Source organism: Pusillimonas caeni, assembly GCF_003545815.1.
Taxonomy (GTDB): domain Bacteria; phylum Pseudomonadota; class Gammaproteobacteria; order Burkholderiales; family Burkholderiaceae_B; genus Pusillimonas; species Pusillimonas caeni.
Genome location: NZ_PDUW01000003.1, coordinates 448,862 through 504,612, shown reverse-complemented (window position 1 = coordinate 504,612; position 55,751 = coordinate 448,862). Strand labels below are relative to the sequence as shown.

Sequence of the window (55,751 nt, the reverse complement as noted above, 5' to 3'; positions counted from 1 at the left end):
AGCGCCACCACACCGCTTCTGAACACATGATGGCGCAGCGCCGCGTCCGGCCCTGCTCGACCAGACGCTCGAGCCCTGTCTGGAATTCCTGCGAAAGCGCATAGTCGGCATAGTTGTGGAAGCTTCTGTTCTTTCAGAAGCCATTGATATCCCCCGACACGCCCGCCCCCTTGCCGCGAAGGCCGCCCAGGGCCGCGATATGCTCATAGGCGATACGAGATGGCGCCAGGGCCAAAGGCAAGGCGTCTTCATTGAACTGCGGATTCGCCCTGGACATCGGAATTTTGCGCACGTCGACGATGCCTTCGATATGCGGGCCATTCAATAGCTCGAGGAATTCTTCGATACTCCGGTTGGAGTGCCCGATGGTAAAGAATGGCAGGGCCGTAGTCGCCGTCATGCGTCATGCGTGCTCGAGCGCGCTTTCCTTGTGGGCGGCGATGTGATCCGTCTTGTCGCTTTTGATTTCATACTGGGGCTCGTCTTTTGAGGCGCGATGCATGTGCCCCTTGTATTCGAAGTCGCTCGTGTGGACCTTGATGATTTTTCCGGAGACGCGCCCGGCCTCCGAGTTCCATTTCACGTGATCGCCGACCTTGAATTTTCCGCTCATTTCTTTCCTCCTCGGGCCGAGTGAGCCCGGCCACATCGGCTGCGTCAAGCATATACCGTTCCTGCAGGCCGATGCATCCGGTCAGAGGCCGAAAAACCTCGAGGCGGCATCGCGTCACCCCGATGTAGAAAGAGTCCGGCTATATGGAAGAACAGCCTTGCCGCAACCCCAGCATCTTATGCAGCAGCCCCACGAGCCGGTCCGCTTCTTTTTCAGACAGCTTGCCGGCGAGGCGTTTCTGATAGTCCGGGGTGATCACCGCCGCCTCGGCCACCATCTGCCGTCCCGAAGCGGTGAGATAAAGCCCGAAGGCGCGCTGGTCGCCCGCCGAGCGCTCGCGGCGCAGCAGACCTTTGCGCTCGCTGCGCTTGGCCAGGTCGCTCAGGGTGTTGACGTCGATGCCCACTGCCTCGGCAAGCTCGGCCTGGCTGGAGCCGGGCATGCGGTTGATGGTAAAGAGCAGTGCCAATTGGCGCGAGGTGGCCTCCAGGCCCTCGTAGGCCTGGGCGAACTCGGCTTCTGCGTGAAAATGCGCACGCCGCAGCAAATGGGAAAGCAGCTCGTGAAGCTCGAAGTCGACGGCCACGACGGGGACGGCGGCCTGCGCCCGAGGGCCCGGCGGCTCCGTGCTCTTGGAACGACTGTCATCCATATTCATCAATGCATGGCCTTGGAAACGATCGTCATGTTACCGCGGCCCTTGCTGAGTAGGCCGGGTCCCGCCAAAGCTTGCCGTCAAGCACCTCCCGCAGTGCCTCCACGGCGCGCGCCACGTCGGCAAAACCGAGATACAGGGGCGTGAAGCCGAAGCGCATGACGTCGGGCGCGCGAAAATCGCCGATGACGCCCAGGGCGATGAGCGCCTGCATTGCGGGATAGGCGTTTGCAAAACGCAGCGAGACTTGGCTGCCGCGCGCCTGCGGATCGCGAGGGGCGATGAGCGCCAGCCCGTGCCCCGCGCAACGGTCCTCGACCAGGTCGATGAAGTATTGGGTCAGGCGCAGGCTTTTTTCGCGAAGCTGCCCCATGTCCACGTCCTCCCAGTCGTCAAGCGCCCCCATGAGCGCGCGAAGCGAGAGCACCGGCGGCGTGCCGGTCAGGAAGGCCTTTATGCCGTTCGCCGGCGCATAGCCCGTCTCGAACTCGAACGGCCTTGCGTGTCCCCACCAGCCCGACAAGGGTTGGCGCAGTCGCGCGTAATGGCGCTTGGCGGCATAGACGAAAGCCGGAGCCCCCGGGCCGCCGTTCAGGTATTTATAGGTGCAGCCGACCGCGAAATCAGCCTCGCAGGCATCCAACTCGACCGGCAGCGCGCCCACCGAGTGGCACAGGTCCCACACTGCCAGGGCGCCCGCCGCGTGCGCCTTCGTGGTCAGGGCGCCCATGTCGCGCAGTTCTCCACTGCGATAGTCGACGTGATTGACCAGCACGACGGCCGTATCGTCGTCGATCAGTTCCTCCAGGGTGTCGGCGTCCCGCCCCGACAGCCGCAGGCGCGCCCCGGGCATGCGCGAGATCACCCCTTCCGCAATGTACAGATCTGTGGGAAAGCTGCTTGCCTCGGCCACGATGGTGCGGCGGCCGGGGCGCAGGCCCATTGCTGCCTGCAGCACCTTGTAAAGGTTGACGGTCACCGAGTCGCATACCGCGACCTGTCCCGCCTCGGCACCCACCAGCCGCGCAATCCGGTTACCCGCCAACAGGGGCATCTCGAACCAGCCGGCGGTGTTCCAGCTGCGGATGAGGCCCTCCGCCCATTCGCTTTGGGCCGCCGAATCCAGCGCGGCCAGGGCCGAGCGGCTGGCCGGGCCCAGCGAATTTCCATCCAGATAAATCACCCCTTCGGGCAGCAGAAAGCGTTCGCGGTGCCGCGCCAGCGGGTCGGCCGCGTCCAGGCTTGCCGGATCGAGCCCGGCCATCGATGTCGTCGTGCGTATCATGTCACCCTCTCAGACGTAATTCAAACCGGGCTGGAACACTCCCGCGGCCCGCAAAACCGAACTCAGCTGCGCCGCAAGCATCTCAGTACCCGAGACCCCCACCACCGGCTGGACCTTGCGGGACTCATGCAGGGAACCGTCCTTGCCGCGCGCCCGCACCTCTGCAATGGCGACGTCGAGCGCCGGATCGGCGACCAGCACGGCACGGCAGAGATCGAGCCCCACCGTGGCCAGCGCGCAGGTGGTCATGGTGTTCACATTGCGCGGAAACAGGCGTGCGATGCCCCGTACCGGCCCATCATAAACGACCGTCTCGCCCTCGATACCCGCCGGATCGATCCCGCTTTCGGAGAAATCGATATTGGCGGGGTTCTTACGGAAGGTGATCGTCACGTCCTCCCACATGTCGCGGACTTCGACCAGGTTATCCAGCCCGATCAGCGCGCCGTGCGGAATGAGGATGCGATGCCCGCCCGCCCTGGCGGCCGCCACCAGACGCGCCTCGACGTCGGCGTCGGCAAGCGCATTGACGGAAAGCGGAAGATAGTCGGACGCGCGCAAGAACGCCGCGCCATGCTCGACCGTCACCTGCGGGTGCGCGCACTCTACGATCAGGTCGGCCGAACGGTCGGCCGCCCGGCTCAGATCCGGCAGCGCCAGGCCTTCCGGCAAGGCCGAAAGCTTGCCGGCGTCGCGATTCCAGACGAATGCGAGCTCCAGCCCCCAAGCGGGATTGTCCTGTATCGACCGGCACAGGTGGCGCCCGATGAACCCGTAGCCCGCAACGCCGATACGAGTCTTGACCGCGGTCGACATGCCTTCCTCCTTCCTGCTGTGCGCGAGGGCCATGCTCATAGACCCGTACCGCTTACTTTGCGGCCGAACAGATACGGCCACCCGATGGTGAACAGGACGAAGAGCCCCGTCACCAGCTTCAGATCCGATGGGTCCAGCCCCAGCGCGAGCGCCAGGGAAGACAGCTGGTAATAGATCAGCGCGCCGACAACCGGCGCGGCGATCTGCCTTAACAGAGTGCCGCGCCCCATGACCGCCTCGCCGATGATGAGCGACGCCAGTCCGTTCACCAGCATGCCCAGACCCATGCCCACATCCGCATAGCCCTGCAGCTGGGCCATCAGGGCGCCCGCCAGACCGCTTATGGCCGAGGCCAGTCCCAGGCCTCCCGCGGTATAGGCCACCAGGCTGACGCCCAGCGCGGGAGCGAGATGCGGATTGGCGCCTATCCCGCGCAGGCCGAGGCCCATGTCGGTTTGAAGCATCCACCACAGGCCCAGGATCAGGACGAGCACCAGGACGCCGAAGAATACGATCTGCAGGCCCATGCTCGATACGATTGCCGCATCGACCCAGTCGTAAAGCGTCTCGAAGCCGAAAAGCGGCAGGTTGGGCTTGTCCAGGATGCGCAGGTTGACGCTCCACAGCATCGTCACCGTCAGAATGCCCGCAAGCAGCGAATGCACTTTGAACTTGAGGTGGATCAGGGCGGTCGTCATGCCTGCCAGGAAGCCTGCGGCCACGGCCGCGAGCGTGGCCAAGAGCGGATGCACACCCCATGTGATGAACGCGGTGGCCACCGCCGCGCCCAGCGGGAACACCCCCTCGCTGGACAGATCGGGCACCGAGAGGACCCGGAAGGGAATCATGATGGCCAGCGCGATGAGGGAGTAGATCAGTCCCTGGACCAGCGTCACCGGCACGAGATTCCAGAAGAGCGCAAGAATTTCCATGATGGATGAAGTTCAAGCCCGAAGTAGATGATGGTCGGCGGCGCCGGCGAAACGCTGCACGAGGTCGTCGACCGAAAGACCTTGCTTGGCCGCGGCGCCGAGGTCGACCCGGACGCGGCCCGCATTCATGGCGAGCAGGCGGTCGCCGAAATCGACGGCCTGCTGCATATTGTGGGTGATCATCAGCGCCGTGAGCCGGTCTTCTTCGATGATGCGGCGCGTGGCCCGCATGACGAGGTCGGCGGTTCCCGGATCGAGCGCCGCGGTGTGCTCGTCCAGCAGCAGCAGGCGGGGCTTGCGCAACGAAGCCATCAACAGGGCCAGCACCTGCCGCTGGCCGCCCGAGAGCTTGCCGGCCAGGACACGCATCCGGGTGTCGAGCCCCAGGCCGAAGGGCGCCAGTATTTCGGCAAAATGGCGCCGCCTGCTTGCATCGAGAGCCAGGCGCAACCCCCTGCGTAGTCCTCTTCTGCCCGCAAGGGCCAGGTTCTCTTCGATGGACAGCGCCGGCGCCGTGCCCAGCATGGGGTCCTGGAATACCCGTCCGACGTAGGCTGCGCGCCGATGCACGGCCAGCCGCGTGACGTCCTTTCCTTCCAGCTCGACGCGGCCGCCGTCCGGAATCAGGGCGCCCGATATGACGTTGAGCATGGTGCTTTTGCCGGCCCCGTTCGAACCGATGACGACCACGAACTCTTCCTGCGCAATGTCCAGGCTCAGGTCGTCCAGCGCCACCCTTTCGTTGGGCGTGCCTGCATGGAAGGTGACGCGCACGCGCTCCAGCCGCAGGGCCGGCCGGGTTTCCTCACTTGACGACACAGTCGCAATCCTTGAGCGCCGCGGGAAGCGTCAAGCCCAACACATCCATCTGACGCTGGCTGATGCGCAGAATGTGGTCTTCGGGCTTGGGCACCATGACCGGAATATCGACCGGATCGGCGCCGCGCAGCAGCCTCGCCGCCAATTCTCCGGCCTTCTCGCCGATGCGGTAGAAATCGGCGGAGAACGCCGCCAGCACATGCCCGTCGTTCACAGACGGCGTATTCGAGCCGAAAACCGGCATGGAGATGCGCGCGGCGGCGGAAGCGATAGCCGGGGCTGCAGGCTGGAGCAGGCTCGACGCGGGCACGAACAGGGCGTCGACGTTGCCCCGGGCGAACATCACACGTTGAGGGATGTCGTTGGCATTGTCCACGCCGATGAGCACCAGCTGCACGCCGTGCCGCGGCGCCGCGGCTTCCAGGCGCTTTACGAACGCCGTATCGCTGTCGTCGCCGGGGTTGTACAAAATACCCAGCTTCGCCATCTTCGGCAGCAGTGTCTTCATGAACTCCAGCGTCGCGTCGAAATCGGGTATGTTCGACACACCCGCCAGCAAGGGAGCGCCATGGTCCCATGATTTCAGCAAACCCGACTGCACCGGGTCGGTCACGGGCGCAAACACAATGGGAAAGTCCCGCTTCGCCAGTATCTGCTTGGCCGACTGCGCCATGGGGGTGGTGATCGTCAGCATCAGGTCGGGCTGTCCGGCGGCGAGCCGGTTCAGGAACTGGGGTACCAGCGAGCGATCGAAGTTCACGTTGCCCTCGTCGTAGACGGCGTCGACCCCCTCTTTCTGCAGCGACTTCTTGAACCCATCGGAAACCTGCTGAAGCGACAGGTGCGGGCCGAACATCGCAATAGCGACTTTCTTGGTTTCGGCCGCGGCGGGCGAGCCCGCCAGCAGGACGACAGCCGCCAGCACGCCGCCCAGAATTTTCTTGCGCATGGTATGTCTCCGTGATTGTTCTTTAATAAAGTACGAATACGTATTAAATGGGTAGACGAGGCGCTTGTCAACCCCCGCCCGGCTGTATTCCGCGCCCCGCATCGGAAAGGAAAGCTCAACGGAACGGACCAAGCGAGGACTCGGCGAAACAAGCCACCGGCATAGCGGTACACTGAAGCGGCAGAGCACAGCCGCTTGAACACCTTGACACCGAAATGGAAGACCACGCCCAGGTATTTGAACAATTCCGCGCTCGCTTGCAAGGCATTGCCTATCGGATGCTGGGCTCGGTCGCCGAAGCCGAGGATGTCGTGCAGGACGCCTGGCTGCGCTGGCATGATGCAGTCCGCGACGACATCGTCAACCTCGAAGCCTGGCTGGTGTCCGTCACCACCCGGCTTTCCATCGACCGGCTGCGCGCCGCCAAGACGCAGCGGGAACACTATTACGGCATATGGCTGCCCGAACCCGTGCTGTCCGAACCGCCAGCCACGCCCGAGCAGGCCAAGGAACGGGCGGATGATGTGTCCATGGCTTACCTGATGCTGCTGGAAAGGCTGGCTCCCGAAGCGCGCGCCGCCTTTCTGCTGCGTGACGTCTTCGACGAAGACTACGCGCAGATCTCGCACATCCTGGGCAAGTCGCAGGCCGCCTGCCGGCAACTCGTAAGCCGCGCCCGAATGCAATTGCGCGATGAGCGCCCCCGCTTTGCCGCCTCACAGGAAACCCATCGCCGTTTATTGGGCAAATTCGTGCAGACTCTTGCCAGCGGCGACCTGGGCGCCATCAGCGCGCTGCTGGCGGAAGATGCCGTGCTGATGGGAGACGGCGGCGGCCGCGTGCCGAGCTTCCCCGAACCGCTGCATGGCGGACGGCGCATCGCGCAGCTTTTCTATGCATCGCGGCTGCGCTTCAAGGATGATCTGCACATCGAAATCGTCTGCCTCAACGGCCGATGGGCGCTGCTGCGCTTCGTCGAAGGCCGGATCGAATCCGCCATGGAAATCGAATCGGACGGCGAGCGCATCGCGCGGCTGTATGTGCAGCGCAACCCCGAAAAACTCCGGCATCTGGCCGACAGCCGCAAACGGCCATGAAGCAATAGCCGGCATACCGGCGGCATTGGTGCGCAACAGGCAACAGTGCCGACACGCCAATGGGGCTTCCGCATCGCGCGGGCCTCTATTACGATCATTCATATACCGCGATACCGCCCGCCTTCCCGGCTTGCGGCATGGATGCCGTCGTCACCAGGAGAAATCATGACCCAGCGCGTCAACTACATACAGCAGTGCCCCGATCTGTTCAAGAAATACTCCGAGTTCAACAACGCCATCAAGGCGGGCAGCGTCGAGCAAACCACTCTCATACTGGTCACCATCCGGGCCTCCCAGATGAACGGCTGCGCGTTCTGCCTCGACATGCACATCAAGGAAGCCCGCATCCACGGTGAGCGCGAGCTGCGGCTGCACCATGTCGCCATATGGCGCGAGTCCGGACTCTTTTCAGCGCGCGAACGCGCCGCCCTGGCCTGGACGGAAGTGCTGACCAAGCTTCCCGAAGACGGCGTTTCAGATGAAATCTACGAGGAAGTGCGCGCGCAGTTCAACGAGAAAGAGATCTCCGAGCTAACCTTCGCCATCATGGCCATCAATGGCTGGAATCGCGCCAACGTCGCATTCAGGACCCCTCCCGGCTCGGCCGACAAGGCATTCGGCCTGGACAAGGCGGGACTCTCCTGAAATAGCGAAATGTCCGAGGGCGTTGTCACAAAACGCTCCGCTGATACGTCTAGGAGGGTATGGACATACGCATACCCCCCGGATCCGACAGCCCCCCGCTGGCCGCAATGCGCGCGGCCGACCCCTTTGCCGGCAGTTTCGCCGTCGGCTACGTCGGCGTCATCGCCTTCCTGGCGGTGGCCGACGCGGGCAGTTTCTCGCGCGCGGCGGATCGTCTGGGCATAGGCCGCTCAGCGGTCAGCCGCAATGTACGCAAGCTGGAGAACCAACTCGGCGCGCGTCTTTTCCACCGCACCACCCGCAACACCTCCTTGACCCCGGAGGGCGAATTGTTCTATGAAAATTGCCGTCCCGGCCTGGAGTACATCGCCCGCGCTCTGGACGATATGCACGAACTGCGCAACGGGCCGCCAAAAGGCCATCTGCGCATTCAGTCCACCCCCGCCTTCGGACGCAAGATCGTCGCCCCGCTATTGCCGCGTTTCCATGCGCGCTTTCCGGACATCACGACCGAGCTGCTGCTGAGCGAACAAGCCCCGGACTTCGCCGCCGATCGTATCGACGTCGCCTTTCGCGACGGAAGGCTGGAAGACAGCGACATCGTGGCACGGCGGATCATTTCCATGCAGACGATCACCTGCGCATCTCCGTCCTACATGGCCGCTCACGGCTTGCCGCCCGACATCGAAGCACTCGAGCGGCATCGCTGCATAGCCTTTCGCGCCGCGTCGGGCCGTATCAGAAACTGGGAATTCAAGATGGCAGGGCATGCCGTGAGGCATCAGGTCGCCGCGCTTCATGTTTTCAACGACATGGACTTGGTGCTGCAGGCGACGCTCGCGGGGCAAGGCATCGCCCAACTGCCCGGCTATCTCGCGTGCGAGGCGATCCGCTCGGGCAGGCTGGTGGCCTGCCTTTCGCAATTTACTCCCGACGATGAGGGGCACTACCTCTGTTACCTGAGCCGCAAACATCTTCCTGCCAGGATACGCGTCTTTGCAGACCATGCCATCGATGAGATTCGAACACTGGACCTTGCATGCGTGACCACACAGAGCCAAGCCGGCACAGTACGTCGCTGCCGATACATTTAGATTTAGCGGGATTTCCCTAAATTGACACCCTAAAAATTAGTCAGCAGACTGATGGTTATGTTTACTCAGCATGCTGCATATCTCTGGTAACAAGTCATCAATAAATGAGACATGCTCCCAAGTAGTCCACACATCAACATGGAGACGCTGATGTTGGAGTCGCAAGAAGCCTGTTTGGAGTTGGAGCAGAAAGCCGAGCAATTGCGTCGAGACGCAGCCTATAACAATCGGCGCGCAGTCATCGATCATGAAGAACATCTGGCCCTTTGGGATTCCATGAGCCGGGAAACACGCGAGTCGGCCCATTGCCTGCTCGATGTGCCATACGGGGACACCCCGCGTCAGATGCTGGACATATTCCTCCCCGCAAACCAGAGGCCCCCCCTCATCGTATTTCTTCACGGCGGATACTGGATGAGCATGTCAAAGGATTCATACAGTTTTCTGGCCAAAAACTTCGTGCGCGAAGGAATAGCCTTTGCCTGTATTGGTTTTGACAACTGCCCCGAGGCGAGCATAAAGGGAATCGTCGGTCAAACTCAAAGAGCCACCACTTTTCTATACGAAAATGCCGATGCGTTGGGGTTGGATCCGTCGCGCTTTTATCTATGTGGCCACTCCTCGGGCGGCCATCTGGCGGCAATGCTTCTTTCCACCCGAAATGCCGAGTGCTCCGTCCCGCCCATACAGGGGGCGCTCATCGTGAGCGGGCTCTTCGATTTAGAGCCGATTCGCCATACCTACATAAATAAGAACTTGCGGCTGACCAAGGACAGCGTACATGCGGTCAGTCCGATAAAGCTGGCAAAAGAGTTGGACAGCATCGCGCCCCATTTAATTCTTGGTGTCGGCGGCTTGGAATTGCCCGCCTATCACCAACAATTGCAGTCCTATGTAGCCGCTCTGCGCGGCATGGGCCAAAGCCTGGACGTCATTGTCGCCAACGGATATCACCATTTCGACGTTCTATACGACATGGCCGGCGGCGCCTTGTTCGAACATTTCAAGCATTTGATCAAGCACTAAAACCCGCTCTTCGGTTTTGCTGCATACCCCTATTCAAACGACGGAGAAAACGTCATGCATTTTTCTTTTATAAGACAACTCGCGCTGTGCATTCTGGCTACGTTTTCGATCACGGCTTCGGCAACCAACCTGAAAATGCTTTCGTCATGGGATAGCAGCCATTCCGCCAGCAAATACATCGCGTATGTATTCCAAGACATAGTAAAAGAAAAATCCGACGGCGAGATCAATATAAAAGCCTTCGGCCCGGAAGTGGTGCCCGCCGGCAAGCAAGTTCAGCCAGTTTCCGCCGGCGTTTTCGATCTTTTGTTCACACATGGCTTGTATCACACCGGCGTTACCGGCATTGGCGCGGCGATCGACGCCGTGGACAAAGACATTGAAAAACGCCGCGAATCCGGCGTATGGGACTGGATCGATAACTACTACAGCAAAAAGCAGAATCTCAAGGTCATAGCAATCGCCGCCGCGCCGAGCGGCTATCGGCTGCTATTAAGGCGCCCCATGCCAGAAAGCGGTTCTCTCAAGGGACAAAAAATCCGCGCCTTGCCATCGTACCGTGCAATTATCGAACGGCTGCAAGCAATACCGACCGTTGTCCCCTTTGGGGAGTTGTACTCGTCCGTAGAGAAAGGCATTGTGGACGGAATGATCTGGACCGGCGTAGGCGTCATTGGCTACAAGTATCACGAAGTGGCGCCCAACTTAATCGACCCAGTGTTCGGTAGTGTTTCCTATCTCGTTCTGATGAATCTGGATAAATGGAATGACCTGAGCGATAACGAGAAGAAGCTGCTCCTCGATGTTGGCTATGAACTCGAGAAAAAGACTGTCGCTACGTTTACACAATTACTCAAGGACGAGGACGAAGCGATGCTCAAAGACGGCGCCAAGAAAGGAAAGTATGTCGATTTGAGCCAAGAAGAGCTTGAAGAACTCTTCCGCGAGAGCGCAATGTCCGTCGCTATCGAGCAGAGCGGCGAAGACGGAATCGCCTTCAGAGATTTCGTGCGCTCCAAAGGCCTATAACCGCTACTCACGAGCCAAGGATATTGCACATGCAATCGAATACGACGCGATCGACAGTATCGCCGGTTCTGAGACTCCATGACTGGATCACCCGTATCGGATACTGGGGAGCAATTGGAGCGCTAGGCGCGATAGTTGTGAGTTATGTTTGGGAAGTGGCAATGCGATATCTGCTCGACTCCCCTACAAGCTGGGCAAATGACGTTGTCAATTATCTACTTTGCGCCTTGGTATTCCTAGCTTTACCCGAGGTTACGCGCGCCCGCGCGCATATCGCAGTGACAGTCTTGTCCGACCTCGCACCGCCACGTGTAGCCCCATACTTGTTTTCGCTAATCAACATACTGGCTTTTGCTTCATGCATGTTTGCCGCCTGGGTCAGCGGAGACGAAAACATAAGGCAGTTTGTGCGCGGCATTACGACCCTGGCGAATACGCCTATACCGCAATGGTGGATATCCGTATTCATCACGTATGGCTTCTTGGGGTCGGCGTTGTATTTCCTCCGGGCAATCTTTCCTTCTCAAGCGCTCGACCTTGAAAGCGAAGGATTATCACTGACCAAGCTGGGGTGAATACATGGAATGGTACGCTCTGCTAACCCTGGGACTTATAGTTCTTTTTGCCTTATTTTTGACTGGCGCGCCGATATTCATTGCTTTTTTGATCGTGGTGCTCGTCGGCGTCGCCACCATCATCGGATCTGCGGGCTTCCCGATGCTGGCGAACAGCCTGCTAGAAACTACGACAACTGGTTCTCTAGCTGCAATACCCTTATTTATCTTGATGGGGGAAATACTATTTCGATCAGGGACAATGGAAGTGCTTTTTTCCTCGATCGACACGCTTGTCGGCAAGGTAAAGGGCCGGCAGTACGTCCTTGTCGTAGCGCTATCTGCGGTTTTCGGCGCGTTGTCCGGCGCCGCGATGGCCGTCGCAGCTATGTTAGGGCGAGCGGTGATGCCGGGAATGGTGGACCGAGGTTACGACAAAAAGATATCTGCTGGTCTGATCCTGGCCGGAGCCAGCTTGGCACCCATTATCCCCCCGAGCCTGCTGGCCATTATCGTAGGCACCCTTGCCGATGTTTCAATATCCAAGCTGCTTATCTCAGGAATAGTTCCCGGCTTGCTGTTGAGCGGAATATTTCTTGTCTATGTATTCATCCGCATACGTTTTAATCCGAGCTTGGCACCCAAGTTTGTGGAATCGGAGTACCGAGAAGCGACTTTATTAAATAAAGTCAAAGCCTGTTTTCGGTGCTCCCCATTCCTGCTGGTGATTTTTTCGGTTATGGGGCTCATTATGCTGGGCGTTGCCACGCCATCCGAGTCTGCCGCTACGGGCGTGTTGGGCGCATTATTAACGGCGGCGATCTATCGCAGGCTGAAGTGGTCGATGATACTAGAGTCGCTCAAAGCGTCGGTGAGCGTAACGGCGGTAATCCTGGTGATCATGGCGGCTTCAAAGATGTTCACCGAACTCTTGGCGTTCTCCGGAACCACTGCGGCGCTGGTTGAGCTCGTGGCGACCCTGGACCTCGGGTGGCTCGCGATGCTGATCGTCATGCTGGCGGTCCCTTTCTTCCTTTGCATGTTCATCGACACAATCGCCGTGATGCTTCTCACGATTCCAATTTATCAACCGATCGTCTCCAGCCTCGGTTTTGACGCTGTGTGGTTCTGGCTGCTGTTTCTAGTCAACATCACACTGGGAGCCATCACGCCGCCATTCGGATACACGCTCTTTGCCTTCAAAGCGGTCGTGCCTGATATGCCGCTTGGGCAAATATATCGAGCCAGCTGGTCTTTCGTGCTGCTCTTTGTATTGGGAATGGCGCTGATGATCGCTTTTCCGCCCATAGTAACTTTCGTGCCCAGTTTGTTTTAGGCCTTGGAAAGAACGATAAAAGTCTATTGGAGATTGAATATGTTCATCCGCAATCATTGGTATGTAGCTCTGTGGTCCAAAGAACTAACCCGCGAATTGAGCTGGCGCACGATCATGAATGAAAGAATCGCGCTCTATCGCACCGAATCCGGCTCGCCGGTGGCATTGCAAGACAGTTGTCCCCATCGCAATTTGCCGCTCTCAAAGGGCAAGCTGATAGGCGATATCGTGCAGTGTGGCTATCATGGCTTGGAATTCAACAGTTCCGGCGCATGCACCAAGGCGCCTGGCCTCGAATGCCCTCCGACGTGGGCGAAAGTGCGAAGCTACCCAGTCGTTGAACGTAATAATTGGATATACGTATGGATGGGCGATGCCCAGCTGGCTGACGAGTCTTTAATTCCAAGTGTCTTCGGAAATATGAGCGATCCGGACTGGCATTGCGTCATCGGCGATATTCACGTCAAGGGCGGGTACAGGCTCATCGTCGACAATCTATTAGACTTGTCTCATTTGGCATACGTTCATGGCACGACAACGGGCAATCCGGAAGTTGCCGAACTTGCCGACCTGCAGACGGACGCGACGGATGAAAGCGTTAGGATTACCCGCATGATGCGAGATGTTGTCCCGGCGCCGGCTTATAAATATTATGGAAATTACTCTGAAAATGTAGACCGCTGGCAGGTCACGAACTATTATGCGCCCTCTTATATATTGATCAATAACGGATCATATGCTGTAAGCGACCGGCCCGCGACGCCAGTGGACGCCGCGACCGAACGATGTCACTGGGGCTTCCAGGTTTATCATGCCATCACTCCGGTAACCGAGAATCAAACGATAGACCATTGGTGCGTGGCGCTCGAGCAGCATATGCTCAAGCCCGAAGATCGCGAGCTTTGGGAATCCCAAATGATCAACGTGTTGCGCGAGGACCACGAGGTATATGAGGCGCAGCAGGAATGGATTGAAATGCGGCCCGAGAACAATAATGATGTGCTGACGAGGGGGGCGTTACCGGGCGATCGCGCACTCATTGCAGCTCGACAGATTCAACGTCGCCTACATAATCTGGAAGCACGGTCCGCTGGCGGGAAAGCGGAGAATGCGGCGCTGGCTACGAGCAGATAAGGTTTACGAACCTCAAAAGAACCCCTTGAATTCCAGTACGGTCTGGCAATTCAAGGGGTTTCGCAGGATATTGGATCGCACGTTCCTCTAAACCCGACCTTCATACAGACAATCGAAAGCTGCCCGGTCGCTATCTCATACACAATCGCTCGATACGAGCAAGGTCCAATGCGGCAGCCGCCTGCTCGATCTGTTCCAGAACTTGCTCAGCGCCCGGATGACTATCCAGGTTTGCCGCCAACCACTGCTCGATCTTTGTGATCTCGCCCAACCTTGCATACTCCGCCAAATCCCACAAAGCCGGCTGGATGGAGGCCGGCGCAATGACGGGTTCGACTTGATCGGCGTGCAGGTCAGCGCCGACACCGGTTTCATATCCGGGCTGAAACGTTTCCCCGGACAACACGGGCATCTGCAAGCAAAAGCTGAAACATGCACCTGTGCCGGGGCCGCTGTCCAACCGCAACTCGCCGCCCATATTGCCCACGATGCGATGGGCAATATGCAGCCCCAGTCCCACACTGCCTTTACGCGGCTGATACTGCTCGAATGCATCGAACACATGCTCCTGCCGCGTCATCGGTATGCCCGGGCCGTCGTCCTGAACCGAAAAATGCAATAGCGCGTCTTGGCCCTTCCAACTGCACGATAGCGACAAAGTCACCTTGCCCTGACGGGTAAATGCCGCGGCATTGGATATGAGGTTGAGCAGCACCTGAGACAGGCGGCGTTCGTCGCCGACCAGGCTCGTCGGTATGGGCGAGTGGGCGAAGATGGAAAATTGATTGCCATGCTGAAGGCATAGGGCACGTCCATGCTCGAACAGTCTGGCAATGAACTCCTCCATATCCGTCGCTGAAAGACGTATGCTCAAAGGCTTCAGCTCTTGCCTTGAATATTCGACCAGTTCATCGATCAGCGATATCTGATAGTCGGTACTTCGCTCAATTGCTTGCAGATGCGACGACTGACCTGCCGGCAACGAAGTCCGCAACAGATTGACGTAGCCTTTGATGGTAGCCGTGGGCGCCCTCAAATCGTGGGAGATATAGCCGAGCGCCTCGGTCTGCCGCCTTGCATGCGCCCTGACCCGCTCATAACACAGCAATATGAAAGCCGTCGATCCCAGCACGGGTAGCGCCAGGGCGAGCAAGGGCGTGGCCCGGGTAACCCAGTGCTTGTTGTCTGTCGCATCAAATCCTGCGGACAGATCGACTTGCGAATAATAGAAAAGCCTCAGCGCCGTACATAGGCCGACCACATAGAACAACCAGGCCAGAGCGCGCTGGCTACCCGGTGTATCGGCGGTATTGTGCCGGTGCAGCGTCGTCGCGCTGCCGAACATCAATAGCATCCATGCCAATGCCACGAACAGGATCCGCAGCCAGGCGTCCGAAAAAGGGATGTGAAAGACATATACCGCCGCCGTCGCGATGACCACCGGTGCGAGCAGCAAGGCGATGTTGGTCTTCTCGCGGCAAAGCACTCGCATCGAATGCCAGTAAGCGGCCAGGCCCAACATGATCAGCGCATTGGGAACCGTGAGTTCAAACATCTGTAGCAGTGCGCCTTTGAACGAAAAGGCCATGCATCCGGCCGCAATCAGCACCGTCCCAAGCTGCCAAGCCTTGGCGGAGGCTTGTTCCGTATCCGGCAACAAATACCGGATCAGAATGAGAACCCCGCCATTGGCAAGAATGGTCAATGCGGCCGCGATGAGTATTGTTTTGGTATCCAAAGTAGGTCTTGATGCATGTGAACATGATTGCGTACGCAATGCAGGCCGTTTCCAGGCAAAACGCCCAGCCTATCTCGCCCTTCATCCGCCAATCGCCGCCCTGCCACGATTCAAAACAGTCTTATACTCCAATTGTGCGAATGGTCCAGTTCGGCTGGCGCCGATCATGGGGCGCACCACGTCGAACAGCCTGGCCAGCTTGGGCCGCGCGGACGCATTTTTCTCGCCCAGAGCGGCTAGTTCTTGGAGAACTCCGCCCGCACGTCGCGCCGCCCAAGCGCCGCGGCCAGGCTGGCAGGTTCATCGACACGTCCGAGACGATTGCGCCATGTTGTTCCAACTCGTTATGCCGAGCCGGCTTCGGCCAGATGCTGCTTGAAGAACGACGTCAGCTTGTCAAATGGAATCTTGTCCATTTGGTCATATAGATCGACGTGATCCGCATCGGGCACAATCAACAATTCCTTGGGATCGGAAGCCGCCTTATAGACGTCTTCGGAGTAGTAACGAGAATGGGCGTTTTCGCCCGCCACCAGCAGGATCGGACGCGGCGAGATCATTTCGATGTTGGCGTACATCGGAAAGCTGAAGAACGACATGGGAGTCGTGGCTGTCCACGCCGTCGTCGAATTGATGCTTCTCGAATGGAAACCGCGCGGAGTTCTGTAGTAGTTGAAGAATGCGCGCAGAACCGGGTCTGGATCGGCGGGCAATGTTTCCGGAAGCACACGCTGCCCTTTCACGATATTGCCGCTGTCGTCAAACGGGACTTCGTGATAGCCCAGCGCGTGCCGGCCGCTTTCCGCATCGGCCCAACGCTGCTGACTGAGATAGTCAATGACCTGGTGGCGCTGCTCCATGGTGTAGCCGTCTTTATAGCTGCGGCTGATGCTGCGCGACATGTCGTACATGGAAGTCGTGGCGAGCGCCTTGATGCGCGAATCGCTGGTGGCGGCAGTCAGCGCCATGCCGCTGTAGCCGCAAATGCCGATGACGCCTATGCGGTTGCGGTCGACGTTCGGCTGCAGGCCGAGGAAATCCACGGCTGCGCTGAAGTCCTCGGTATTGATGTCCGGCGAGGCGACATTGCGCGGCTCGCCGCTGCTTTCCCCGGTGTACGATGGATCGAAGGCCAGCGTGACGAAGCCGCGTTCGGCCATGGTTTGCGCGTACAGGCCAGACGATTGCTCCTTCACGGCGCCAAAGGGGCCGCTCACGGCGATCGCCGCCAACCTGCCGCTGGCGCTCTTCGGTTGATACAGGTCGCCCGCCAGGGTGACGCCATAGCGGTTCTTGAAAATGACTTTCTTATGGACCACCTTATCGCTCTTGGCAAAAGTCTTGTCCCAATCATTGCCGGACTTCGCCTGCTGCTGTGCGGCGACCCGCCCCGAAGCGACCATTCCAACGCTAAAGGCGGCGATGCTGGTACCAGTCATTTTCAACATGTTGCGGCGGCCCTCATTAGTCCTATCGTGACGGGAAACTATGCTGCGCTCCTCACTGCTACTGTTCATGATGCTTTCCTTTCCTGCTCGAAATCCGTCGGATGGATGAATCGCCATAGTGCAAATTGTCCTTGATTGGCATCTCTATTACTAGCTAATCAATTCTTAATGACCATATTAGGTGTGCTAATTAATTATTCGTGCGAAACTGCATGCATGGCTAAACGCAATCTGAATGATCTTCTATCCTTTGTGACGGTGGCCCGGGAAGGCAGCTTTACCCGCGCTGCGGCGATCCTGGGCGTTACCCAGTCCGCTCTCAGCCAAACCATTAGCGGCCTCGAAGCCAAGCTGGATATCAGGCTACTGACTCGTACAACGCGCAGCGTTTCGCCTACGGCGGCAGGCGAGCGGCTTCTTGACGCCATTGGCCACCGCTTCGATGAGATCGAGGCCGAACTGGACGAACTGACGGAGATGCGCGACAAGCCCGCCGGCACCGTCCGGATCACCTGCGGAGATCACGTCCTGAGAACGACGCTGCTGCCCAAGCTCGCCCCTCTGCTCCTCGAATATCCCGACATCAAGGCCGAGTTCGACGTGAACTATGGATTTCGCGACATCGTTGCCGATCGCTTCGACGCGGGCGTAAGGCTGGGCGACACCATCGACAAGGACATGATCGCAGTGCCGATCGGTCCGCCGCTGCGCATGGCAGCCGTTGCCGCCCCATCGTATTTCGCGACCCGCCCAAAACCCAAGACACCACGCGACCTGGTCGACCATAATTGCATCAACATGCGGATGCAGTCGGGTGGCGGGCTGTATGTATGGGAATTTGAGCGCAAGGGAAATCAGCTGAATGTCCGTGTCGATGGACAACTCACGCTCAATACGTCGCCCAACATCGTCGATGCCGCCTTGGCGGGACTAGGGATAGCCCACCTGCCCGAGGAAGAGTTCGCCCCGCACATTGAAGAAGGCAGGTTGATTCGGGTCTTGGCGGATTGGTGCGCGCCTTTTTCTGGATACTATCTCTACTATCCAAGTCGGCGGCAACCTTCACCGGCCTTCTCGCTGGTAGTCAACGCGCTACGCATCACTCCCGACAAGCCCAAGTAATTATGCGGCGCAGAAAAAAAGAAACCCCTTGCAAAAACAAGGGGTTATCTGGCGGAGACGGAGGGATTCGAACCCTCGATGCGGGTATAAGCCGCATGCTCCCTTAGCAGGGGAGTACCTTCAACCTCTCGGCCACGTCTCCGGATACAAGTCCGCTATTCTAGCACAAGATACAGGACAAAAAGCCTTGAAGCGCCGGGCCTTTGCCAAGCGGAGGCGGCGGGCGCCTCCTTGCACGCCCGGTGATCAGGCCGAGGCCTCGCCCACCGCCGAAGCTTCCTGATCCAGCCCGAACGCCTTGTGCAGAGCGCGCACGGCGAGCTCCATGTACTTGTCGTTGATGACCACCGAGGTCTTGATCTCGCTGGTGCTGATCATCTGGATGTTGATGCCCTCTTCGCTGAGGGTGCGGAACATCAGGCTGGCCACGCCGACGTGGCTGCGCATGCCGATGCCGACGATGGAGACCTTGCAGACTTCGTTGTCGGCCACGACCTCTTGTGCGCCCACCGACGGAGCGACCTGATTCTTCAGCAGCTCGAGCGTCCGGTGGTAGTCGTTGCGGTTGACGGTGAAGGAGAAGTCGGTGGTGCCGCGCACCGACTGGTTCTGCACGATCATGTCGATGTCGATGTTGGCTGCGGCAACCGGGCCGAGGATGGAATAGGCCACGCCCGGGGTGTCTGGAACAGCCAGCAATGTCATCTTGGCCTCGTCACGGCTGAAAGCGATGCCCGAAACAACAGCGGATTCCATTTTTTGGTCTTCCTCGAAAGTAATTAAAGTGCCCGACGTCATTTCTTCGTCGAGCGGAATCAATGGATCGGTGAGCGACGACAGCACCCGCACCGGCACCCGGAACTTGCCCGCGAATTCGACGGCGCGTATCTGCAGCACCTTGGAGCCCAGGGATGCCATCTCGAGCATTTCTTCGAAGGACACGACGCGCATGCGACGGGCCTCGGGCACGACGCGCGGATCGGTGGTGTAGACGCCGTCGACGTCGGTGAAGATCAGGCACTCTTGGGCGTTGAGGGCGGCCGCCACGGCTACCGCCGAAGTGTCCGAACCGCCGCGGCCCAGGGTCGTGATGTGGCCGTCATCGTCTATGCCCTGGAACCCGGTGACGATCACCACGCGGCCGGCATCGAGATCGGCGCGGATGCGGGCGTCGTCGATGGAGCGGATGCGCGCCTTGGTGTATGCGGAATCGGTGCGCACGGGCACCTGCCAGCCGGTGTAGCTGCGCGCCCCGACGCCTTGGGCCTGAAGCGCCATGGCCAGCAAGGCGCTGCTGGCCTGCTCGCCGGTGGCGGCGAGCATATCGAGCTCGCGTCCGTCGGGCTGGGGGCTGAGCTCTTTGGCCAAGCCCAGAAGACGGTTGGTTTCGCCCGACATCGCCGACGGAACGACCACCACCTGATGACCGGCGGCATGCCATTTGGCCACTCGCCGAGCGACATTCTGGATGCGTTCGATGGAGCCCATCGAGGTGCCGCCGTATTTATGAACGATAAGGGACATGATCTTCTGTCCTGCCTTTTTGCCCTGATTGAATCAATGGAATACTTTGCAAGTTGCTGCAAAGAAAACCATTTATTCTACCAGCACGCGGCCCCGGACGCAGCGAATGAGCGCATCGCCGTGCTTGAGCCGCATCTCGCGGTCATGGCCCAGCGCATGCAGGCCGCGCATCTGCCGCATCAGTTCGCGCAGGCGCGCATCGGTCGGCATGCGAAGGCCCAGGCTCGCCAGCCAATGCCTCAGGACCAGCGCCTGCCGCGCTTCCGAAAGCGCTCGCCAGCGCGCCAGCGAAAAGCTGCGCCCGTCCTCCGACGGCTCGAGCCCCGCCAGGTCTCGCGCGGCCACATCTTCCAGCACCTGCGACATTTCGCGGCTTTGGCGCGCATGACGCGCAAGGGTGGCCTGCCAGCCGGGCCAGCGGTCGTCCAGCTGCGGCGTGAGGCGTTCGCGCACCGCCGAGCGGGTGTAGCGGTCTTCGGAATTGGTGGGATCGTGCACCGCCCTCCAGCCCGTCAGACCGCGGAACTCTTCGGCCAGCAGCAGGATCTGCGCCCTGCTCACGTCCAGCCACGGCCTGAGGTAGACGAGGCCGTCCCTTTGCATCTGCGGCGCCATGGCGCCCAGGCCCAGCGGGCCGGCGCCGCGCAGCAACCGCAGCAGGACGGTCTCGGCCTGATCGTCGCGATGATGCGCCAGCAGCACATGCTTGACTCCGGCACGCGCCGCCAGCGCCGCCAACGCTTGATAACGCGCCGTCCGGGCGGCCGACTCGATGCCGTCGCCATGCGAATGGTCGACCGCAATGCGCGCGCTATGGCATGGGACGGCAAGCAACTGCGCCAGGTCGTGCACCTGCTCGCGCCAGGCGTCGGCGATTCGCTGCAGGCCATGATGGACGTGAAGGAAATGCAGGGTGATGCCGCGCTGCCCGGCCACCGCTGCCGCATGCGCTGCAAGCATGGTGGAGTCGGCGCCCCCGCTGACCGCCACGCCCAGTGCATCGGGAGCACCGTCCAGCGAGGCGATCGCCTGGTCTACGGCCGACAGCAGGGCCGGCGAGCCGAACGGCAAGCCATATGGCACGCCGTATCCCGGCGGGGAAGATGGATCAGGCACGAGCCTCTTGGTAGCGGCCGTAGGTCATGAGCCGCTCCAGGCGCTGGTCAATGAGCTGCTGGGGCGTCAGGCCGGACACTTGGCGCAGGGCGTCGGACAAGGCGCGGCCGAGCTGGCGGGCCATGACGACCGGATCACGGTGGGCGCCGCCCACCGGCTCGTTGACCACGCGGTCGACCAGGCCCAGTTCTTTCAGCCGCGGCGCGGTGATGGCCAGGGCCTCGGCGGCGACCGAGGCCTTGTCGGCGCTGCGCCACAGGATGGACGCGCAGCCTTCGGGAGAAATGACCGCGTAAGTGGAATACTGCAGCATCATGACCACGTCGCCCACGGCGATGGCCAGCGCGCCCCCCGAGCCGCCTTCGCCGATGATGGTGGAGATGATGGGCACCTTGAGTTCGGCCATGGCGTACAGATTGTGGCCGATGGCTTCGGACTGCCCGCGCTCTTCGGCCCCGATGCCGGGATAGGCGCCGGGCGTATCGACGAAGGTGAACACCGGCAGGCTGAATTTCTCGGCCAGCCGCATCAGCCGCAGCGCCTTGCGATAGCCTTCCGGGCGGGGCATGCCGAAATTGCGCATCGCACGCTCTTTGGTGTCGCGGCCCTTCTGGTGGCCGATCACCATGCAGGGCGTACCCTGGAACCGGGCCAGCCCGCCGACGATGGACAGATCGTCGGCATACATGCGGTCGCCGTGCAGTTCGTGGAAGTCGGTGAAGATCTCGCGCACGTAGTCCAGCGTGTAGGGCCTTTGCGGATGGCGCGCCACCAGGGCGGTCTGCCACGGCGTGAGCTTGGCGTAAATATTCTTCGCGAGCGTCTGGCTTTTTTGCTGCAAGCGCCCGACCTCGTCCGAGATGTCGACGGCCGAGTCCGCCTGCACGAAACGTAGCTGCTCGATCTTGTTCTCGAGTTCGGCCAGAGGCTGCTCGAATTCTAGGAAGGTATTACGCATAAGAGCTTGTTGTCCGGTAGGAAAAAACGCAAGTCGGTTCGGGTCGGCGGTTACTTGGGGGCGACGCTGAGGCTGCGCCACAGATACCAGGTGGCGACGGTGCGCCAGGGCGCCCACGCCTGCGCGACCTCGCGGGCCTCGAAGCGGGAAACGGGCTCGCCGCTGAAATAGTGTAGCGAAATTGCCTTGAGCAGGCCGACGTCGTCCAGAGGCAGCACGTCCGGACGCTGCAGGCTGAAGATGAGAAACATCTCGGCCGTCCATCGACCTATGCCCCGTATGGCGCACAGATCGGCGATGACGGCCTCGTCGTCCATGCCTGCCCAGGCGGCCGGGCGCAGCTTCTTTTCGGCAAAGTGCGTGGCCAGGTCGACGATGTACTCGCACTTGCGCCGCGATAGCCCCAGCTCGCGCAACTCGTCCAGCGAAATGGCCGCCACCTTGGCCGGAGCCGGGCGGCGTCCGCAGCGCTCGGTGAAACGCGCCCAGGTGGCGTCCGCCGCCTTGGTGGACACCTGCTGCCCCACGATGGCGCGCGCCAGAGTCATGAAAGGCGTCGAAGAAGTGACGAGCCATTCGGAGCGGTGCTGGGGAATGACTTTCTTGAGGATGCGGTCGCGGCGCATGAGCTGGGCCGATGCTTCGTCCCAGAAATCCGGCTTGTCGATTGTAAGAACGTCTACCATGCCTGTCCCTTTATATCCGACGCCATTGGGTCGCGCCGCCCGCCTTGTCCTCGAGCTCGACGCCCGCCTCGCGCAGCTGCTCGCGGATACGGTCGGCCAGGGCGAAGTCCCGCGCCTGCTTCGCGGCGGCGCGCTCGTCGATCAAAGCCTGGATGGCGTCCGACGCCAGTTCGTCGCCCTCGGCGCCCGCGCCCAGGTAGCGGCTGGGCGACTGCAGATAGCGCTCGGGGTCGCCCTGAAGCAGACCCAGCACGCCGCCCAGCAGCCGCAACAGCGCGGACGCTTGGCCGGAGCGCGTGCGGTTGGCCTCCGAGGCCAGCTCGAACAGGACGGCCACGGCGCCCGAAGTGTTGAAGTCGTCGTCCATGGCGTTGCGGAAGGCCTGGGCGGAGGGATGACTCCAGTCGAGGACGTTATCGGGATCGGGCGGGACATTGTGCAGCGCCTGGTACAGGCGGTCGAGCGCGTGCTGGGCGTCGCGCAAATTGTCCGGCGTGTAGTTCTGCACGCTGCGGTAATGATTGCGCACGATGAAGAAGCGCAGCATCTCGGCTTCGCGGGGGTTGGCGTCGTACGAGGGCTCATCGTCGGCAAGCGACCCCGGCAAGGCCACGGTTTCGCGTATGGTGCGGAAGTTGCCGAGCGACTTGGACATCTTGTCCGCATCGACCATGAGCGGCCCGCAATGCATCCAGACGTTGGCCAGCGTTCCGCCGAAAGCGCCTTCGGTCTGCGCGATCTCGTTCTCGTGGTGGGGAAACTTCAGGTCGGGGCCGCCGCCGTGGATGTCCAGCGGCAGGCCCAGCAAGGCCTTGCTCATGGCCGAGCACTCGATGTGCCAGCCGGGGCGGCCCAGGCCGTAGGGGGACTCCCACTTGGACTCGGGCGGCTCGTCCTGCTTGGCCGACTTCCACAGCACGAAATCGAGCGGATCGCGCTTGGCCGAGGCGACCGCCACCCGCTCGCCGGCGCGCAGATCGTCCAGCGATTTGCCCGAGAGCTTGCCATAGCCGGGAAACCGGCGCACGGCGTAATTGACGTCGCCGTCGTCGGACTGATAGGCCAGGCCGTTGTCCTCGAGCTTGGAGATGATGTCGAGCATCTGGCCGACGTGTTGCGTGGCGCGAGGCTCGGCATCGGGAGGGGCCACCCCCAGGGCGCGTTCGTCCGCGTGCATGGCGTCGATGAAAAAGCTCGTGACCTCGTCCATGCGGCGGCCCGTCTGCACCGCCCTGCGGATGATCTTGTCGTCGATGTCGGTAACGTTGCGCACGTAGTCGACCCGATAGCCCGTGGCGCGCAGCCAGCGCTGCACGACGTCGAAGCTGACCAGCATGCGCGCATGGCCGAGATGGCAGAAATCGTAGACGGTCATGCCGCACACATACATACGGACGCGGCCCGGTTCGACCGGCGTAAACGGCTGTTTGTCGCGGGAAAGAGTGTTATAAATGTGCAGCATGCCCAGTCAAAAGAAATAATCCGTAAAGCGCGCGCCCTGCCCAGCCGCCCTGTCGCAGGCATGGGTACGGGGTGTCGGGCCTGGTTTTGTTCGAATCCCAACCAAGGCTAAAATGGCGGTCGATAAGTATAGCAAGTGCGCGATCGCGCGCACGCTGTACCGCCCGACCAACCACTGACCCATAGGTACCGGCCCGTGCATCAAGACATTCGTAGACTCCTGGCGATGGCGCTGTTGCTGGCCGGCACAACCACGGCTGCAACGGCCCATGCGCAAAGGGCTGCAAGCGGCCTGGCGCCCCATGTCGATCTGAACTCGTCGCTGACGGCGTCGGGCAAAGCCGGCGATGCCGGCGGTGCACAGCCGCTGGGGCCCGAGGTTGTCGTTTCCCCCCCTCCGGCGCCGGGCGAAAAGCTGTTCGACGACCCCCCGCCCAAGGAAGGCGGCTGGAAGGGTCTGGCGCGCCTGCTCGAAGCCGCCAGCCCCGGGGTCGATACGTCGATACCCATGACGCCGTCGCAGATTACCGACCGCATCTCCGCCATGATGGATGGCGGCCGCTATGCCGAAGCGCTTGACGTCATCGACCGCCGCATCGCCCAGCGCGAAGCCGAAATGGCCATGGCCAACGACGTGCAACTGCTTTTTTTGCGTGGACGCGCCCTGGCGGGCCTGGAGCGGCACAACGAAGCCATCGAGCACTACCTTAACATGACCACCCTCTTTCCGGAACTTCCCGAGCCCTGGAACAATCTGGCGGTGGAATACGTCAAGCAAGGCAAGCTCGACATGGCCCGCGATGCGCTGCAGATGGCGCTGTCCGCCAACCCCAACTATGCCGCGGCCCAGGCCAATCTGGGCTGGGTCCAGCTGATGCAGGCGCGCCGCTCCTTCGAAAACGCCAAGGGCGCGCCGGGGGCCGGCAAGGCCGCCCAGCAAACCTCTGAAATCCTGCGCCGCTAAGAACGCGCCTCTCGACTGTCTTCACGCCATGCCTCTTTCATCCCTGATCCATCGCGTCCTGATTCCATCGGCACGCATTTCCGGTCTGTTTGTTGCCGCCGCCCTGGCCTTTGGCCCGGCGGGAGCGTCGCAGGCCGCCTCATCCACTTCCACAGAAGGCCAATCCATGAGCACCACTCCACGCGTAAAACTCCAGACCAGCATGGGCGACATGGTCATCCAGCTCGATGCCGACAAAGCGCCCAAAACCGTCGACAACTTCCTTACCTACGTCAAGGAAGGCTTTTACGACGGCACGGTCTTTCATCGCGTCATCAACAACTTCATGATCCAGGGCGGCGGCTTCGAACCCGGCATGAAGCAGAAATCCACCCACGAAGCCGTTGAAAACGAAGCCAACAACGGCCTCAAGAACGACCGTTACACACTGGCCATGGCGCGCACCAGCGATCCCCATTCGGCCACCGCGCAATTCTTCATCAACGTCTCCGACAACGACTTCCTCAACTTCACGTCGCCCACGCCCAATGGCTGGGGCTATGCGGTGTTCGGCAAGGTGGTCGAGGGCACCGAGGTCGTCGACCAGATCAAGGGCGTCAAGACCGGCACCAAGGGCTTCCACCAGGACGTGCCCGCCCAGGACGTCATCATCGAGAAAGCGACCGTCGTTGAATAGCATCGCCCTGCCGGGCACGGTGTGGCTGGCGTCGGACATGCACCTGGGGCCGGCGACACCGGGCACCCGCGACGCCTTCCTGCGGTTTCTCGATCAGGCATGCGCCCAGGCGGATGCCTTGTTTTTATGCGGCGACATCTTCGATGCCTGGATCGGCGACGATCTGGCCCTGGAGTCGCCGCCCGCATGGCTGCGTGAAATACTGGACGCCCTTGCCCGGGCCGCCGCCTCCCTGCCGCTGTGGCTGGGCCGGGGCAATCGCGACTTTCTCATCGGGCGCGCCTTGACGGAACGCCTGGGCGCAACGCTGATGGAGGGCCCTGTCTGCCTCGATACGGCGCAGGGGCGCATACTGGTCAGCCATGGCGACGAATACTGCACGGCCGACGTGGGCTATCAGCGCTTCAAGCGCATCGTGCATACACGGTGGATCCAACGGGCTTTCCTGAGCCTGAGCCTGGCACGGCGCCAAGCGATCGCCGACTGGGCGCGCCGCCGCAGCATGGCCTCGCACGCCGGAAAAACCTCCGAGATCATGGACGTCGCACCCGAAGCGGTCCTGCGGGCGTTCCGCCGCAGCGGGGCGGCGGCCATGGTGCACGGCCACACTCACCGTCCCGCCGCGCACACCCTCCAGGTCGACGGCGCGTCGCGCCTGCGGGTGGTACTGCCCGACTGGGATTTCGACCACGGCGCCGGGCGTGGCGGCTGGGCGGTGATCGACGGCCGGGGCATACGCTTGCAGCACCTGTCTCGGGACGGCGTCTAGCGCAGGTAAAGCCAGGCAAGCACCACCATTCCCAGCCCGATGCGATACCAGGCAAAAGGACGATAGGTGTGGCGCGCAACGAAATTGAGCACTGCGCGGACGACGAACAGGGCGCTGACGAAGGCCGCCACGAAACCGATCACGATGCCGATCAGTTGCTGGTCGGACAGAACGCCACCGTGCCTGTAGAAATCGTAGACTGTGGCGGCCAGCATGGTGGGCATGGCAAGAAAGAACGAAAACTCCGTCGCGGTCTTGCGCTGTATGCCCGCCAGCATGCCGCCGATGATGGTCGCGCCCGATCGTGAAGTACCGGGCACCATGGCCACGCATTGGGCGAACCCGACCACCAGCGCCTGTTTCCAGGTGATTTCTTCGAGGCTGAACGCCGAGGCGTGCTGCGAAGCGACCGTTTCGTCGGCGTGCTTGGCGTAGTGCGGCTTGCGTTCGACCCATAGCATGATCAACCCGCCTCCCACCAGGGTGAACACGAATACGGCGGGGTTGAGGAACAGCGACTTGATGAAACCGATGGCCAGGGCGCCGATCACCGCCGCCGGAAGAAAGGCGATCGCCAGATTGCGCGCGAACATCAGTTCGCCGCGGTCTCCCGACAACATGCCGCGAGCCAGTTGCCAGAGCCTAGCGCGGAAGATCCACATCACGGCCAGGATGGAGCCGAACTGAATGACGACCTCATAGACTTTGTTGTCGCCGGACGAAAAATTGATCCAGTCGCCCAGAATCAGCAGATGAGCGGTGCTCGATACGGGGATGAACTCGGTAAACCCTTCGATAACGCCAAGAACCAAAGCCTTGAGATAAAACCACGCGCTTTCCGTCATAACCTCTCGCTAAAAAACCGGTTCCGCCGCAAAGACCGCGGAACCATCCGGGCCGCCCGCAGGGCGGCCTGATGAAAAAACCGTATGTGTCGACACGCGGACCCGGCCTAACCGGCGTCGTCGTTTTCGGGCTGGCTGTGAAGCGTTCGCTCGATGGCGACCGCGGCGATGCGCCTCCCGTCGACACGCTCCACGGTGAGGCGGAAGGACGCGTGCGGCTGCTCGAGCACGCAGCTGTCTCCCGCCGCGGGTAGGTGCCCGAACCGCTCGAGCAGATAGCCCGCCAAGGTGGAATAGACCTCGTCGTCGTCCACCAGCCCTTCGGCGTTGAGCACTTGTTCCAGATGATGCAGGTCGGCGGCGCCATCGACGCGCCAATGATCCTCGTCGATCTGGATGATATCAGGCTGCTCGTCTTCGTCCGGAAACTCGCCTGCGATCGCCTCGAAGACATCGATGGGCGTCACCACCCCTTCGATGGCGCCGAACTCGTCCGTGACCAGCACCAATTGGCCCTTGGCGCGCTTGAGCGTTTCCATGACCTTGAGGATGCCGATGGATTCGTGCACGATGATCGGATCGCGCAATCTGGACAGGCGTATCGTGCCGTGGGTGATCAGGTCGGCGATGAGCTCTTTGGCCCTGCCTATGCCTATGACCTCGTCCAGCGAGCCCCGGCAGACGGGAAAGAAGCTGTGCGGCGAGCCATCGAGCTGCCGGCGCAGCGTCTCGGTGTCGTCGTCCAGATTGAGCCAAGAGATGTCGTTGCGCGGCGTCATGATGGAATGAATGCTGCGGTCGGCCAGCGTCAGCACGCCGCTGACCATATTGCGCTCGGTGTCGCCGAACACCTGCTCGGGGATCTCTTCCTGGTGGGATGGCTGCTCGGGGCTGGTCATCGGCCGCTTGCCGAGCATGTACATGATGCCCTCGGCGGTGCGCTCACGCATCGGCCTGCGGGCCTCCAGGCGCCGTACGTTGCGGCGCGCCACCTGGTTCAGCGCCTCGATCAGCACCGAAAAGCCGATGGCGGCATACAGATAGCCCTTTGGAATCGCAAAGCCGAAGCCTTCGGCGACGAGCGAAAAACCGATGGTCAGCAAGAAGCCCAGGCACAGCACCACCACCGTGGGGTGAGCATTGACGAAGGTCGTCAGCGGCTTGGACGCGAAAAGCATGATGGACATGGCGATGACCACCGCGATCATCATGACGGGCAGATGGTCGACCATGCCCACCGCCGTGATGACGGCGTCGAGCGAGAACACCGCATCCAGGACGACGATCTGGGTGACGATGAGGCCGAAGCTGGCATGCAGGCGCTCGCCCGTGCCGTGTTCGTTGCGGCCCTCGATACGGTCGTGCAGCTCGATCGTGCCCTTGAACAGCAGGAAGAAGCCGCCGATGATGAGGATGATGTCCCGCCCCGAGAACTCCATGGGCCCCACGGAAACGAGCGGCGCGGTAAGCTTGATGAGCCACGACATCACGGTCAGCAGGCCCAGGCGCATCAGCAGCGCCAGCGAAAGGCCCATCACGCGCGCGCGGTCGCGCAGCTTGGGGGGCAGCTTGTCGACCAGGATGGCGATGAAGATGAGATTGTCGATGCCCAGGACGATCTCGAGGACGACCAGCGTCAGCAGGCCCACCCACGCCGACGGGTCAAGCATCCACTCCATCAACAGACTCCTTTATGCGGTATGGGCATCATAGAGGCTTTTGATCTCACGCACGTAACAGTGCGTTAGGCCCGGTCAACCTTGCAGGTGGGCGAGCATCTGCGTGAAGATCTTGGGGCTCGCGGCCAGCACGCTGCCCGACTGCATCCAGCCCTGCTCGCCCTCGAAGTCGGCGATCAGGCCGCCCGCCTCGAGTACCAGCAGGCTGCCGGCCGCCATGTCCCAGCGCTTGAGCCTGGCGCCGCAGAAGCCGTCGATGCGGCCGCATGCCACATAGGCCAGGTCGAGCACCGTCGCGCCCATGCGCCGCGCGCTGGCGCAGCCGGACAGCAACTCGGAAAAGCGCTCTGCCACGGTGAGGTCGCTGGCGGACCGGGGAACGTGGGCGCCGATGAGGGCGTCGTGGTAGCGGGTCTGGCCGGAAACGCGTATGCGGCGGTCGTTCAGAAACGCCCCGCCCCCGCGGCTGGCCGTGAACAGTTCGTTGCGGTTGGGATCGAAGATGACGGCCTGCGTGACCTGGCCTCGATGCGCCAGGGCGATGGAGACCGCGTATACAGGGAAGCCATGGATGAAGTTGGTCGTGCCGTCCAGCGGGTCGATGATCCATTGGAATTCGGGCACCGCGTCGGGCCGGGCGCCCGCGGCGGGATGGGCACCCGATTCTTCGCCCAGGAAAGCATGGTCGGGATAGGCCGTGCGCAGGACGTCGATGACGGCGTCTTCGACGGCGCGGTCCACTTCCGTGACATAATCCTTGGGTCCCTTGCGCGCCACCTGCAAACGCTCCAGATCGAGGCTGGCCCGGTTAATGATCGCGCCGGCGCGGCGTGCCGCCTTGATGGCGGTATTGAGCATCGGGTGCATAAAATTCCGTATTACTTGTAAACCGCCTATTTTAAATGACACAGGCAGATTGTTCTAAATGAGCCCTTTCCCCTCCGGCGACGGCGCCCCGCCCTTCGGACGCATCGAATTCATCATGGTGCACCCCAGCCACCCCGGCAATGTCGGCGCCGCGGCGCGGGCCATCAAGACCATGGGCTTCCAGAAGCTGCGCCTGGTGTCCCCGCGCCACGAGGACATCGTCAACCAGGCCGAGGCGCTGGCGCTGGCCAGCGGGGCAACCGACGTGCTGGCCGACGCGCAAATCCACTCCACGCTGGCCGAGGCCCTGGCCGGCAGCACGCTGGCCTTTGCCCTGACGGCAAGGCCGCGAGACCTCGGCCCCCTGGTATGCGACATACGCCAGGCAGCCGATGCCAGCCGGGCTCATCTGGCCGAGCACGGCGACGGCCGTGTCGCCATCGTGCTGGGCACCGAACGCTCGGGCCTGACCAACCAGGACATTGCGCTGTGCCAGCGCATCTGCCACATTCCCGCCAACCCGGAATACAGTTCGCTCAATGTGGCCCAGGCGCTGCAGCTGGCCGCATGGGAATTGCGCTATGCGCTCATCAGCAGCCAGGACCGGCCGCTGGTGCCCCGCACCGAGAAGCAGGCCGTCGCCCCGGGCAGCCTGCCCGCCGCCAACGACAAGGTCCAGGCCTTCATGGCCCATTGGCAGGAAGCGCTGGTTTCGATCGGCTTTCTCGACCCGCAGCATCCCAAGAAACTCATGCCGCGCATGCGGCACCTGTTTACGCGCAACGCGCTGTCCCAGGACGAAGTCGACATGATGCGCGGCGTATGCACGGCGATGATACGCGCCGCCAGCCCCCGCGATTGACGGGCCCCAGGGCCTGTTGGCCCTAGGCCGGCATCTTGAAGCCCGCCTGCTGCAGCCGGCTAGGCAAGTCGCGACGGACGTCGTTGAGCAAGGCCCCATAATCGTTCGCCGCCGCCCAGGCCTGAACGACGATCATGACGGTATTGACGCGATTTTCGCCTGCGAAGACGGCCGGGGCGGGCGCATCGAGCGCCAGCGGGTGGTTTTCGATCAGCGAGCGGGCAGTCTGCAGGGCCAGGCCGATGTCCTGGCCATAAAGAATGCCCACCTGGACCTCGACGCGCCGCGAGCCGTTGCGGCTGAAATTGATGATGGCATTGCCCCATACCAGGCTGTTGGGCAATGTGATCTGGGTACCGTCGGCCTGGCGGAAGCGGCTGAGAAACAGACCCACCTCTTCCACCGTGCCGTCGGCCTTGCCGACCACCGACACGGATTCGCCGGCACGCAGCGGGCGCAGGGCAAGCAGCATGATGCCCGCGGCAATGTTCTGCAAAGTGCCTTGCAGCGCCAGGCCGATGGCCAGGCCGGCCGCGCCCAGCATGGCGATGATGCTGGCGGTCTGTACGCCCAGCTTGGCCAGCACCGCGATGAGCACGATGATGCGTATGGCCCACACCGTGACCGTATGGGCCATCGGAACGACGGTGGGATCGACCCGGCTGGATCGGGCGGCCAGCTTGCGCACGGCCCGGCCGGCCGCCACGGACACCGCCCAGCCTATCGTCATGATCAGGGCTGCAACGATAAGCCGTATGACGATGGTTTCGATATGCGGGAACCACAAGTCCCAAAGGCTGAGTGTTTCGTTCATGGCTCTGTCGTTGATTGAATTTCGATGTCGGCACCCTTTGCGCAAAGATGATATCGTCTTCGGCGGCTGCACCGTAAGAATATTTATCCCCGGATATTGTGGATAAACTCATGGAAAAGCGGTTGATGAAGTAGTATTTTCTTTTTTTATCTAAAACTTGCCTGTATGTACTTCGAAATGCTCAAGACAAACATCCAAAAACCCGTAAACTAGCACCCTGAGCCGAGCAAACAAAACGTAAACATATTTACAATAATGCTACGGTTACCGAGCGCAGACTCGGCCTACAGGAGAATCCGGGCGATGGTGTGGCGCAAGGACGCTTTCAAGAGCATTTATGTGCGCATATTTTTTGTGATATGCGTTGCAGTCATGCCTTCGTTCGCAGGGTTGTGCCTCTACGTCTACGAGCAGCGCGGATATCTTACCGAGTACAGCACCGAAAACGCCGAGCGTTTCGTGCAGCTGGCCGCGCATGACGAAAGCTGGCTGTTCAGCAGCACTCGCGACATGTTCAAGGCCATTTCCCATATGCCCCTGATTATTGGGCAGAACTGGGCCCAATGCCATGACTACATGCGCGGCCTGCTCAAAGATCAGAAAAGCTATCACGATATCGGCCTGATGTCGGTCTCGGGACAAAGCCTGTGCTCGGGCCTGCATCCCCCTGAAGCATTGCGCGAAATCAATTTTTCCGACCGCGACTATTTCCAGCGCGCGCTCTATGAAACCGGCATCATCGTAAGCGACTATCACGTGGGAAGGATATCCGGCAAGCCCGTGATCCTGGTTGCAACCGCACTGCGCAAGGCCGACGGACAGCCATGGGCGCTGCTGTATGCCTCGCTGGACATCACCTCCATGGTCCGGGCCCGCCATGCCGCCCAGCATTCGAATGAATCGATCATTACCATACTGGACCGCAACGGCGTCGTCCTCAACAGCATACCGCCGCTGCCCAGCATCGAGATCGGCCAGGTGCTGGGCGATGTGCGGCTGCAGGAACTGCTGGCGCGCACCAAAGAAGGCTCCCACATCCTCAAGCGGCGTGATGGAAGCGAATGGCTGATCAGCCACGCCCGGACCGGTACCGACGAAGACCCGCACGCCCTGACCGTCATCTACCAGCATCCCACCGAAAAGGCCTTGGCGAAAATCTATCGCACCTTCTGGATAAGCGGCGCATTGGCCCTCTTGCTGGGCCTGCTGACACTGGTTCTGGGCTGGGTGGGCATACAGATGATCGTGGGCCGCAACGTCCGCTATCTGGCCGCCGCGGCAAAGCGCCTGAGCCAGGGGAAGTACGACACCCGCGTGACCAAGATGGTGTCGGGGCAGGAATTCACCGACATCGCCGGCCAACTGGACCACATGGCCAAGGCGCTGGGCCGCCAAGAGGCGCAATGGGAGCAATCCCTGCAGCGCCAGCAGGGGCAAAACAAGATATTGCAAATGATCGCCCAGAATCGGCCCCTGGACGACACACTGAGGACCCTAGCCCAAGTCACCCAGACCCAGATCGAAGGCGGCCTCGTATCCATCCTGCTGCTGGCGCCCGACGGCGTCCACGTGCAGTCGTGCATCGCCCCGTCGCTGCCGGACAGCTACGCCGAAGCGCTGAGCCAATTGAATTGCGAGAATGCGCTGGGCACCTGCGGCGCCGCCATGGTCCAGAATCGGGTCGTGGTCACCCCCGATATCGCCACCGATCCGGCTTGGGAGTCGATACGCGAATACGCACTCGACCATGATCTGCGCGCCTGCTGGTCCCATCCCATTCTCGCGGCCGATGGCAGGGTGGTCGGCGCGCTGGCCGTGTACTTCCGCAAGCCGGGGTCTCCAAGCATGGAAGACCTGCAGTTCAGCAAGATGGCCACCGAAGTCGCTTCGATGGCCATCGAGCACAACCGCCACCACGAAGCGCTGCGCTACCAGTCCCGCCACGACGTGCTTACCGGCCTGTACAAGCGCGAAGTCTTCACGACGCGCCTCGAAACCGCGCTCAATGACGCCGCGTCAAGCAGCCAGCGCCTGTATGTCGTGAACCTGACGCTGCACGGCTTCAAGGAAATCAACAGCACCTTCGGCCATCACGTGGGAGACGACTTGCTGCGCACCGTGGCGCGGCGCCTGCATAATCTCGTCGGTTCCAATGGAGACCTGGGCCGTTCGAGCGGCGACGAGTTCGCCCTGCTGTTCCGGCAAGGGGACCTGACCATGCCGATACGCGATCTGGCCCAGGAAATCCTCAACGAGATCCGCCGTCCCGTCGAACTCGACGGCACCGAGATGCAGATCAGCGCCAGCATCGGCATTGCCGAGTACCCGGTCGCCGGCACCGAAGCCGACGTCCTCATGCGTCACGCCGACAGCGCCATGCACCGCGCCGAGCGCGAGGGCAGCGGATTCGCCTTTTACGACGCCTCTCAGAACGAGCGCACGCCCAATCGCCTGCTGCTGTTGTCCGACCTGCGCCATGCCCTGGATTCCGACGAGTTCTTTCTGCATTTCCAGCCGCAGATCAACCTGCGCCGCCGCCGCACGGTCGGTTTCGAAGCCCTGCTGCGCTGGCAGCGTCCCGGAAAAGGCCTGGTTCCCCCCGGCCACTTCATGCCGGTCGCCGAATACAGCGACCTGATCCACCCCTTGACCCTGTGGGTGCTGGACAAGGCGCTGGGGCAATGCCGCCTGTGGCACAACAAGGGCCATCACGCCACCATAAGCGTCAACGTATCGGCGCGCAATCTCCTCAGCCAGGAGTTCCCGGCGCAGATCCAGAAGCTGCTGGCCCGCCACAACCTGCCCGCCCACTACCTCGAGCTCGAAATCACCGAAAGCGCCATCATGCTGGACGCCACGCGCTCGCTCAGCGTGCTGCATCGCATCCGCGCCATAGGAGTGCGCATCGCCATCGACGACTTCGGAACCGGCCACTCCTCGCTTTCGTATCTGCACAAGCTCCCGGTCGACAATCTCAAGATCGATCAGTCCTTCATCCGGGACATGGACAACGACAAAGAAAGCCAGACCATCGTCGACTCGATCATCGGCCTGGCGCACAACCTGAAGGTAAGCGTCACCGCCGAAGGGGTCGAAGACCAGAGAAGCCTGATGCGGCTGCTGCAGCTGGGCTGCGATTTCGCCCAGGGCTACCTCATTTCGCGGCCCATATCGGCGTCCGACGCGGACGCCTGGCTGGAAGAGAACCGATGTTGAGCCGATGAAATAAGCCTGGCGTGCGCTTTGGCAAGGCCCGGCGGCAAAAAAAATGCCCTGCCTGACGGCAGGGCATTTTTGCGCAAGGCGGGCGGGCTACGCTACCGCCACCAGGCGTTGAAGCTTGGCATCGTCGTCCAGGAGTTCCTGGCTGTCTGAATCGTGTACGATGCGGCCGCGGTCCAGAACGATCACGCGCTCGGTCAGTTCGAGCGCCATGCGGGCATGCTGCTCGACAATGATGACCGACAGGCCGCTTTCCTTGACCAGGCGGCCCACGACCCCCAGCAGTTCTTGAACGATGATGGGCGCCAGGCCCTCCATCGGCTCGTCGAGCAGCAGCAGGCGCGGATTGACCATGAGCGCGCGTGCGATGGCCAGCATCTGCTGCTCGCCGCCGGACAACTGGTTGCCCATGTTGTTGCGCCGCTCTTGCAGACGCGGAAACAGCTGGTAGATCTTGGGGACCGTCCATTCGCCGGGCCGGGCCACCACCGTCAAGTGCTCTTCGACCGACAGCGACGGATACATGTGCCGCTCTTGGGGCACCCAGCCCAGGCCGGCCTGCGCACGCTTGTAGGTGGTAAGGCCGGTAATGTCGGCGCCCTTCCAGAAGAGCTTGCCCTTGTGCAGCTGGGTCAGGCCCATCATGGTGAGCAGCAGCGTGGTCTTGCCCATGCCGTTTCGCCCGAGCAGGGCCAGGCTTTCGCCCTCCTTGATCGTGAGCGAGATGTCCTCGAGTACCACGGCCTCACCATAGCCCGCGGTGACGTGCTCCATTACGAGCAAATCGCTTCCTTTATTCGTCATGCGCTGCCTCGCCCAAATAGACTTCTTTCACTCGCTGGTCGGCCGAGATCTCGGCCGGCGTGCCCTCGGTCAGGACCTTGCCGCCCACCAGCACGGTAATGCGCTCGGCGAAGCGGAATACGAGGCCCATGTCGTGCTCGATGAACACGACCGTGACGTCGCGCGGCAACTGGGAGATCACCTCGAACAGTTCGGCGCTGTCGGTCGATGGAATGCCGGCGGCCGGCTCGTCCAGCAACAGCACCTTGGGCTTGGTGGCCAGCGCCAGGGCGATCTCAACCAGGCGCTGCTTGCCATAAGGCAGGTTGCGCGTGACGGTGTTGATGTCGCGGTCGAGGCGCAGGGTGGCAAGCAGCTCGAGCGCTTCGTCGATGGCCTTCTTTTGTTCGGCCACGGTGCGGAACCAGTTGCGATAGAGGCCGTCGCGTTCGCTGATGGCCAGCACGACGGACTCCAGCACCGTAAGCCCCTGGAACAGGGTGTTGATCTGGAAGGTGCGCGTCATGCCCATCTTGACGCGCTCGTGCTGCGAGCGCGCCGTGATGTCCTGGTCGCCGAAGAACACCTTGCCCGACGTGGGCTGCAAAGCGCCCGTGAGCAGGTTGATGAAGGTGGTCTTGCCCGCGCCGTTGGGGCCGATCAGTGCATGACGGCCGCCGGGCTCGAAGGTGAGCGAGATGTCGCTGTTTGCCTTGAAGGCGCCCCACTGCTTGGAAATGCCTTCGGTACGGAGAGTGGTATTCATGCCCGGCCTCCTGCGTTTGTTGCACGGGCGCGGCGCCGTTCACGCCAGGCGTCGACAGCGCCCAGAATGCCGCCGCGGCCCACCATGACGATGATGACCAGGAACAGGCCGATCCAGAACTGCCAGTACACCGGGTTGACGTTTGCGATCTGGTCCTGCGCAATCATGAACACCAGCGCGCCGATCAGCGCGCCATACAGACGGCCCGTGCCGCCCAGCACCAGGATGATGAGCAGGTCGGCGGAACGTATGAAGCCCAGGGAGTCCAGGCCGACGAACTGGGTCGTCTGGGCCAGCAAGGCTCCGGCGATGCCGGCGATGCCCGCGCCCAGGGTATAGACGGCGATGAGGCGGCGGTTGATGTTGGCGCCGATGGCGGGCATGCGCTTGCCGCCTTCTCGGATGCCGATGAGGCTCAGGCCGAAGGTGGAGCGCGCGATGCGGCGCACCAGCACGAACACGATGAACAGGACCGCGAAGCTGTAGAAGAAGCCCGTCTGGCCTTGCAGGTCGAACTCGAAGATGCCCAGCAGCTTCCACATCTGGATGCCCCACAGGCCGTCGACCCCGCCCGTGATGAAGGCGGCCTTGTTGGCGACTTCGTAGAGCATGAGGCAGATGCCCAGGGTGACCATCAGGCGGGTCAGGTCATGGCCGCGCACCACCAGGAAGCTGGTGAGAAAGCCGAATATCGCCGCCACGATCGCGCCCAGCAGCATGCCGCTGATGGGTTCGCCCCAGCCATGCACGGAAAGCAGGCCGGCGGTATAGGCTCCGAGGCCGAAGAACGCCGCATGCCCCAGCGACACGATGCCCGCATAGCCCAGGATGAGGTCCAGGGACAGGGCAAAGAGGCCGAGGATCATGATCTGGCTGGCCAGCACCAGATAGCCCTTGAACAGGAAAAAGGCGACGAAAGGCAGCAGCCAGAAAATGATTTCGTACTTTGTCCAGCTGGCGTTCGGCACGCGCGGCGCCGGCAGCTTGTCCGAGATGGACAGCGAGGATAATAGAGTTGATTTCGTCATGAACGCCTCGAGATGAGTCCGGAGGGGAAGAGAATGAGCAGCACGACCATCAACGCGTAAATGACGAACGCGCCCAGCGAGGGCACATAGTATTTACCCGCCACGTCGAAGACGCCCAGCACGATGGCCGCCAGCAAGGGGCCGCTAATGGTGCCGGCGCCGCCCACGGCCACGACGATCAGGAAGTACACCATGTACTTGAGCGGGAAGGTGGGGTCCAGGCCCAGCACGTCGATGCCCAGGCCGCCGCCCAGCCCCGCCAGCCCCGAACCCAGGGCGAACGTCAGGCTGAACACCCGGCTGACGTTGATGCCCAGGCCCGCGGAGGCTTCCTGGTTGTCGACCGAGGCGCGGATCTGCGCGCCCAGGCGGGTGCGCTCGATGAGCAGGAACAGCGCAGCCGTGACGACGACGACCACCGCGATGAGGAACAGGCGATAGACGCCCAGGCCCACGCCGAATACCGATACCTGGCCGCGCAGCCAGGAAGGCAGGTGAACCGGCTGTTGCGAAGGCCCCCATACATAGATGCCCGCCGCGATCACCATGAAGGTCAGGCCGATCGAGAACAGCACCTGGTCGAGGTGGTCGGCCTTGTACAGGCGCCGATAGAGAGTGCGCTCGAGCACGAAGCCTACCAAGGCGGCGCTGATGAATGCCAGGGGCAGGGTCGCCAGGAACGGTACGCCCAGCTGCCGCATCAGTTCGACGGCCACATAGCCGCCCACCATGGCGAAAGCGCCGTGAGCCAGATTGATGAAGTTCATGAGGCCCATCGTTACCGAGAGGCCGACACTGATCAGAAAGAGCAGGCTGCCGTAGGCGACGCCATCGAACAATACGCCCAGCAGGTTACCTAGCATGGCGGCCACCCTGTGCTCCAGCGGAACGCCTGTCCGCTTTCGGCATACGTATGCGGCATGATGAATTCACTCCCCATTGTTGAGATTGACTAAAAGTATCGAAACCGGAGTCGCTGTAACGAAGAACGGACATGCTCCGGGGGATGACGGCCGAACCGGGCCCGGAGCGATGTCTCGTCGTGATGCGCTGATGTAGCTCGGCCGGTAGGCTTAAACGCCTGGATCTTTGAATTGTGCGATTTTATCGAATTCGACGTTCCACATCTGGCCATCGACCTGCTCGGACCTGCGGATGTACACGTCTTGAACGATGTCGCGCGTGTCCGGATCTATGGTGACGGGGCCGCGGACACTATTCCAGGACAAGCCTTTCATGGCCGCCAATAGTTTATCGCCATTTGCGTCGCCGTTGGTCTTTTTTAAGGCTTCATACAGCAAATGCATGCCGTCATAGCCGCCCACGGAATGGAAATTGGGCCGGTGTCCGCCATTGTCGCGCTGGAAGCCCTCGACATACTCTTTGTTCTCGGCCGAAGGATGGGCGGCCGAGTAGTGATGGCTGCTGACCACGCCTTCGGAGACGGGGCCGATGCTGACCATGAGGTCGTCGTCCAGCACGTCGCCGGTGCAGATGAGGCGGATGCCGTCGTCGGCCAGGCCGCGCTCATTGAACTGCTTGAGCACGTTCGCGCCCTCGCCCGACGGCACGAACACGAACAGGGCCTGGGGCTTGCTGTCCTTGACCCGCTTCAGGAAGGGAGCGTAGTCGGGATTGAGCAAGGGCGTGCGGATGCTGGCGTCCACCTTGCCGCCGCCGGCCGTGAAGCTCTTGATGAACACTTTTTCGGCGTCGATGCCCGGGCCGTAATCGCTGACGAAGGTGATGGCGGACTCGATGCCGTTCTTCAGCGCCCAGTCGGCCATGGGAGCCGTGACCTGGGGCAGCGTGAAACCCGTGCGAACGACGTAGGGAGAGCGCTTGACGATGACGGAGGTGGCCGCGGCCATGACGATCATGGGCGTCTTGGCCTGGGTCGCGATGGGCGACGCCGCAAAAGCCAGCGGCGTCAGGCCGAAGCCGGCCAGCACCTGCACCCCTTCGCGGGTGACCAGCTCCTGGGCGATGCGCTTGGTGGCGTCGGGCGCAACACCGCCGTCGTCCTTGAGGATGACCTCGACCTTGCGGCCGGCGACGGTGTCGCCATGCTTCTTCTGGTACAACTTGACCGCTGCATCGATCTGGCGACCGGTCGAAGCGAACGGGCCGGACATGGGAACGATAAGGCCGACCTTGACCGGCTCGGCGGCGCGGCTGACCGAAGGCAGCATGCCGCCGGCGGCCATAGCCGCTCCGCCCAGTACCATTTGCCGGCGCTGGGCGTTCACGTTTCTACGGGACATCTGAGACTCTCTGAGGGGTGGCCCCGTCCGCGACGGGGCCCGTTGAAAAAACCTTAAATGTCGAGCACCAGCATGGGGCTCTTGGAGCGCGAGCAGCACGGCGTGAACTGGTCGTTGGCCTCGTGCTCGGCATCGGTGAGATAGAGATCGCGGTGGTCGGGCGTGCCTTCCAGCACCCGGGTCAGGCAGGTGCCGCAAACGCCTTCTTCACACGAGACGGGAATGAAAACGCCCGCATCGTCCAGCACCTGCGTGATGGGCTTGTCGGCCGGGATGGTGAAGACCTGGCCCGTGCTGGCGATCTTGACTTCGAACGAGGTGTCGCCGCTGGTGTCGACCTCGGCCGCGCCGAAGTACTCGAGATGCACGTGGTCGGACGGCCAGCCGGCCTGCTTGGCGGTGTTGACGACGAAGTCGATATACCCCGTGGGACCGCACACGTACAAATGGGTGTCGGGCTGGGGATTGGCCAGCAAGGGGGCCAGATCGAGCTTCTGGCTGTCGTCGCCGTTGTCGAAATGGAAATGCACCTTGTCGGCAAAGGACGACTTGCCGATCGCGTCGCGGAACGCCATGCGCTCGGGCGTGCGGGAGTTGTAGTGCATTTCGAAATCGGCGCCGATATGGCTGAGGCGGCGCGCCATGCACAGAATGGGGGTTACCCCGATGCCGCCCGCGAACAATAGCGTGCGCTTGGCCTGGACCAGTTCGAAATGATTCTTGGGCGAGCTGATCTGGATGGTATCGCCCTGTTTGATATCGTCGTGCACGGCGATGGAGCCGCCGCGCGACTCGGGATCGCGCAGCACGCCGATGACGTAGCGATGCTGTTCGGCCGAATCGTTGAGCAGGGAATACTGGCGAATGAGCCCGTCGCGAATGTATACGTCGATGTGGGCGCCGGCGCTGAAGGAAGGAAGAGGTTTGCCATCAACGCTAGCCAGCTCCAGACTGACTATCTCCTCGGCTTCCTGCACCTTATTGACTACTTTAACGGTGAGTTGACTCATTAGATATTCTATATTTGCGGTTCTACCCGCATTGCTGCGGGCCGGAATACCGGTCCCGCAATACGACGATATTGAAATCAGGCGGGCTCGGCGGTAGGTTGCTGCTGCTCGGCTTGCACCAGGCGATCCAGGATGCGGCGCGATTGCACGCCCCCCGTATCGATGTTGAGCATGAGCAGTCGGCGGTCGGGATTGGCCTGGAGATTGCGCTGCTGCGCCTCCAGGACTTCGAGATCCTCGGCGAATATTTTACCCTGTCCGTCGCGGATCGCCTTGGTGAGCTCTGGGTCGTTGGGTTTGAAGTTGCGCGCCATGCCCCAGAAGTACCAATGCGAGGTCTCGGTTTCGGGGGTGATGAAGTCCACCACGATGGCCGCGGCCTTGTGCGACCGGTCGGCCTCGAAGCCGCCCTTGCCCGCGTGCGCCACGCCCACGTCGATCAGAATGTGGCTGGGCGGCGTGAAGCGCGAGATCTGCCAGCGGTCGACCGGCACGTCGTCGGCCAGGTCGTTGTAGCGCAGGGCGGCGCGCCAGAACGGCGGCGCCATGATGTTTTCCATGAAGCGGCTGGTGACGACGGTGTCGCCCTCGACCTTGGTATGCACGGGGGATTCGTCGATTTCGTCCTGCCCGATGCTGGTCGTGTGCACATAGGTCTCATGGGTGAGATCCATGAGGTTGTCGATCATGAGGCGGTAGTCGCAATTGATGTGATACAGCCCGCCGCCATAGGCCCACTCGGGGCTTTCGGCCCACTCGAGATGAGGCAGGAGCGACTCGTCGGCCTGGGCCGGGTCGCCCGGCCACACCCAGATGAAGCCGTAGCGTTCGATCACGGGGTAGCTCTTGACGCAGGGGAAGCCGGCCACGCGCTGCATGGGCATGGACACCACCTTGCCGTCGCAACCCATGACCAGGCCATGATAGCCGCACACCAGGTTGCCGCCTTCGACGTAGCCCAGCGAAAGCGCCGCGCCCCGGTGAGGACAGAAGTCTTCGACCGCGCACACCTTGCCTTCGTGGCCGCGATAGAAGGCGATGCGCTCGCCGCATATCTGCCGGCCCAGCGGCTTGGATTCGATTTCGTCCGGGGTACAGGCTACGTACCAGGTGTTTTTCGGGAACATGATGGCCTCGCTGGAAAATTCACGTTCAGTGTACTGAACCTATAGCGAAATTTTACTGCACGCACATGCCAGCGCAAGCGGGGGTTTACCCTAGGTTTTGTAATCTAGGTCCCGGTTTCTTCAGGGGCGGGATGCTCTGCCGGAGGCGACGGCTTGCGACGCGAAAGCGGCGCCCTGCTTTTGGAATTGTTGATGTGCACCAGCTTTTGCAGCAGGGTCATGAACTGGGCTTCTTCCTCGGGGGTGAACCCTTCGAAAATGCGATGGTGCAGGCGCGAAATACCCGGCACGGTGCTTTGCAACAGGGCCCGTCCCGCGTCGGTGACATACAGAGCCCGCTGACGCCGGTTGTTGGGATCGAGGTAGCGGATGAGCAGCTTTTTTTCTTCGAGGCGGATGGCCACGCTGGCCGCCGTGGAGGTGTCGATGGCCACGAGCCCCGCCAGCGACACCTGGTCTACGCCGGGGTGCTCGACGAGAATGCGCAAAATCGCATACTGGATGGGCGTAATCTTGGCGCCCGGCTCGTCGTGGAAGATCGAGGCGGAAATCTGATGCGCCCGCCGCAGCAAATGCCCGGGTTGCGTATAGAGTTCGGTCGGGGCCTGGTCGGCTGCCTCTTTGCTCATTGAAATGTCTCGTTGTGCTGAAGTCGTGTTTATTCTAGCAACGTTCAGCATGACGAGACGCCATCACGCCAATGACCAATGCCGGCGGCCTTCACCGCGCGCTCAAAGCCCCAGGTAGGACTTGCGTATGCGCTCGCCGTGCAGCAGTTCGGAGCCCGAGCCTTCGGCCACCACCCGGCCCCGCTCCAGGATGTAGGCATGATCGCAGATGCTGAGCGCCTGCCGCACATTCTGCTCGACCAGCAGTACGCCGGTCCCGTTCTGCGAGACCTGCCGCAAGATGCGGAACAGCGTGGCCACCATGCGTGGGGCAAGCCCCAGCGCCGGCTCATCGAGCAGTATGCAGCGCGGCCGCCCCATCAGCGCGCGCCCCACCGCCACCATCTGCTGCTCGCCTCCGCTCATGCTGCCCGCTTGCTGTTCGCGGCGCTCGGCCAGGCGCGGAAACAGGGCATAGACGTCGTCCAGGGCCTGGCGCCGCTGGGCCGCCGTCATGAGGTATCCGCCCAGTTCGAGGTTTTCCTGCACCGTCATCTGGCCGAACAAATGGCGCCCTTCGGGCACCAGCACCAGCCCGCTCTTGACGCGCTGCGATACGCTGAGGGCGTTGATCGCTGCGCCGTCCAGCCGGATCTCGCCCTGCGCCACCGGCAGCACCCCCGCAAGCGTGCTCATCAAGGTGGTCTTGCCCGCGCCGTTCGGCCCCACGACCACGGTGAAGCGGCCTTCCTCGACCCGGATGTCGATGTTCTCGATGACCTGCAGCGCGCCATACCCGGCGGACAGGTCTCGGGTTTCCAGCAAGATACTCATGCGGCTTCCTCTTCGCCCAGATAGGCGTCGATGACTTTCTGGTCGGCGGCGACCTGCCCGGGCGTGCCGTCCGCAATGAGTTCGCCGAAATTGAGCACGGCCACCCGCTCGACGGTCTTCATCAATGTCTTGACGGCGTGCTCGATCCAGACGACGGTCAGATCGTAGTCGTCCCGCAGCCGCAGGATGAGCCGGGCCACTTCCTCGACTTCGCCTTCGGTCAGGCCGGCCGCCACTTCGTCCAGCAACAGCAGGCGGGGCGAGGTGGCCAGCGCCATGGCGATCTCCAGCTGCCGCTGCCGGGCCGGCGGCATGGCGCCCGCAATGTCGTTCTCAGCCTCGACCATGCCCACCGCATGCATCACCTGATCGATGAGGTCGATGCCCTGCCTGCCGCCGTTGCCGAAGGTGTGGGCGAAGCGCACGTTGTCGCGTACCGTCATGTCCGGAAAGATGCGCGGGGTCTGGAAGGTGCGCGCCACGCCCAGCTTGCAGAAATCATCGGGCGCCCTGCCCCGCATCGGCTTGCCGGCCACGTAGACTTCGCCCGCGGTGGGAGGAATGACCCCGCTGATGGCGTTGAACAGCGTGGTCTTGCCCGCCCCATTGGGGCCTATGATGCCGATGAATTCGCCGCGCCGCACGCGCATGCTGATGTTCGACAGGGCCTTGAGGCCGCCGAATTGCATGCCGACGCCATTCAGTTCGAGTATCAGGTCGCTCATCGCGCTTGCCTCCGCCCGAGCAGCCTGCCCCATTCGACCGCCGCGATGCCGCGCGGCATGAAGAGCACGCTCAGGATCAACAGGGTTCCCAGCAATATCAGGTAGAAATAGGGAAAATTAAGCCGCAGCACGTCGGACAGCACGCTGAGCGCCACCGCCGCGATCACCGGCCCGCGCAAGGTGGACGCGCCGCCCACCATCGCGATCAGCACGGTCTGGAAGCCGATCAGCGGGTTGAAGGCGGTATGCGGGTCGATGTATGTCCAGCGCACCGCCATGGCGGCGCCCACCGCGCCCGCAAAGGCAGCGCTGAGGGCAAAGCCCATGACCTTGATGCGGCGCGTGTCCACCCCGAAGGTGGCCGCGCGTTGCTCGTCCTGGCCGATGCCCCGCATGGCCAGACCCAGCCGCGAATCGGCCACGACCCTGAAGGCGACGACGGTGATGAGGGCCAGCGCCAGCACGGTCCAATACACCGCCTCGTTGGACGGCACGTCGATGATCACCCGGCCCACCGTTCCGAAGGCGCTCTTCTCGATGTAGGTGATGGTGTGCTTGACCAGCTCGCCCATTCCGAAGGTGAGAATGGCGAAGTACGTGCCGCGCAGATGAAGCACCGCGGCGCCCAGCACGGCGGCGAAGGCGGCGGACACGGCGGCGCCGACCACGATCAGCAGCGGCCAGGGCAGCACTTCGTAGCCCCAGGCGGTGGTGTAGGCGCCCAGGCCGAACAGGGCCGTGGACGCCAGCGAAAGATAGCGGGTGGCGCCGCTGAACATGGACCAGCTCACCGCCAGCACCACGTACATCAGGCAGGTCATCAGCAGCGATACCCAGAACTCCGGCAACAGCCAGGGGGCCAGGGCCAGCACCGCGCCGCTGACGAGGACGGCAGGTAGAAATGATTTCATTTGGCGAACAGTCCCTTGGGTTTGAAGATCAGCACCAGCACGAAGATGCTGTAGCTGAGAATCATCTTGAGCGACGGATTGGTGAAGTGGGTGCCGAAGCTTTCGACCAGCCCCAGCAGCATGGCCGCCATGAAACTGCCTCCGATGCTGCCCAGGCCGCCCAGCGTGATGACGATCAGCGCCATGATGGTGTAGGACTCGCCCACCGAAGGGGATATCTCGTAGATCATGCTAAGGAGCGAGCCGGCGAAGCCCGCCATCGCGATGCCCAGCCCGAAGACCAGCGGGTTCATGCGCGCCGAGTCGACGCCCACGAGCTGGGCGCCCAAGGGCGACTGCAGCATGCCGCGCACCGCCTTGCCGATCAGGGTACGCTGCAGCAACAGGATGAGGCCGATGCTGACCGCCACCGCCAGCAACAGCACCAGCAGCCGGTTCTGCGTCACGATCACGCCGCCGAATTTGACCGACTCATTGAGAAAGTCGTAGCCGTGCAGATCGGAACCCCAGATGAGGGTGGCCGCGTTCTGCAGGATGAACATCAGGCCGAAGCCGATGATGAGGCTGCGCTCTTCGACCTGGTCGAGAGAGCGCGCCCGCGCCGTGAGGCGCTTGAAAACAAGCCCGTGCAGGACGACGCCGAGCACGAAGCAGGCCAGCGTCACCACAGGCACGAACCACAAGGGATTGATCTGGGTGGAGGTGTGCAGGGCGAACATCACGAATGCGCCTATCATCAGGAATTCGCCGTGGGCGATGTTCAGGATGCGCATCAGGCCATACTGCAGGTTCAGGCCGATGGCCACCACCGCATAGATGCCGCCGATGACCAGGCCGTTCACGGCCAGGTCGGCAATCAGGGAAAGATTCATCATTCAGTTCCGCTTGTGTTCGCACCCGCCGCGCCGCAGGCTCAAGCCGGCCGGCGGACGGGCGGACGGGACGAGCCGGCCCCTAGCGCGCTGGCCGGCCCTTTCCGAGGCCTACTTCCAGGCGGGCTTGGGAGCAATCAGCTTGGCCGTGGCGCGATCGGCCGGCCATACCACTTCGAACTCGTCGCCTTGCCACTGGCCGACGGTGCCCGGGACTCCGGCGTTCTCGCCGTCCTTGAAGCTGATCTTGCCAAGAATGGTGTCGAACTCGTTCGAGGCGATGTAGTCGCGCAGCGCCTTGCGGTCGAGCCCGACCTTTTCGATGGACTGCTGCAGAATCTCGAGGCCGGCCCAGGCGTGGCCGCTGGCCCAGCGATCGGGTTCTTTCTTGGCGTGCGCGACGTGCGCGTCGAAATAGGCTTTGGCGCCGTCGGATACCTTGACGTTCCACGAGCCCATGCCCAGCACGCCTTCGGTGTTGTCGCCCATGCGCTGCTTGTACAGCGGAAAGGCGGTGCCCACCGAGGCGTAGTAGTACTTGGGATTGAACTCGATCTCGCGCGATTGCGACGAGGCCAGCAGCGTGTCGGGCGGATAAGTGATGGCGATGAAGGCGTCCGGCTCTTTGGCCTTGATCGACTTGAGCACCGAGGACAGGTCCTTGACGCCAAGCGGATAGCTCTTGTCTTCGACCAGTTCGATGTCGTGCGCCTTGAAAGCGGTACGCAGCGCCGCCACGTTCTCGAGCCCGAACAGGTCGTCCATGTAGATGGTGGCCGCGGTCTTGACGCCCTGCTCGGCCAGCAGGTCGGCCAGCGCATCCATCATCTTGTCCGGCTGCTGCAGCAGCGAGAAAAAGTACGGCAGCTTCATGTCGATGAGCTTGCGCGACAAGGCGGTGGGGGCAAGAAAGGGATAGCCGTAACGATTGGCGATGGGCGCGATGGCGAAATTCATGCCCGAGCCCCACGGCGGCAGCACCAGGTCGAGCTTGTCGGCGCCCATCATCTTCTGGTAGGTGCGCACGGCGGTCTCGATGTCGCTGCGGTCGTCGTAGCCGATGAGCTCGATCTTGCGCTTCTTGCCGTCGACGGTCAGCCCGCCCGCAGCGTTGACCTGCTCGGCCCACAGCAGGTAGTTGGGCTCTTGCGATACCTGGGCGCCGCCCGCGAAGGGACCGGTGCGGGACATGGTGTAGCCGATGCGGATCGGGTCGCCCTCGGCCTGCGCCGCGCCGACCGCGGGAAAGGCCATGGCGGCGGCCATGGCCGCGAGCATGGTACGCCGTCCGAGCTGGAATTTAGTCATTTTGGATCTCCTCCGGGTTTTCGACTTATAGAGACAAACTGCATTGACACCGCCTGGAACCGGACTCCTTGGGACGGGCGCCCGGCGCGGTCGGGAAAACTAGAGCGAAGCCATGCGCAGCACCGGCAGCGCATCGGAAATGCCGACTTCGATTTCGGCATGCTGTGTGGCGTGCTGCAGATTGAACAACGCGATCTGGCGGTGCTCTTCGGCCAGCGCCTGGGCCCGCGCGCCCTGCCCGTTGCGCAGCGCCTCGACGAGCGAATGATGCTGCCGCTGGGCAAAGCGCATCGCCTCGTCGCAGTCGTCGCGCGTCGAGTGGAAAGGCAGCATGCCGCCTGCGGCGGCGAACGGAATGCGGTCCAGGAAATGCAGGGACTGCTTGAGCACCTGATTGTCGGCCGCTTCGACGATGAGCCCGTGAAAGCGGACGTTGTTCGCCAGGTAGGCGGCGATGTCTTCCATGTCGAGATGGCCCACGGCGACGATGCGGTCGCCTTCGTCCAGACAGGCCTGCAAGCGGTTCGACAGGCCGCGCGACACCCCTTTTTCGGCCACCAGGCGCGCCGCCATGCCCTCGAGGCAGGCGTGTACCGAGATCGCTTCGGCGATCTCGCGCGCGGTATACGAGCGCACCGTATACCCCCCGCCCCGCAGGCGCTCGACCAGGCCTTGCTGCTCGAGCGTCAGCAAAGCCGATCTGACCGGCGTGCGGGAAGCCTGCAGACGATCGGACAAGACCGCCTCGACCAGCCGTTCGCCGGCGCGCAGCTCGCCCTTCATGATCATGTCGCGTAAGCCCACCACGACTCTTGCGGTTTGTGTGTCCAGGCGCTGATTCTTTGCCATTGCTCGCTCGTGCTACCGGGTAGGGTCAGTCAACTATGATTCGCTGATGCCGTACTGTATACCGGCCCGAAACAAAAGTATACGAACCTGGGGTAAACACTGATTAATCTCTACCTTTACGGCGCTTCAAAGGGTTTTTTTTGAATCTTTGTATACCGTAGTCCTGGGTATTTTTCTGAGTAAAATCAACCCAATCTGGCGCGGCGAAACATGATGGGCGACTCCCCTACGTGTTCGACGAAGAAACGGCTGAAATTGGACGGGTCCCTGAAGCCCAGGTGGTACGAGACCTCGCCCACCGACATGGCCGAATACAGCAGGAGGCGCTGGGCTTCGAGCACCACCCGGCGGTGGGCGATCTTGAGCGGCGGCTCGCCCGCGACCTCGCGGCAGGCGCGGTGCAAGGTGCGTTCGGTGACCGCCAGCATGGCCGCATAGCGGGCCACCGAGAGCTGCTCGCGGAAATGCTGCTCCAGCAGCCCGCGAAACTGATCGTACAAATAGCGTCGGCGCATCATCTCGGGCCCCTGTATGGGTAAGTCCCGGCAGTACTGGGGAAGTTGGCCGAATATGCTCAGCACACTGGCCGAGAGCATGGCGCCGCGACCTTGCGGCGCGGCGGCAAGGCGCTGGGCAATGGAGTCCATCGCCGAGCTGATGTCGCGCAGGGCGGACGATCCGGCCGCCAGGGCCACCACCTGAGGGCGAGACAACATCGACTCCAGCAAGGGTTCATCGCTGAATTTCACCAGCTCGCGCACGTAGGCGTCCGATATCGTCAGCACACGCCCCGATGATCGCGGCGCATAGCGGAAGCTGTGCACCACCAGCGACGGCACCAGTACGAGGGCCGGCGCATGAAAGGCCTCTTCCCAGAGGTCGAAACTGACATGCCCCTCGCCGACCTCTACCAGCACCGCCTGAAACAGATCGCGATGCCGATGCGGAAAAAGCTCCCAGTTGTACTTGCGGATGCGGGTCGATATTTTTTCGACGTGTACAAAGCGGAATTCGCCGCCCGGCATGCGCCCTTCGTAATGGATGAACGGCGGCCCTTCCATGCTAGCCGCCGCGGCGCGGCCTGCCGCACACGCTCGCCGGGCCCGTCGAAGCCCCTTCCGGGTGCATGGCGGCGCCGCTCATGGCTCGGCAAGCGACGCCGCTCCGATGACCTGCTGGACAGCCGCGGCCGCCTCCAGCGCCTGCGCCTCGCAGAATCTGCGGCCGACGATCTGCATGCCATTGGGCAGTGCCACGCTGGGCAGCCCCAGCAGATTGACCCACGGAATGTTGCGCATGCAGTCGAACAGCCGCTGGGTCTGCTCGCGGCTCAGCATATGGTCGAAATCGAGCGCGGGCGTGTCCATGCCGGCCACCGGGCACAGTACCAGCGGATGCTCCTCCATCCATTGCGCCACCTCGCGCTGGACCTGGCGCCGTTCGATGAAGGCCTGGATGTAGCGGCGCGCCTCGGACCCCAGGTTGTAGATGCCGAACATTGCTTCGATATGCTGGCGGTTGCTTTCACCCAGCAGGTGGCCGAACTCGGGCATGCCAGTCTGCATGAGCTCGGTGCCGATGATTTCGGCCCAGAGTTCGGGCGCCCGGCGCGCATGGGGTATGGCCGCGTCGACGACTTCGTAGCCGGCCTCTTGCAGCATGCCGGCGGTATCGTCGAGCCGCGCCGCCACCTCCGGCGACACCAATGCGCCGGTCTGATCCAGCATGCGGGCGATGCGCGGGCGCCGGCCGTTGGCCCCCGAACGGGAGAAAGGAACCGGCACGGTCGCGGGGTCGGACCAATGCGGGCCGGCGATGACCTCGTAGGCCAGCCAGAGGTCTTCGATGCTGCGCGCCATGGGGCCGATGCAGGACATGAGGTCGACCGTGGGCGGGCCATCGAAGGGCGGCAAGGTCGACGAGGCGGGAGTGCGGCCCGCCGAAGGCCGCAGCCCATATATGCCGCAGAAGGTTGCAGGCACTCTGATGGAGCCGCCGTAATCCAGCCCCAGGCCCAATGGCGCCATGCCCGACGCCACGGCGGCCGCGTCGCCGCCCGAGGAGCCTCCGGCGCTGAGCGAGGTGTCGCGCGGATTGAGCGTGGCCCCGTACAAGTGGCTGATGGTGTTCCAGCGTATCTGCAAGTCGGGCTGATTGGCCTTGCCTATCACGATGGCGCCGGCGCGGCGCAGGCGCTGCACCACCACCTCGTCCGAGGTGGAACGCCTGTCGGCCAGGGCCGGCAGGCCCTCGGTATGCTTCATACCCGCGACGTCGTAGTGATCCTTGATGCTGATGGGTATGCCGTCCAGCGGCAGATCGGCCCGGCCGGCGTGATGGGCGTCGGCCTCCCTGGCTTCGGCCAGGGCTTCGTCGGCCCTGAGCTCGACCAGCGCATTCAGTCTGGAATTGACGTGCTCGATGCGGGCCAGATGCGCGCGGACCAGCTCTTCGCGGCTGACTTCGCGGCGGGCGACGAGCTCACGCATGCGCGTGGCGGTCAAGCGCCACAGATCGTCCTTCATTGCCTCTCCTTATAGTGCCCACGGCGCCGAGGGCGCCCATGGACGTTTATGCCCAAAGGCTAAACTCAATCGGCTTTCCCCTCAAGCCCCGAGAATTCGGCGATGGTGTCGGGATCGGACAGCAGGGCGGGATCGATTTCTTTGACGATGGTGCCCTTTTGCAGCCACAGCACCCGGTGCGCCATCGCGGCGATGAAACCGACGTCCTGTTCGACCACCACGACCGACAAAGAGGTTTCTTTGGCGCGGCGCACGAGATAGTCTTCGATCTCGTCCACGATGGAGGGCTGTATGCCTTCGGTGGGTTCGTCCAGCAGCAGCAATTTGGGTTCGCCGCACAGGGCGCGGGCCAGTGCCAGTATCTGCTGCTCTCCCCCGCTCAGCGCGCCGCCCTTGCGGTCGAGCAGGCCGCCCAGAATGGGGAATTCGTCCACGGCCCGCTCAACCGCCGTCACGCGGTCGCGGCCTACCGCGGCGGCGCCGATGGCCAGGTTCTCGCGCACCGTCAGCGAAGGAAAGATGTCCCGGCCCTGTGAGACATAGCCCATGCCCAGGCGGGCCCGCTTGTGGGTGGGCACATGGGTGACTTCGCTGCCGCACAGCGTGAGGCTGCCCGCGGTGACGGGAATATGCCCCACCAGGGCCTTCATGAGCGTGGTCTTGCCCATGCCGTTGTGTCCGAGCACCCCCACGATTTCGCCTGCTCCAACCTGGAAGCCGACGTCGCGCAATACCGGTATGGCCCCGTATCCGGCCGACAGGCCCCGCACCTCGAGCAGTATTTCCGCGTTCATCGGGCCTCCCTGCCATGCTGGCCCAGATAAGCGTCGCGCACTTCAGTATTGCGCACCACCTCGTCCATGGTGTCCTCGACCAGCACCCTGCCCCGGTGGAATACCGTGACCCTTTCGGCGATGCGGCGGATGAAATGCATGTCGTGCTCGACGATGATGAAGCTGCGCTTGCCCCGCATGCTCTCCAGCAGGGCAATGGTGCGCTCGACCTCTCCGGCCGTCATGCCGGCCGCGGGCTCGTCCAGCAGCACGAGCTGGGGATCGTTGATCAGTATCATGCCCAGTTCGACCCATTGGCGGTGGCCGTGCGCCAGGCTGCCGGTGGCAAGCTGCGCCTGTGCAGTCATCTGGATGCGCTCCAGCATGGCGTCGGCCGCTTCGGCCGCCTCGCGCGCCGACATCCTGAAACGCGCCGCGACCAGCAGGTTCTCGCGCACGCTCAGGCCATTGAAAAGATTCGGAACCTGCGTCTTGATGCCCACGCCCATGCGGGCGATGGCAAAAGAGGGAAGGTTGGTGATGTCCTTGCCGTACAGGGTGATGCGGCCCGAAGTGGGCTTGAGCTGCCCGGTCAGCATCTTGAAGAAGGTGCTCTTGCCGGCGCCGTTGGCGCCGATCAGGCAGCGCAGTTCGCCTTCGCGCAGTTCGAAATCCACGCCCGCCACCGCGGCGACCCCGCCGAAAGTGCGCCACAGCTCGCTGGTCCGCAGAATGACGCTCATGGCCGCCCTCCCCCGCTTGCGGCCAGCCTGGCGCGGATGCGATCCCTGATGGAAGGCACGATGCCATTGGGTACCAGCAGCACCGCGACGATGAACAGCAAACCCAGGGCGATCTCGGGGCTGATGCGCGACACGCTGCCCAGCCAGGTGGACAGGCCCTGCACCAGGAAGCAGCCGACGATGGGCCCCAGCAACGTGCCCAGCCCGCCGAACAGCACCCACACCACGGCCTGGGCGGTGAACGACAGCGAGAACACGGTCGGGCCCACCGAAGCGCCCCAGGCGGCATAGAAAGCGCCGGCCAGGCCGGCGATCGCCGCGCCGATGCAGAACACGCCCAGTTTGTAATACCGCGCGTCATAGCCCAGCAGGTCGGCGCGCAGCTCGTTCTCGCGCACTGCTTCGACCACCCGCCCGAAACGGCTGGCGACCAGCACCCGCAGCACCAGATAGACCGCAAGCAGCGCCACGGCCGCCACGTAGTACATGCCTTCGAAGGACAACACCGCCGACGGATCGAAAGGCACATTGAGCGGCGGCACGGCCGGTATGCCGTTGTAGCCGCCCAGATGCGCCTTGCCGAACTGATAGGTCGGACCCGAAGCGCTGTTGATCAGGCTGAGCAATATGAGCGGTATGGTCAGCGAAATGACGGCGAAGTAGACGTCGCTGATACGTCCGAAGAAAGTGAAGTAGCCGACCAGGACCGCCAGCACCAGGGGCGCGGCCATGGCGGCGGGCACCGCCAGCGTGCTGTCGCCCAGATTGACCGACAGCAATGCATAGACGTAGGCCCCGATGCCGAAGAAGGCCGACTGGCCCAGCGCCAGTATGCCCCCTATGCCCCATACCAGCCCCAGGCTCAAGGCCAGCATGGCCAGCACCGCGAACACGGTGAGGTTGTACAGGGTATAGACTTCGGATACCAGTGGTATGCCCACTATGAGCAGCAGCGCGGCGACGGCGGAAATCCAGAATGCGGGTCGGCACAGTTCGCGCATCAGATTCCCCGCTTGAAGAACTTGCCGGTGATGCCCGAAGGCAGCACGCGCAGCAGGACGATGGCGGTGACCAGCAACATCACCTCGCCGAACACCGAGGTGCTGAGAAAGGTGGTGATCTGGCTGACGGTTCCGAGCAGGGCCGACGACAGGGCCGAGCCGGTCAGGGGCAGCGCCCCGCCGAGTATGACCGTGATGAAGGCCTTGGCGATATAGGTAAGGCCGCTGATGGGCAGCACCCCGGTCAGCGGCGCAAACACCGCCCCCGCCAGGCCCGAGACGGCGGCGCCGATGCCGAAGGTGACCGAATAGACGCGCTTTACATTGACCCCCAGCGCCGCGGCCATGGCGGCGCTTTGCATGGTTCCGCGCGCAATCAGGCCGAACGGGGTGTGCCGCAGCAGGACATACAGCGCCAACCCCACCGCCGCCGCCACGCCGATGACGAAAAATGTATAGGTGCCGGTCTGGTAGGCGCCGATCTGCACGACGCCGAAGGGGGGCCTGACGCCCATCTGGTAGTAGCCCAGCAGGGCCGAGGCCAGGCCGATGAGCAGCAGGCTCAGTCCCCAGGTGGCCAATATGGTTTCGACGATGCGCCCGTACAGATGGCGGATGATCAGCCGCTCGATGATCATGCCGATGACGGCGACGCACAGCGGCGCCACCACGAACATGGCCACCCAGAAATTGACCCCCGCGCGCACGGCCAGAATGAAGGCGAAGCCTCCCAGCATGAGGAATTCGCCGTGCGCGAAATTGATCACGCCCATCATGCCGAACACGATGGCCAGCCCGACGCTGATCAGAAACAGGCTGGCAATGGCGTACACCACCTGCACGCCGGTAAGCATCGCTAGATCCATGGTGATTCCTTGTTACGGGCGTGCGGCCCCGATCGAGGCCGCACGCCCGGGCGCGCCGCGTCCGTTCAAAGAGACATGTTCAGCACATTGCAGCTGTCGTCGCCGTCGCCGACGGGCGGCACCTGCTGCCAGCTTTCCAGCACCTGGAAGCGGCTGTTGCGCACCTCGGCCAGGTACATGTCCATGGTGCAATAGTGGGTCTTGGGATGCGAGGCGATCTTGCCGCTGGGGCCTTCGATTTCAATGCCCGCCTCGAAAGCCTCGATGACTTTCTGGCGATCGACCGAGTCGGCCTTGCGCACGGCTTCGGCCCAGAGGTACATGCCCTGGTAGTCGGCCATGCCCAGCGAACCCACATAGCTGTAGTCGGTGAAACGCTTCTTGAAGCGTTCGATGAACTCTTTGCTGGCGGGGGTGTCGAGCTCGTCGTAGTAGTTCTTGACGGTGACGATGCCCTCGCTCACTTCCGGCGGCATGCGCATCTGCTCGCCCGCGTCGCCGATGGTGTGGGAGGCCATCGGGATGGACTTGTTCATGCCCGCCGACGCCCACTGGCCATAGAACGCGCCATGGGCCGGGCCGACGAAGACGTTGAACACGAAATCGGGCTTGGCCGACTGGATCTTGCTGATGGTGGGGCCGAACTTGTCGACGTCCAGCGGGAAAAGGTCGAAGCCCACCACCTCGCCGCCATGCTCTTTGCAGATGCGTTCGGCCGCCTGGCCCGACAACTGGCCGAAGATGTAGTCCGCGGCAAGGATATACATCTTCTTGCCGTGCTTTTCCATCATGTAGGGAATGAGGTTGTCGAGCAACTGCCGCGGCGTGGGTCCCGTGATGAACATGTTGCGATCGCAGGCGCCCTCTGTGCCTTCATTGATCATGTTCATCATGTAAAGCGTCTTGGCGCGCGCCAGCACGGGCCGGGCCACCTCGCGCGCCGCGCTGGTGACGGCGCCATGCACCACCGCCACCCTGTCGCGAAGGGCCAACTGCTGCGCATACTGGCCATACAACTGGTTGTTGGACTGGGTATCGTAGGTGACCAGCTCGATCTGGCGGCCAAGCAGGCCGCCCTTGGCGTTGATTTCCTCGGCCGCCAGACGCAGGCATTGCGCCTTGACGGCGCCGAACAACTGCAAAGGGCCCGACAGGTCGAGCAGCACGCCGGCTTTTATGGTGTCGGCCGCAAGGCTGACGCTTGGAAATGCCAGGCCGCCCAAGGCGACGCCGGCCATTCCCCCCAGGCTCTGGCCCAGGAATTTTCTCCTCCCGCTGCGCATAACTTCTCCTCCTTGTGTGGTGGACGATGAAGACTGCTCCAGCGACATTAAATCAACGGAATGCCATAAAGGAAATAGCAAAACCCGTCTGCGACTTGCCGATTTCGGACAACGCGGGTTTACCCTGTACTTGTGGAATACCGGTTGATCAGTAGAAACCCCATGCGCGAGGCCTGGAAGCATCGGGTAAATTTGCACGTTGGAGCCGGCACGGCCCTAACCGCTATGCGGCATCCCCAGCCCCGCTTGCCGCCGGCAATACGCCGCGCGCGGCAATAGAAAGGAAGCGACCACCATGTATGTAAGATGCGGCTATTTCGTAGGCCGGCCCATAGAAGGCAAGAAAGATGAACTCGATGCACAACTGCGTGCCGTCATGGATCTGTACCCGGGCTTTCCGGGCATTCGCTGGGCCCATATGCTGATCGCCGACGAAGTCGACGAAGGCGCCCCGGAAGTCTACGCCACCGTCCAGTTCGCCTTCGACAGCAAAGAAGCCCTGGACGCCGCTCTGGCCACCCCGCATCGGCAAGAGCTGCGGGCGCACTACGCCAGGTGGGTGCTGCCGCTGTTCGACGGCACTGTCCTGCATGCCAACCAGCATGTGGCCAGCATGCCGGACGCGAGATAAACGTCATAGGACGTCCGGCTGTTTCCGCCGCCCTTGCCGAAGGCCTACAATCAAGCTTTGCCCCCATCAGAGAATCTCAAGAACGACATGCCGGACACCATGCGCCTGG

55 protein-coding genes, 1 tRNA gene and 1 pseudogene (2 of these 57 running past the window's edge) are annotated in these 55,751 nt (G+C 62.3%); 16 read left to right on the top strand and 41 right to left on the bottom strand.

Annotation, left to right across the window (positions count from 1 at the left end):
* The 8 genes and pseudogenes from CSC67_RS09710 to CSC67_RS09675 form a co-directional block, all read right to left on the bottom strand.
* Positions 1 to 400: pseudogene (locus CSC67_RS09710) on the bottom strand (DUF488 domain-containing protein); it reaches 143 nt to the left of the window's first position.
* Positions 401 to 403: 3 nt separating this feature from the next.
* Positions 404 to 613: a hypervirulence associated TUDOR domain-containing protein gene (locus CSC67_RS09705; protein ID WP_118994304.1), complete on the bottom strand. Its 210-nt coding sequence runs from the start codon at positions 611 to 613 to the stop codon at positions 404 to 406.
* A 139-nt stretch (positions 614 to 752) separates the two neighbouring features.
* Positions 753 to 1,265, bottom strand: a complete 513-nt coding sequence (locus CSC67_RS09700; RefSeq protein WP_167752830.1) for a MarR family winged helix-turn-helix transcriptional regulator — start codon at positions 1,263 to 1,265, stop codon at positions 753 to 755.
* Positions 1,266 to 1,296: 31 nt separating this feature from the next.
* Positions 1,297 to 2,553, bottom strand: coding sequence for a kynureninase (gene kynU / locus CSC67_RS09695; RefSeq protein ID WP_245220188.1), 1,257 nt, complete (start codon positions 2,551 to 2,553; stop codon positions 1,297 to 1,299).
* A 9-nt stretch (positions 2,554 to 2,562) separates the two neighbouring features.
* Positions 2,563 to 3,369 (bottom strand): aspartate dehydrogenase domain-containing protein, encoded by an 807-nt coding sequence (locus CSC67_RS09690; protein ID WP_167752829.1) that lies wholly within the window; start codon positions 3,367 to 3,369, stop codon positions 2,563 to 2,565.
* 35 nt (positions 3,370 to 3,404) lie between these two features.
* On the bottom strand, positions 3,405 to 4,301 hold the full coding sequence (locus CSC67_RS09685) for an ABC transporter permease (RefSeq protein WP_118994300.1): 897 nt from the start codon (positions 4,299 to 4,301) through the stop codon (positions 3,405 to 3,407).
* Between the two features lie 12 nt (positions 4,302 to 4,313).
* A complete protein-coding gene (locus CSC67_RS09680) occupies positions 4,314 to 5,120 on the bottom strand; it encodes an ABC transporter ATP-binding protein (protein WP_167752828.1) in 807 nt (268 codons plus the stop codon).
* Positions 5,107 to 6,069 (bottom strand): ABC transporter substrate-binding protein, encoded by a 963-nt coding sequence (locus tag CSC67_RS09675; RefSeq protein WP_167752827.1) that lies wholly within the window; start codon positions 6,067 to 6,069, stop codon positions 5,107 to 5,109. The genes CSC67_RS09680 and CSC67_RS09675 overlap by 14 nt, the downstream gene beginning before the upstream one ends.
* A 215-nt stretch (positions 6,070 to 6,284) precedes the next feature.
* Here CSC67_RS09675 and CSC67_RS09670 point away from each other — a divergent pair, with 215 nt between their 5' ends.
* The 8 genes from CSC67_RS09670 to CSC67_RS09635 all read left to right on the top strand — a co-directional run bounded on the left by CSC67_RS09670 (position 6,285) and on the right by CSC67_RS09635 (position 13,984).
* Positions 6,285 to 7,166, top strand: coding sequence for an RNA polymerase sigma-70 factor (locus tag CSC67_RS09670; RefSeq protein ID WP_118994298.1), 882 nt, complete (start codon positions 6,285 to 6,287; stop codon positions 7,164 to 7,166).
* A 165-nt stretch (positions 7,167 to 7,331) separates the two neighbouring features.
* Complete coding sequence (locus CSC67_RS09665; protein WP_118994297.1) at positions 7,332 to 7,811, top strand: carboxymuconolactone decarboxylase family protein; 480 nt, start codon at positions 7,332 to 7,334, stop codon at positions 7,809 to 7,811.
* A 107-nt stretch (positions 7,812 to 7,918) separates the two neighbouring features.
* The gene (locus CSC67_RS09660; protein WP_245220187.1) at positions 7,919 to 8,905 is read left to right on the top strand and encodes a LysR family transcriptional regulator; all 987 of its coding nucleotides are present in this window, start codon (positions 7,919 to 7,921) and stop codon (positions 8,903 to 8,905) included.
* A gap of 150 nt (positions 8,906 to 9,055) precedes the next feature.
* Positions 9,056 to 9,931: an alpha/beta hydrolase gene (locus tag CSC67_RS09655; protein WP_167752826.1), complete on the top strand. Its 876-nt coding sequence runs from the start codon at positions 9,056 to 9,058 to the stop codon at positions 9,929 to 9,931.
* A 54-nt stretch (positions 9,932 to 9,985) separates the two neighbouring features.
* Positions 9,986 to 10,960 carry a TRAP transporter substrate-binding protein DctP gene (gene dctP / locus CSC67_RS09650; protein ID WP_118994294.1) on the top strand — a complete coding sequence of 325 codons (975 nt, stop codon included), beginning with the start codon at positions 9,986 to 9,988 and terminating at the stop codon, positions 10,958 to 10,960.
* Between the two features lie 29 nt (positions 10,961 to 10,989).
* Positions 10,990 to 11,535 (top strand): TRAP transporter small permease, encoded by a 546-nt coding sequence (locus tag CSC67_RS09645; RefSeq protein WP_118994293.1) that lies wholly within the window; start codon positions 10,990 to 10,992, stop codon positions 11,533 to 11,535.
* A gap of 4 nt (positions 11,536 to 11,539) precedes the next feature.
* Complete coding sequence (locus CSC67_RS09640; RefSeq protein WP_118994292.1) at positions 11,540 to 12,850, top strand: TRAP transporter large permease; 1,311 nt, start codon at positions 11,540 to 11,542, stop codon at positions 12,848 to 12,850.
* Between the two features lie 39 nt (positions 12,851 to 12,889).
* A complete protein-coding gene (locus tag CSC67_RS09635; protein ID WP_118994291.1) occupies positions 12,890 to 13,984 on the top strand; it encodes an aromatic ring-hydroxylating oxygenase subunit alpha in 1,095 nt (364 codons plus the stop codon).
* A 130-nt stretch (positions 13,985 to 14,114) separates the two neighbouring features.
* On the opposite strand, the gene CSC67_RS09630 is transcribed toward CSC67_RS09635, so the two are convergent.
* Together CSC67_RS09630 and CSC67_RS09625 are read right to left on the bottom strand one after the other, a co-directional pair.
* Complete coding sequence (locus CSC67_RS09630; RefSeq protein WP_118994290.1) at positions 14,115 to 15,722, bottom strand: sensor histidine kinase; 1,608 nt, start codon at positions 15,720 to 15,722, stop codon at positions 14,115 to 14,117.
* Between the two features lie 344 nt (positions 15,723 to 16,066).
* Complete coding sequence (locus CSC67_RS09625) at positions 16,067 to 17,239, bottom strand: alpha/beta hydrolase (RefSeq protein ID WP_118994289.1); 1,173 nt, start codon at positions 17,237 to 17,239, stop codon at positions 16,067 to 16,069.
* Positions 17,240 to 17,386: 147 nt separating this feature from the next.
* Between CSC67_RS09625 and CSC67_RS09620 the strand changes: the two genes are divergently transcribed.
* Entirely contained in the window at positions 17,387 to 18,292 is a 906-nt protein-coding gene (locus CSC67_RS09620; protein WP_118994288.1) for a LysR family transcriptional regulator, read from the top strand.
* A 49-nt stretch (positions 18,293 to 18,341) separates the two neighbouring features.
* Here the strand turns inward: CSC67_RS09620 and CSC67_RS09615 are convergent.
* The 6 genes from CSC67_RS09615 to cysS form a co-directional block, all read right to left on the bottom strand.
* A tRNA-Ser gene (locus tag CSC67_RS09615) sits at positions 18,342 to 18,434 on the bottom strand.
* 104 nt (positions 18,435 to 18,538) lie between these two features.
* Complete coding sequence (locus CSC67_RS09610) at positions 18,539 to 19,816, bottom strand: aspartate kinase (RefSeq protein ID WP_118994287.1); 1,278 nt, start codon at positions 19,814 to 19,816, stop codon at positions 18,539 to 18,541.
* Between the two features lie 72 nt (positions 19,817 to 19,888).
* A complete protein-coding gene (gene tilS / locus CSC67_RS09605) occupies positions 19,889 to 20,899 on the bottom strand; it encodes a tRNA lysidine(34) synthetase TilS (protein ID WP_118994286.1) in 1,011 nt (336 codons plus the stop codon).
* Between the two features lie 25 nt (positions 20,900 to 20,924).
* Positions 20,925 to 21,890, bottom strand: a complete 966-nt coding sequence (locus CSC67_RS09600; protein ID WP_118994285.1) for an acetyl-CoA carboxylase carboxyltransferase subunit alpha — start codon at positions 21,888 to 21,890, stop codon at positions 20,925 to 20,927.
* 50 nt (positions 21,891 to 21,940) lie between these two features.
* Entirely contained in the window at positions 21,941 to 22,576 is a 636-nt protein-coding gene (locus tag CSC67_RS09595) for a DNA-3-methyladenine glycosylase family protein (protein WP_118994284.1), read from the bottom strand.
* Between the two features lie 10 nt (positions 22,577 to 22,586).
* Positions 22,587 to 24,038, bottom strand: a complete 1,452-nt coding sequence (gene cysS, locus CSC67_RS09590) for a cysteine--tRNA ligase (RefSeq protein WP_118994283.1) — start codon at positions 24,036 to 24,038, stop codon at positions 22,587 to 22,589.
* 195 nt (positions 24,039 to 24,233) lie between these two features.
* On the opposite strand from cysS, the gene CSC67_RS09585 reads away from it, so the two are divergent.
* From CSC67_RS09585 to CSC67_RS09575, 3 genes are all read left to right on the top strand, one after another.
* Positions 24,234 to 25,001 (top strand): tetratricopeptide repeat protein, encoded by a 768-nt coding sequence (locus tag CSC67_RS09585; protein WP_245220185.1) that lies wholly within the window; start codon positions 24,234 to 24,236, stop codon positions 24,999 to 25,001.
* Between the two features lie 166 nt (positions 25,002 to 25,167).
* Complete coding sequence (locus CSC67_RS09580) at positions 25,168 to 25,677, top strand: peptidylprolyl isomerase (protein ID WP_118994363.1); 510 nt, start codon at positions 25,168 to 25,170, stop codon at positions 25,675 to 25,677.
* A complete protein-coding gene (locus tag CSC67_RS09575; protein WP_118994281.1) occupies positions 25,670 to 26,446 on the top strand; it encodes a UDP-2,3-diacylglucosamine diphosphatase in 777 nt (258 codons plus the stop codon). The genes CSC67_RS09580 and CSC67_RS09575 overlap by 8 nt, the downstream gene beginning before the upstream one ends.
* On the opposite strand, the gene CSC67_RS09570 is transcribed toward CSC67_RS09575, so the two are convergent.
* The 3 genes from CSC67_RS09570 to CSC67_RS09560 form a co-directional block, all read right to left on the bottom strand.
* Positions 26,443 to 27,291 carry an undecaprenyl-diphosphate phosphatase gene (locus tag CSC67_RS09570; RefSeq protein ID WP_118994280.1) on the bottom strand — a complete coding sequence of 283 codons (849 nt, stop codon included), beginning with the start codon at positions 27,289 to 27,291 and terminating at the stop codon, positions 26,443 to 26,445. The two genes, CSC67_RS09575 and CSC67_RS09570, sit on opposite strands and share 4 nt — an antisense overlap.
* Before the next feature lie 107 nt (positions 27,292 to 27,398).
* On the bottom strand, positions 27,399 to 28,970 hold the full coding sequence (locus CSC67_RS09565; RefSeq protein ID WP_118994279.1) for a TerC family protein: 1,572 nt from the start codon (positions 28,968 to 28,970) through the stop codon (positions 27,399 to 27,401).
* Positions 28,971 to 29,045: 75 nt separating this feature from the next.
* Positions 29,046 to 29,837: an inositol monophosphatase family protein gene (locus CSC67_RS09560; protein WP_118994278.1), complete on the bottom strand. Its 792-nt coding sequence runs from the start codon at positions 29,835 to 29,837 to the stop codon at positions 29,046 to 29,048.
* Positions 29,838 to 29,895: 58 nt separating this feature from the next.
* Between CSC67_RS09560 and CSC67_RS09555 the strand changes: the two genes are divergently transcribed.
* Positions 29,896 to 30,699, top strand: coding sequence for an RNA methyltransferase (locus CSC67_RS09555; protein WP_118994277.1), 804 nt, complete (start codon positions 29,896 to 29,898; stop codon positions 30,697 to 30,699).
* Between the two features lie 22 nt (positions 30,700 to 30,721).
* Here CSC67_RS09555 and CSC67_RS09550 read toward each other — a convergent pair whose 3' ends face one another.
* The gene (locus CSC67_RS09550; protein WP_118994276.1) at positions 30,722 to 31,513 is read right to left on the bottom strand and encodes a mechanosensitive ion channel family protein; all 792 of its coding nucleotides are present in this window, start codon (positions 31,511 to 31,513) and stop codon (positions 30,722 to 30,724) included.
* Between the two features lie 372 nt (positions 31,514 to 31,885).
* On the opposite strand from CSC67_RS09550, the gene CSC67_RS09545 reads away from it, so the two are divergent.
* On the top strand, positions 31,886 to 34,729 hold the full coding sequence (locus CSC67_RS09545; RefSeq protein WP_167752825.1) for an EAL domain-containing protein: 2,844 nt from the start codon (positions 31,886 to 31,888) through the stop codon (positions 34,727 to 34,729).
* 96 nt (positions 34,730 to 34,825) lie between these two features.
* Here CSC67_RS09545 and CSC67_RS09540 read toward each other — a convergent pair whose 3' ends face one another.
* The 21 genes from CSC67_RS09540 to CSC67_RS09440 form a co-directional block, all read right to left on the bottom strand.
* Positions 34,826 to 35,539: an ABC transporter ATP-binding protein gene (locus CSC67_RS09540; RefSeq protein ID WP_167752824.1), complete on the bottom strand. Its 714-nt coding sequence runs from the start codon at positions 35,537 to 35,539 to the stop codon at positions 34,826 to 34,828.
* The gene (locus tag CSC67_RS09535; protein WP_118994273.1) at positions 35,529 to 36,284 is read right to left on the bottom strand and encodes an ABC transporter ATP-binding protein; all 756 of its coding nucleotides are present in this window, start codon (positions 36,282 to 36,284) and stop codon (positions 35,529 to 35,531) included. Before CSC67_RS09535 ends, CSC67_RS09540 begins: the two co-directional genes overlap by 11 nt.
* The gene (locus CSC67_RS09530) at positions 36,281 to 37,312 is read right to left on the bottom strand and encodes a branched-chain amino acid ABC transporter permease (RefSeq protein WP_118994272.1); all 1,032 of its coding nucleotides are present in this window, start codon (positions 37,310 to 37,312) and stop codon (positions 36,281 to 36,283) included. The genes CSC67_RS09535 and CSC67_RS09530 overlap by 4 nt, the downstream gene beginning before the upstream one ends.
* Complete coding sequence (locus tag CSC67_RS09525; protein ID WP_118994362.1) at positions 37,309 to 38,175, bottom strand: branched-chain amino acid ABC transporter permease; 867 nt, start codon at positions 38,173 to 38,175, stop codon at positions 37,309 to 37,311. Before CSC67_RS09525 ends, CSC67_RS09530 begins: the two co-directional genes overlap by 4 nt.
* A 210-nt stretch (positions 38,176 to 38,385) precedes the next feature.
* Complete coding sequence (locus CSC67_RS09520) at positions 38,386 to 39,576, bottom strand: ABC transporter substrate-binding protein (protein ID WP_118994271.1); 1,191 nt, start codon at positions 39,574 to 39,576, stop codon at positions 38,386 to 38,388.
* A gap of 53 nt (positions 39,577 to 39,629) precedes the next feature.
* Positions 39,630 to 40,586 carry a PDR/VanB family oxidoreductase gene (locus CSC67_RS09515; RefSeq protein ID WP_118994270.1) on the bottom strand — a complete coding sequence of 319 codons (957 nt, stop codon included), beginning with the start codon at positions 40,584 to 40,586 and terminating at the stop codon, positions 39,630 to 39,632.
* A 77-nt stretch (positions 40,587 to 40,663) separates the two neighbouring features.
* A complete protein-coding gene (locus CSC67_RS09510; RefSeq protein WP_118994269.1) occupies positions 40,664 to 41,713 on the bottom strand; it encodes an aromatic ring-hydroxylating dioxygenase subunit alpha in 1,050 nt (349 codons plus the stop codon).
* 104 nt (positions 41,714 to 41,817) lie between these two features.
* Entirely contained in the window at positions 41,818 to 42,342 is a 525-nt protein-coding gene (locus tag CSC67_RS09505) for a MarR family winged helix-turn-helix transcriptional regulator (RefSeq protein WP_118994268.1), read from the bottom strand.
* A gap of 102 nt (positions 42,343 to 42,444) precedes the next feature.
* Positions 42,445 to 43,155, bottom strand: coding sequence for an ABC transporter ATP-binding protein (locus CSC67_RS09500; RefSeq protein ID WP_118994267.1), 711 nt, complete (start codon positions 43,153 to 43,155; stop codon positions 42,445 to 42,447).
* Entirely contained in the window at positions 43,152 to 43,880 is a 729-nt protein-coding gene (locus CSC67_RS09495) for an ABC transporter ATP-binding protein (RefSeq protein WP_118994266.1), read from the bottom strand. The genes CSC67_RS09500 and CSC67_RS09495 overlap by 4 nt, the downstream gene beginning before the upstream one ends.
* Positions 43,877 to 44,791, bottom strand: coding sequence for a branched-chain amino acid ABC transporter permease (locus CSC67_RS09490; protein ID WP_118994265.1), 915 nt, complete (start codon positions 44,789 to 44,791; stop codon positions 43,877 to 43,879). Before CSC67_RS09490 ends, CSC67_RS09495 begins: the two co-directional genes overlap by 4 nt.
* Positions 44,788 to 45,666 (bottom strand): branched-chain amino acid ABC transporter permease, encoded by an 879-nt coding sequence (locus CSC67_RS09485; protein ID WP_342447673.1) that lies wholly within the window; start codon positions 45,664 to 45,666, stop codon positions 44,788 to 44,790. Before CSC67_RS09485 ends, CSC67_RS09490 begins: the two co-directional genes overlap by 4 nt.
* Positions 45,667 to 45,774: 108 nt before the next feature.
* Positions 45,775 to 46,971, bottom strand: a complete 1,197-nt coding sequence (locus CSC67_RS09480; RefSeq protein WP_118994264.1) for an amino acid ABC transporter substrate-binding protein — start codon at positions 46,969 to 46,971, stop codon at positions 45,775 to 45,777.
* Positions 46,972 to 47,070: 99 nt separating this feature from the next.
* Positions 47,071 to 47,820 carry a GntR family transcriptional regulator gene (locus CSC67_RS09475; protein ID WP_118994263.1) on the bottom strand — a complete coding sequence of 250 codons (750 nt, stop codon included), beginning with the start codon at positions 47,818 to 47,820 and terminating at the stop codon, positions 47,071 to 47,073.
* A gap of 185 nt (positions 47,821 to 48,005) precedes the next feature.
* The gene (locus CSC67_RS09470; RefSeq protein WP_118994262.1) at positions 48,006 to 48,881 is read right to left on the bottom strand and encodes an AraC family transcriptional regulator; all 876 of its coding nucleotides are present in this window, start codon (positions 48,879 to 48,881) and stop codon (positions 48,006 to 48,008) included.
* 78 nt (positions 48,882 to 48,959) lie between these two features.
* On the bottom strand, positions 48,960 to 50,345 hold the full coding sequence (locus tag CSC67_RS09465) for an amidase (RefSeq protein ID WP_118994261.1): 1,386 nt from the start codon (positions 50,343 to 50,345) through the stop codon (positions 48,960 to 48,962).
* A 65-nt stretch (positions 50,346 to 50,410) separates the two neighbouring features.
* Complete coding sequence (locus CSC67_RS09460; protein ID WP_118994260.1) at positions 50,411 to 51,139, bottom strand: ABC transporter ATP-binding protein; 729 nt, start codon at positions 51,137 to 51,139, stop codon at positions 50,411 to 50,413.
* Complete coding sequence (locus tag CSC67_RS09455; RefSeq protein ID WP_118994259.1) at positions 51,136 to 51,861, bottom strand: ATP-binding cassette domain-containing protein; 726 nt, start codon at positions 51,859 to 51,861, stop codon at positions 51,136 to 51,138. Before CSC67_RS09455 ends, CSC67_RS09460 begins: the two co-directional genes overlap by 4 nt.
* A complete protein-coding gene (locus tag CSC67_RS09450; RefSeq protein ID WP_118994258.1) occupies positions 51,858 to 52,862 on the bottom strand; it encodes a branched-chain amino acid ABC transporter permease in 1,005 nt (334 codons plus the stop codon). The genes CSC67_RS09455 and CSC67_RS09450 overlap by 4 nt, the downstream gene beginning before the upstream one ends.
* Positions 52,862 to 53,728, bottom strand: coding sequence for a branched-chain amino acid ABC transporter permease (locus CSC67_RS09445; protein WP_118994257.1), 867 nt, complete (start codon positions 53,726 to 53,728; stop codon positions 52,862 to 52,864). The genes CSC67_RS09450 and CSC67_RS09445 overlap by 1 nt, the downstream gene beginning before the upstream one ends.
* 65 nt (positions 53,729 to 53,793) lie before the next feature.
* Positions 53,794 to 55,011 (bottom strand): ABC transporter substrate-binding protein, encoded by a 1,218-nt coding sequence (locus CSC67_RS09440; RefSeq protein WP_245220183.1) that lies wholly within the window; start codon positions 55,009 to 55,011, stop codon positions 53,794 to 53,796.
* A 295-nt stretch (positions 55,012 to 55,306) separates the two neighbouring features.
* On the opposite strand from CSC67_RS09440, the gene CSC67_RS09435 reads away from it, so the two are divergent.
* A complete protein-coding gene (locus tag CSC67_RS09435; protein ID WP_118994255.1) occupies positions 55,307 to 55,642 on the top strand; it encodes a hypothetical protein in 336 nt (111 codons plus the stop codon).
* An 87-nt stretch (positions 55,643 to 55,729) separates the two neighbouring features.
* A protein-coding gene (locus CSC67_RS09430; protein WP_118994254.1) for an RNA-binding S4 domain-containing protein crosses the window boundary here: on the top strand, positions 55,730 to 55,751 show its 5' end (the start). It continues 362 nt past the right edge of the window; 22 of the gene's 384 nt are visible here — the first part of the coding sequence; it begins with the start codon at positions 55,730 to 55,732; its stop codon lies off the right edge, out of view.

Excerpts from the sequence above, each read along its gene's own strand:
- CSC67_RS09485 (WP_342447673.1), bottom strand. The coding sequence starts at position 45,666 with ATGATGAATCTTTCCCTGATTGCCGACCTGGCCGTGAACGGCCTGGTC.
- CSC67_RS09705 (WP_118994304.1), bottom strand. The coding sequence starts at position 613 with ATGAGCGGAAAATTCAAGGTCGGCGATCACGTGAAATGGAACTCGGAG.
- CSC67_RS09570 (WP_118994280.1), bottom strand. The coding sequence starts at position 27,291 with ATGACGGAAAGCGCGTGGTTTTATCTCAAGGCTTTGGTTCTTGGCGTT.
- CSC67_RS09500 (WP_118994267.1), bottom strand. The coding sequence starts at position 43,155 with ATGAGTATCTTGCTGGAAACCCGAGACCTGTCCGCCGGGTATGGCGCG.
- CSC67_RS09670 (WP_118994298.1), top strand. The coding sequence starts at position 6,285 with ATGGAAGACCACGCCCAGGTATTTGAACAATTCCGCGCTCGCTTGCAA.
- CSC67_RS09565 (WP_118994279.1), bottom strand. The coding sequence starts at position 28,970 with ATGGAGTGGATGCTTGACCCGTCGGCGTGGGTGGGCCTGCTGACGCTG.
- CSC67_RS09470 (WP_118994262.1), bottom strand. The coding sequence starts at position 48,881 with ATGGAAGGGCCGCCGTTCATCCATTACGAAGGGCGCATGCCGGGCGGC.
- CSC67_RS09455 (WP_118994259.1), bottom strand. The coding sequence starts at position 51,861 with ATGAGCGTCATTCTGCGGACCAGCGAGCTGTGGCGCACTTTCGGCGGG.
- CSC67_RS09700 (WP_167752830.1), bottom strand. The coding sequence starts at position 1,265 with ATGGATGACAGTCGTTCCAAGAGCACGGAGCCGCCGGGCCCTCGGGCG.
- CSC67_RS09435 (WP_118994255.1), top strand. The coding sequence starts at position 55,307 with ATGTATGTAAGATGCGGCTATTTCGTAGGCCGGCCCATAGAAGGCAAG.
- CSC67_RS09665 (WP_118994297.1), top strand. The coding sequence starts at position 7,332 with ATGACCCAGCGCGTCAACTACATACAGCAGTGCCCCGATCTGTTCAAG.
- dctP (WP_118994294.1), top strand. The coding sequence starts at position 9,986 with ATGCATTTTTCTTTTATAAGACAACTCGCGCTGTGCATTCTGGCTACG.
- CSC67_RS09530 (WP_118994272.1), bottom strand. The coding sequence starts at position 37,312 with ATGACGAAATCAACTCTATTATCCTCGCTGTCCATCTCGGACAAGCTG.
- CSC67_RS09550 (WP_118994276.1), bottom strand. The coding sequence starts at position 31,513 with ATGAACGAAACACTCAGCCTTTGGGACTTGTGGTTCCCGCATATCGAA.
- CSC67_RS09655 (WP_167752826.1), top strand. The coding sequence starts at position 9,056 with ATGTTGGAGTCGCAAGAAGCCTGTTTGGAGTTGGAGCAGAAAGCCGAG.
- CSC67_RS09595 (WP_118994284.1), bottom strand. The coding sequence starts at position 22,576 with ATGGTAGACGTTCTTACAATCGACAAGCCGGATTTCTGGGACGAAGCA.
- CSC67_RS09520 (WP_118994271.1), bottom strand. The coding sequence starts at position 39,576 with ATGTCCCGTAGAAACGTGAACGCCCAGCGCCGGCAAATGGTACTGGGC.
- CSC67_RS09635 (WP_118994291.1), top strand. The coding sequence starts at position 12,890 with ATGTTCATCCGCAATCATTGGTATGTAGCTCTGTGGTCCAAAGAACTA.
- CSC67_RS09675 (WP_167752827.1), bottom strand. The coding sequence starts at position 6,069 with ATGCGCAAGAAAATTCTGGGCGGCGTGCTGGCGGCTGTCGTCCTGCTG.
- CSC67_RS09640 (WP_118994292.1), top strand. The coding sequence starts at position 11,540 with ATGGAATGGTACGCTCTGCTAACCCTGGGACTTATAGTTCTTTTTGCC.
- kynU (WP_245220188.1), bottom strand. The coding sequence starts at position 2,553 with ATGATACGCACGACGACATCGATGGCCGGGCTCGATCCGGCAAGCCTG.
- CSC67_RS09620 (WP_118994288.1), top strand. The coding sequence starts at position 17,387 with ATGGCTAAACGCAATCTGAATGATCTTCTATCCTTTGTGACGGTGGCC.
- CSC67_RS09535 (WP_118994273.1), bottom strand. The coding sequence starts at position 36,284 with ATGAATACCACTCTCCGTACCGAAGGCATTTCCAAGCAGTGGGGCGCC.
- CSC67_RS09555 (WP_118994277.1), top strand. The coding sequence starts at position 29,896 with ATGAGCCCTTTCCCCTCCGGCGACGGCGCCCCGCCCTTCGGACGCATC.
- CSC67_RS09685 (WP_118994300.1), bottom strand. The coding sequence starts at position 4,301 with ATGGAAATTCTTGCGCTCTTCTGGAATCTCGTGCCGGTGACGCTGGTC.
- CSC67_RS09515 (WP_118994270.1), bottom strand. The coding sequence starts at position 40,586 with ATGAGTCAACTCACCGTTAAAGTAGTCAATAAGGTGCAGGAAGCCGAG.
- CSC67_RS09450 (WP_118994258.1), bottom strand. The coding sequence starts at position 52,862 with ATGCGCGAACTGTGCCGACCCGCATTCTGGATTTCCGCCGTCGCCGCG.
- CSC67_RS09600 (WP_118994285.1), bottom strand. The coding sequence starts at position 21,890 with ATGCGTAATACCTTCCTAGAATTCGAGCAGCCTCTGGCCGAACTCGAG.
- CSC67_RS09540 (WP_167752824.1), bottom strand. The coding sequence starts at position 35,539 with ATGACGAATAAAGGAAGCGATTTGCTCGTAATGGAGCACGTCACCGCG.
- CSC67_RS09505 (WP_118994268.1), bottom strand. The coding sequence starts at position 42,342 with ATGAGCAAAGAGGCAGCCGACCAGGCCCCGACCGAACTCTATACGCAA.
- CSC67_RS09560 (WP_118994278.1), bottom strand. The coding sequence starts at position 29,837 with ATGCACCCGATGCTCAATACCGCCATCAAGGCGGCACGCCGCGCCGGC.
- CSC67_RS09580 (WP_118994363.1), top strand. The coding sequence starts at position 25,168 with ATGAGCACCACTCCACGCGTAAAACTCCAGACCAGCATGGGCGACATG.
- CSC67_RS09440 (WP_245220183.1), bottom strand. The coding sequence starts at position 55,011 with ATGCGCAGCGGGAGGAGAAAATTCCTGGGCCAGAGCCTGGGGGGAATG.
- cysS (WP_118994283.1), bottom strand. The coding sequence starts at position 24,038 with ATGCTGCACATTTATAACACTCTTTCCCGCGACAAACAGCCGTTTACG.
- CSC67_RS09525 (WP_118994362.1), bottom strand. The coding sequence starts at position 38,175 with ATGCTAGGTAACCTGCTGGGCGTATTGTTCGATGGCGTCGCCTACGGC.
- CSC67_RS09610 (WP_118994287.1), bottom strand. The coding sequence starts at position 19,816 with ATGTCCCTTATCGTTCATAAATACGGCGGCACCTCGATGGGCTCCATC.
- CSC67_RS09465 (WP_118994261.1), bottom strand. The coding sequence starts at position 50,345 with ATGAAGGACGATCTGTGGCGCTTGACCGCCACGCGCATGCGTGAGCTC.
- CSC67_RS09645 (WP_118994293.1), top strand. The coding sequence starts at position 10,990 with ATGCAATCGAATACGACGCGATCGACAGTATCGCCGGTTCTGAGACTC.
- CSC67_RS09445 (WP_118994257.1), bottom strand. The coding sequence starts at position 53,728 with ATGGATCTAGCGATGCTTACCGGCGTGCAGGTGGTGTACGCCATTGCC.
- CSC67_RS09480 (WP_118994264.1), bottom strand. The coding sequence starts at position 46,971 with ATGACTAAATTCCAGCTCGGACGGCGTACCATGCTCGCGGCCATGGCC.
- CSC67_RS09510 (WP_118994269.1), bottom strand. The coding sequence starts at position 41,713 with ATGTTCCCGAAAAACACCTGGTACGTAGCCTGTACCCCGGACGAAATC.
- CSC67_RS09545 (WP_167752825.1), top strand. The coding sequence starts at position 31,886 with ATGCCTTCGTTCGCAGGGTTGTGCCTCTACGTCTACGAGCAGCGCGGA.
- CSC67_RS09490 (WP_118994265.1), bottom strand. The coding sequence starts at position 44,791 with ATGAAATCATTTCTACCTGCCGTCCTCGTCAGCGGCGCGGTGCTGGCC.
- CSC67_RS09690 (WP_167752829.1), bottom strand. The coding sequence starts at position 3,369 with ATGTCGACCGCGGTCAAGACTCGTATCGGCGTTGCGGGCTACGGGTTC.
- CSC67_RS09625 (WP_118994289.1), bottom strand. The coding sequence starts at position 17,239 with ATGAACAGTAGCAGTGAGGAGCGCAGCATAGTTTCCCGTCACGATAGG.
- CSC67_RS09495 (WP_118994266.1), bottom strand. The coding sequence starts at position 43,880 with ATGAGCGACCTGATACTCGAACTGAATGGCGTCGGCATGCAATTCGGC.
- CSC67_RS09475 (WP_118994263.1), bottom strand. The coding sequence starts at position 47,820 with ATGGCAAAGAATCAGCGCCTGGACACACAAACCGCAAGAGTCGTGGTG.
- CSC67_RS09460 (WP_118994260.1), bottom strand. The coding sequence starts at position 51,139 with ATGAACGCGGAAATACTGCTCGAGGTGCGGGGCCTGTCGGCCGGATAC.
- CSC67_RS09660 (WP_245220187.1), top strand. The coding sequence starts at position 7,919 with ATGCGCGCGGCCGACCCCTTTGCCGGCAGTTTCGCCGTCGGCTACGTC.